Source organism: Paenibacillus sp. MMO-177, assembly GCF_037147795.1.
Classification (GTDB): Bacteria; Bacillota; Bacilli; order Paenibacillales; family Paenibacillaceae; genus Pristimantibacillus.
Genome location: NZ_JBBCUR010000010.1, coordinates 1 through 56,900, shown reverse-complemented (window position 1 = coordinate 56,900; position 56,900 = coordinate 1). Strand labels below are relative to the sequence as shown.

57 protein-coding genes, 1 rRNA gene and 1 riboswitch are annotated in these 56,900 nt (G+C 50.6%); of the genes, 47 read left to right on the top strand and 11 right to left on the bottom strand.

The genetic code is table 11. From position 1 onward, the window contains the following. Positions 1-102: 102 nt before the first annotated feature. Complete coding sequence (locus tag WFK81_RS24725; RefSeq protein WP_336789323.1) at positions 103-2,781, bottom strand: LuxR C-terminal-related transcriptional regulator; 2,679 nt, start codon at positions 2,779-2,781, stop codon at positions 103-105. 289 nt (positions 2,782-3,070) lie between these two features. Between WFK81_RS24725 and WFK81_RS24720 the strand changes: the two genes are divergently transcribed. The 6 genes from WFK81_RS24720 to WFK81_RS24695 all read left to right on the top strand — a co-directional run bounded on the left by WFK81_RS24720 (position 3,071) and on the right by WFK81_RS24695 (position 8,748). Further along, a complete protein-coding gene (locus WFK81_RS24720; protein WP_336789321.1) occupies positions 3,071-3,490 on the top strand; it encodes a collagen-like protein in 420 nt (139 codons plus the stop codon). A 326-nt stretch (positions 3,491-3,816) separates the two neighbouring features. After that, the gene (locus WFK81_RS24715; protein WP_442956096.1) at positions 3,817-4,983 is read left to right on the top strand and encodes a YhgE/Pip domain-containing protein; all 1,167 of its coding nucleotides are present in this window, start codon (positions 3,817-3,819) and stop codon (positions 4,981-4,983) included. A 34-nt stretch (positions 4,984-5,017) separates the two neighbouring features. Then, the gene (locus tag WFK81_RS24710; RefSeq protein ID WP_336789318.1) at positions 5,018-5,608 is read left to right on the top strand and encodes a TetR family transcriptional regulator; all 591 of its coding nucleotides are present in this window, start codon (positions 5,018-5,020) and stop codon (positions 5,606-5,608) included. 220 nt (positions 5,609-5,828) lie between these two features. Continuing rightward, positions 5,829-6,110, top strand: a complete 282-nt coding sequence (gene groES, locus WFK81_RS24705) for a co-chaperone GroES (protein WP_132313193.1) — start codon at positions 5,829-5,831, stop codon at positions 6,108-6,110. A 66-nt stretch (positions 6,111-6,176) separates the two neighbouring features. Beyond that, positions 6,177-7,805 (top strand): chaperonin GroEL, encoded by a 1,629-nt coding sequence (groL, locus tag WFK81_RS24700; RefSeq protein WP_336789316.1) that lies wholly within the window; start codon positions 6,177-6,179, stop codon positions 7,803-7,805. Positions 7,806-8,205: 400 nt separating this feature from the next. Next, on the top strand, positions 8,206-8,748 hold the full coding sequence (locus WFK81_RS24695; protein WP_336789314.1) for a hypothetical protein: 543 nt from the start codon (positions 8,206-8,208) through the stop codon (positions 8,746-8,748). A 329-nt stretch (positions 8,749-9,077) separates the two neighbouring features. On the opposite strand, the gene WFK81_RS24690 is transcribed toward WFK81_RS24695, so the two are convergent. Further along, positions 9,078-9,239, bottom strand: a complete 162-nt coding sequence (locus WFK81_RS24690) for a hypothetical protein (protein ID WP_336789312.1) — start codon at positions 9,237-9,239, stop codon at positions 9,078-9,080. A gap of 298 nt (positions 9,240-9,537) precedes the next feature. On the opposite strand from WFK81_RS24690, the gene WFK81_RS24685 reads away from it, so the two are divergent. Then, entirely contained in the window at positions 9,538-9,948 is a 411-nt protein-coding gene (locus WFK81_RS24685) for a cupredoxin domain-containing protein (protein ID WP_336789310.1), read from the top strand. 461 nt (positions 9,949-10,409) lie between these two features. Here the strand turns inward: WFK81_RS24685 and WFK81_RS24680 are convergent, their stop codons facing one another. Next, positions 10,410-10,937, bottom strand: coding sequence for a DinB family protein (locus tag WFK81_RS24680; protein ID WP_336789308.1), 528 nt, complete (start codon positions 10,935-10,937; stop codon positions 10,410-10,412). A 93-nt stretch (positions 10,938-11,030) separates the two neighbouring features. Beyond that, positions 11,031-11,134, top strand: a riboswitch (purine riboswitch). A gap of 140 nt (positions 11,135-11,274) precedes the next feature. On the opposite strand from WFK81_RS24680, the gene WFK81_RS24675 reads away from it, so the two are divergent. Then, entirely contained in the window at positions 11,275-11,877 is a 603-nt protein-coding gene (locus WFK81_RS24675) for a xanthine phosphoribosyltransferase (RefSeq protein ID WP_336789306.1), read from the top strand. A gap of 3 nt (positions 11,878-11,880) precedes the next feature. After that, a complete protein-coding gene (locus WFK81_RS24670) occupies positions 11,881-13,155 on the top strand; it encodes a nucleobase:cation symporter-2 family protein (RefSeq protein ID WP_336789304.1) in 1,275 nt (424 codons plus the stop codon). Positions 13,156-13,232: 77 nt separating this feature from the next. Here WFK81_RS24670 and WFK81_RS24665 read toward each other — a convergent pair whose 3' ends face one another. Continuing rightward, entirely contained in the window at positions 13,233-13,523 is a 291-nt protein-coding gene (locus tag WFK81_RS24665) for a hypothetical protein (RefSeq protein ID WP_336789302.1), read from the bottom strand. A gap of 256 nt (positions 13,524-13,779) precedes the next feature. Here WFK81_RS24665 and WFK81_RS24660 point away from each other — a divergent pair, with 256 nt between their 5' ends. The 3 genes from WFK81_RS24660 to WFK81_RS24650 are packed head-to-tail and all read left to right on the top strand — an operon-like array spanning position 13,780 to position 16,057. Continuing rightward, positions 13,780-14,640 (top strand): ABC transporter substrate-binding protein, encoded by an 861-nt coding sequence (locus WFK81_RS24660; protein WP_336789300.1) that lies wholly within the window; start codon positions 13,780-13,782, stop codon positions 14,638-14,640. A 30-nt stretch (positions 14,641-14,670) separates the two neighbouring features. Further along, positions 14,671-15,342 carry an amino acid ABC transporter permease gene (locus tag WFK81_RS24655; protein WP_336789298.1) on the top strand — a complete coding sequence of 224 codons (672 nt, stop codon included), beginning with the start codon at positions 14,671-14,673 and terminating at the stop codon, positions 15,340-15,342. Further along, positions 15,335-16,057, top strand: a complete 723-nt coding sequence (locus WFK81_RS24650) for an amino acid ABC transporter ATP-binding protein (RefSeq protein ID WP_336789296.1) — start codon at positions 15,335-15,337, stop codon at positions 16,055-16,057. Before WFK81_RS24655 ends, WFK81_RS24650 begins: the two co-directional genes overlap by 8 nt. Before the next feature lie 92 nt (positions 16,058-16,149). On the opposite strand, the gene WFK81_RS24645 is transcribed toward WFK81_RS24650, so the two are convergent. Further along, positions 16,150-17,412, bottom strand: coding sequence for an alkaline phosphatase (locus WFK81_RS24645; protein WP_336789295.1), 1,263 nt, complete (start codon positions 17,410-17,412; stop codon positions 16,150-16,152). 142 nt (positions 17,413-17,554) lie between these two features. Beyond that, on the bottom strand, positions 17,555-18,049 hold the full coding sequence (locus WFK81_RS24640) for a CAP domain-containing protein (protein ID WP_336789293.1): 495 nt from the start codon (positions 18,047-18,049) through the stop codon (positions 17,555-17,557). A 108-nt stretch (positions 18,050-18,157) separates the two neighbouring features. Here WFK81_RS24640 and WFK81_RS24635 point away from each other — a divergent pair, with 108 nt between their 5' ends. Both WFK81_RS24635 and yjcZ read left to right on the top strand, forming a co-directional pair. Further along, positions 18,158-18,637, top strand: a complete 480-nt coding sequence (locus WFK81_RS24635) for a GAF domain-containing protein (protein ID WP_336789291.1) — start codon at positions 18,158-18,160, stop codon at positions 18,635-18,637. Between the two features lie 149 nt (positions 18,638-18,786). After that, positions 18,787-18,909, top strand: a complete 123-nt coding sequence (gene yjcZ, locus WFK81_RS24630) for a sporulation protein YjcZ (RefSeq protein WP_015842688.1) — start codon at positions 18,787-18,789, stop codon at positions 18,907-18,909. On the opposite strand, the gene WFK81_RS31015 is transcribed toward yjcZ, so the two are convergent. Then, the gene (locus tag WFK81_RS31015; RefSeq protein WP_442956098.1) at positions 18,890-19,075 is read right to left on the bottom strand and encodes a PAN domain-containing protein; all 186 of its coding nucleotides are present in this window, start codon (positions 19,073-19,075) and stop codon (positions 18,890-18,892) included. The two genes, yjcZ and WFK81_RS31015, sit on opposite strands and share 20 nt — an antisense overlap. Between WFK81_RS31015 and WFK81_RS24625 the strand changes: the two genes are divergently transcribed. The 3 genes from WFK81_RS24625 (at position 19,049) to WFK81_RS24615 (ending at position 23,370) form a co-directional block, all read left to right on the top strand. After that, a complete protein-coding gene (locus tag WFK81_RS24625; RefSeq protein ID WP_336789481.1) occupies positions 19,049-20,050 on the top strand; it encodes a CobW family GTP-binding protein in 1,002 nt (333 codons plus the stop codon). The two genes, WFK81_RS31015 and WFK81_RS24625, sit on opposite strands and share 27 nt — an antisense overlap. A gap of 111 nt (positions 20,051-20,161) precedes the next feature. Beyond that, a complete protein-coding gene (locus WFK81_RS24620; RefSeq protein WP_336789290.1) occupies positions 20,162-20,641 on the top strand; it encodes a hypothetical protein in 480 nt (159 codons plus the stop codon). A gap of 245 nt (positions 20,642-20,886) precedes the next feature. Beyond that, on the top strand, positions 20,887-23,370 hold the full coding sequence (locus WFK81_RS24615; RefSeq protein WP_336789288.1) for an EAL domain-containing protein: 2,484 nt from the start codon (positions 20,887-20,889) through the stop codon (positions 23,368-23,370). Positions 23,371-23,426: 56 nt separating this feature from the next. On the opposite strand, the gene WFK81_RS24610 is transcribed toward WFK81_RS24615, so the two are convergent. Both WFK81_RS24610 and WFK81_RS24605 read right to left on the bottom strand, forming a co-directional pair. Then, positions 23,427-24,008 carry a PT domain-containing protein gene (locus WFK81_RS24610; protein WP_336789286.1) on the bottom strand — a complete coding sequence of 194 codons (582 nt, stop codon included), beginning with the start codon at positions 24,006-24,008 and terminating at the stop codon, positions 23,427-23,429. A 210-nt stretch (positions 24,009-24,218) separates the two neighbouring features. After that, complete coding sequence (locus WFK81_RS24605; RefSeq protein ID WP_336789479.1) at positions 24,219-24,998, bottom strand: helix-turn-helix domain-containing protein; 780 nt, start codon at positions 24,996-24,998, stop codon at positions 24,219-24,221. Between the two features lie 148 nt (positions 24,999-25,146). Between WFK81_RS24605 and pyk the strand changes: the two genes are divergently transcribed. Together pyk and WFK81_RS24595 are read left to right on the top strand one after the other, a co-directional pair. Beyond that, complete coding sequence (pyk, locus tag WFK81_RS24600; RefSeq protein ID WP_336789284.1) at positions 25,147-26,568, top strand: pyruvate kinase; 1,422 nt, start codon at positions 25,147-25,149, stop codon at positions 26,566-26,568. A gap of 94 nt (positions 26,569-26,662) precedes the next feature. Continuing rightward, positions 26,663-27,346 (top strand): hypothetical protein, encoded by a 684-nt coding sequence (locus WFK81_RS24595; protein WP_336789282.1) that lies wholly within the window; start codon positions 26,663-26,665, stop codon positions 27,344-27,346. A 276-nt stretch (positions 27,347-27,622) separates the two neighbouring features. On the opposite strand, the gene WFK81_RS24590 is transcribed toward WFK81_RS24595, so the two are convergent. Further along, positions 27,623-28,321 (bottom strand): YqaA family protein, encoded by a 699-nt coding sequence (locus tag WFK81_RS24590; protein ID WP_442956095.1) that lies wholly within the window; start codon positions 28,319-28,321, stop codon positions 27,623-27,625. 440 nt (positions 28,322-28,761) lie between these two features. Between WFK81_RS24590 and WFK81_RS24585 the strand changes: the two genes are divergently transcribed. The 26 genes from WFK81_RS24585 to WFK81_RS24460 all read left to right on the top strand — a co-directional run bounded on the left by WFK81_RS24585 (position 28,762) and on the right by WFK81_RS24460 (position 54,976). After that, the gene (locus WFK81_RS24585; protein ID WP_336789279.1) at positions 28,762-30,138 is read left to right on the top strand and encodes an asparaginase; all 1,377 of its coding nucleotides are present in this window, start codon (positions 28,762-28,764) and stop codon (positions 30,136-30,138) included. A 34-nt stretch (positions 30,139-30,172) separates the two neighbouring features. After that, complete coding sequence (locus WFK81_RS24580; protein WP_336789278.1) at positions 30,173-32,623, top strand: asparaginase domain-containing protein; 2,451 nt, start codon at positions 30,173-30,175, stop codon at positions 32,621-32,623. A 167-nt stretch (positions 32,624-32,790) separates the two neighbouring features. After that, complete coding sequence (locus tag WFK81_RS24575; protein WP_336789277.1) at positions 32,791-34,020, top strand: LolA family protein; 1,230 nt, start codon at positions 32,791-32,793, stop codon at positions 34,018-34,020. A gap of 167 nt (positions 34,021-34,187) precedes the next feature. Continuing rightward, a complete protein-coding gene (gene alr, locus WFK81_RS24570) occupies positions 34,188-35,372 on the top strand; it encodes an alanine racemase (protein WP_336789275.1) in 1,185 nt (394 codons plus the stop codon). 217 nt (positions 35,373-35,589) lie between these two features. Next, positions 35,590-35,871: a CopG family ribbon-helix-helix protein gene (locus tag WFK81_RS24565; protein WP_041613299.1), complete on the top strand. Its 282-nt coding sequence runs from the start codon at positions 35,590-35,592 to the stop codon at positions 35,869-35,871. Between the two features lie 3 nt (positions 35,872-35,874). Next, positions 35,875-36,225 (top strand): type II toxin-antitoxin system PemK/MazF family toxin, encoded by a 351-nt coding sequence (locus WFK81_RS24560; RefSeq protein WP_015842701.1) that lies wholly within the window; start codon positions 35,875-35,877, stop codon positions 36,223-36,225. Between the two features lie 253 nt (positions 36,226-36,478). After that, positions 36,479-37,192: an SAF domain-containing protein gene (locus tag WFK81_RS24555; RefSeq protein WP_336789273.1), complete on the top strand. Its 714-nt coding sequence runs from the start codon at positions 36,479-36,481 to the stop codon at positions 37,190-37,192. Continuing rightward, positions 37,189-38,037 (top strand): hypothetical protein, encoded by an 849-nt coding sequence (locus WFK81_RS24550; RefSeq protein ID WP_336789271.1) that lies wholly within the window; start codon positions 37,189-37,191, stop codon positions 38,035-38,037. Before WFK81_RS24555 ends, WFK81_RS24550 begins: the two co-directional genes overlap by 4 nt. After that, the gene (locus tag WFK81_RS24545; protein ID WP_336789270.1) at positions 38,034-39,401 is read left to right on the top strand and encodes an ATPase, T2SS/T4P/T4SS family; all 1,368 of its coding nucleotides are present in this window, start codon (positions 38,034-38,036) and stop codon (positions 39,399-39,401) included. The genes WFK81_RS24550 and WFK81_RS24545 overlap by 4 nt, the downstream gene beginning before the upstream one ends. Then, complete coding sequence (locus WFK81_RS24540; protein WP_336789268.1) at positions 39,398-40,333, top strand: type II secretion system F family protein; 936 nt, start codon at positions 39,398-39,400, stop codon at positions 40,331-40,333. Before WFK81_RS24545 ends, WFK81_RS24540 begins: the two co-directional genes overlap by 4 nt. Before the next feature lie 18 nt (positions 40,334-40,351). Further along, a complete protein-coding gene (locus tag WFK81_RS24535) occupies positions 40,352-41,218 on the top strand; it encodes a hypothetical protein (RefSeq protein WP_336789266.1) in 867 nt (288 codons plus the stop codon). 60 nt (positions 41,219-41,278) lie between these two features. Next, positions 41,279-41,440 carry a hypothetical protein gene (locus WFK81_RS24530; RefSeq protein ID WP_336789264.1) on the top strand — a complete coding sequence of 54 codons (162 nt, stop codon included), beginning with the start codon at positions 41,279-41,281 and terminating at the stop codon, positions 41,438-41,440. A gap of 13 nt (positions 41,441-41,453) precedes the next feature. Continuing rightward, on the top strand, positions 41,454-41,600 hold the full coding sequence (locus tag WFK81_RS24525) for a hypothetical protein (RefSeq protein WP_015842708.1): 147 nt from the start codon (positions 41,454-41,456) through the stop codon (positions 41,598-41,600). After that, a complete protein-coding gene (locus tag WFK81_RS24520) occupies positions 41,597-42,022 on the top strand; it encodes a hypothetical protein (protein ID WP_336789261.1) in 426 nt (141 codons plus the stop codon). Before WFK81_RS24525 ends, WFK81_RS24520 begins: the two co-directional genes overlap by 4 nt. A gap of 19 nt (positions 42,023-42,041) precedes the next feature. After that, the gene (locus WFK81_RS24515) at positions 42,042-42,527 is read left to right on the top strand and encodes a hypothetical protein (protein ID WP_336789259.1); all 486 of its coding nucleotides are present in this window, start codon (positions 42,042-42,044) and stop codon (positions 42,525-42,527) included. A 133-nt stretch (positions 42,528-42,660) separates the two neighbouring features. After that, positions 42,661-43,887 carry a M24 family metallopeptidase gene (locus WFK81_RS24510; RefSeq protein WP_336789257.1) on the top strand — a complete coding sequence of 409 codons (1,227 nt, stop codon included), beginning with the start codon at positions 42,661-42,663 and terminating at the stop codon, positions 43,885-43,887. A gap of 28 nt (positions 43,888-43,915) precedes the next feature. Next, complete coding sequence (locus WFK81_RS24505; RefSeq protein ID WP_336789256.1) at positions 43,916-44,395, top strand: PH domain-containing protein; 480 nt, start codon at positions 43,916-43,918, stop codon at positions 44,393-44,395. Beyond that, the gene (locus tag WFK81_RS24500) at positions 44,388-45,824 is read left to right on the top strand and encodes a PH domain-containing protein (protein WP_336789254.1); all 1,437 of its coding nucleotides are present in this window, start codon (positions 44,388-44,390) and stop codon (positions 45,822-45,824) included. Before WFK81_RS24505 ends, WFK81_RS24500 begins: the two co-directional genes overlap by 8 nt. A gap of 98 nt (positions 45,825-45,922) precedes the next feature. Beyond that, a complete protein-coding gene (locus tag WFK81_RS24495) occupies positions 45,923-46,303 on the top strand; it encodes an ATPase (protein ID WP_336789252.1) in 381 nt (126 codons plus the stop codon). Positions 46,304-46,446: 143 nt separating this feature from the next. Beyond that, positions 46,447-46,734: an Asp-tRNA(Asn)/Glu-tRNA(Gln) amidotransferase subunit GatC gene (gene gatC / locus WFK81_RS24490; RefSeq protein ID WP_015842715.1), complete on the top strand. Its 288-nt coding sequence runs from the start codon at positions 46,447-46,449 to the stop codon at positions 46,732-46,734. Between the two features lie 32 nt (positions 46,735-46,766). Then, complete coding sequence (gatA, locus tag WFK81_RS24485; protein ID WP_336789250.1) at positions 46,767-48,227, top strand: Asp-tRNA(Asn)/Glu-tRNA(Gln) amidotransferase subunit GatA; 1,461 nt, start codon at positions 46,767-46,769, stop codon at positions 48,225-48,227. 14 nt (positions 48,228-48,241) lie between these two features. Then, complete coding sequence (gene gatB, locus WFK81_RS24480) at positions 48,242-49,684, top strand: Asp-tRNA(Asn)/Glu-tRNA(Gln) amidotransferase subunit GatB (RefSeq protein ID WP_336789248.1); 1,443 nt, start codon at positions 48,242-48,244, stop codon at positions 49,682-49,684. 185 nt (positions 49,685-49,869) lie between these two features. Next, positions 49,870-50,511, top strand: a complete 642-nt coding sequence (locus tag WFK81_RS24475) for an MgtC/SapB family protein (protein ID WP_336789246.1) — start codon at positions 49,870-49,872, stop codon at positions 50,509-50,511. Next, positions 50,493-52,343, top strand: a complete 1,851-nt coding sequence (locus WFK81_RS24470; RefSeq protein WP_336789245.1) for a DUF4097 family beta strand repeat-containing protein — start codon at positions 50,493-50,495, stop codon at positions 52,341-52,343. Before WFK81_RS24475 ends, WFK81_RS24470 begins: the two co-directional genes overlap by 19 nt. A 75-nt stretch (positions 52,344-52,418) precedes the next feature. Then, the gene (gene perR / locus WFK81_RS24465) at positions 52,419-52,853 is read left to right on the top strand and encodes a peroxide-responsive transcriptional repressor PerR (protein WP_336789244.1); all 435 of its coding nucleotides are present in this window, start codon (positions 52,419-52,421) and stop codon (positions 52,851-52,853) included. A 413-nt stretch (positions 52,854-53,266) separates the two neighbouring features. After that, the gene (locus WFK81_RS24460) at positions 53,267-54,976 is read left to right on the top strand and encodes a glycosyl hydrolase family 18 protein (RefSeq protein ID WP_336789477.1); all 1,710 of its coding nucleotides are present in this window, start codon (positions 53,267-53,269) and stop codon (positions 54,974-54,976) included. A gap of 65 nt (positions 54,977-55,041) precedes the next feature. Here WFK81_RS24460 and WFK81_RS24455 read toward each other — a convergent pair whose 3' ends face one another. Beyond that, complete coding sequence (locus WFK81_RS24455; RefSeq protein WP_165930843.1) at positions 55,042-55,386, bottom strand: YgzB family protein; 345 nt, start codon at positions 55,384-55,386, stop codon at positions 55,042-55,044. 163 nt (positions 55,387-55,549) lie between these two features. Here WFK81_RS24455 and WFK81_RS24450 point away from each other — a divergent pair, with 163 nt between their 5' ends. Both WFK81_RS24450 and WFK81_RS24445 read left to right on the top strand, forming a co-directional pair. After that, positions 55,550-56,419: a nucleotidyltransferase-like protein gene (locus WFK81_RS24450; protein ID WP_336789243.1), complete on the top strand. Its 870-nt coding sequence runs from the start codon at positions 55,550-55,552 to the stop codon at positions 56,417-56,419. Positions 56,420-56,748: 329 nt separating this feature from the next. Further along, a 16S ribosomal RNA gene (locus WFK81_RS24445) occupies positions 56,749-56,900 on the top strand; the annotation flags it as partial.

Genomic DNA, 56,900 nt, shown 5'->3' with positions numbered 1-56,900 from the left:
AGGGAGACCGCATCACCACATGTGGTGATTGATGTGGTGAATTTTTATTGGGAAACGCAAAAAGCCCCGGTTATTTTGCCAGGGCAGGGGGATGCGCTTACGTTATAACAAATCGAGTTCCTCGGACCGTCGGACGGCTGCACGGCGGTTGTTCACCCCGAGCTTGTCGTAAATGTTCTTGGTGTGGGTTCGCAAGGTGTTCAAGGAAACCGTCAGCTCGCGGGCAATATCCGGTCCGCTTAGTTCGGTTCTAAGCAACCGAAGTACGTCGCGTTCACGTTCGCTTAGCGGTTCACTCAGCGAATGGTTTGCAGCCGGTTTGGTCCGGCCAAAGGCTGCCAGGAGCTTGCGAACAAATTCCTTGGGGCTCAGTCCTTTTTTCGAGGCGGCTCCCAGCAGAACCTCCATAGGTTGGCCTTCGTCTACGAAAATACGGAAGTAGCCCTCCGGTTCAGCCAAAGTCAAGGCGCGTTCCAGCGGCCCAAGCGCAGCAGGCGTGTCTCCTTTCATTTGAAGCGCAAGAGCCGTCACGATCATGATTTCGATCGCATTTCCCGTCCTTTCGCCTTCTTCCGCCGCTTGACGGAGGCGCTCAAGAAGTCCCATGGCCTCATGTAAAAAGCTGTATTCACGATCGCTTTGATACCGGGCCAGAAGCAATCTGGCTAAAGTGATATGCTCGAATTCTCGAAGGTAACTCAGTTGGTCCCGGGCGGTCAGGCCATGTGCACGTGCCCATTCGAACGCTTCGCTCAGTTTCCCCTGCGCGATCAGCACCTTTGTTTTCATCGCCGCCACAGGACGTACATTCGGGAAAAGATCACCGACATAAAAGCGCTCCGCATCGTCCAGGAGGTCGAGCGCGCTTTGCAAGTCTCCTTGCGCCTCGCATACGCGAGCCATCGCGACGTGCCAGCGATACCGGTATTGCGGAAATCCGGTATGCCCGCCTTGTTCCTCGCTTTTCAGCAGAAGCTGCATGGCGGTCTGCAGATCGTTGCGCTCGCGGTGGATTTCGCCCATCCCCACTAACATGTCCGCCGTTCCCCGCATGACAGGATTGCCATGCTCGATCGAAAGCTGCAATCCCCGCTCGTATAGGCTCAACGCCTGACGGAGACGACCCTGAACGATTCGGATATCGGCAAGGGCGTTCGTGCCCCCAATCGCATCGGAGATGTACCCGCCTTGCTGCACGTCTGCCATGCCATCAGCGAACAGACGATAAGCTTCATCGAGGCTCCCGCTTGTCCAGGAGGTGAGTCCAAGGAGAGCGGATGCCGCTCCGCGCTTGAGATAGGCATCTTTCGGCATGAGGCTCAGCACCAATCGGGCATATTTCATTGCATCGATTATATTGCCTGTCATGAGGGCAAGCGCTGACCGATACATTGCGATCGTTCCAGGGAGACGGCGATATTCGGCTTCGTCTGCGAAAACCTTCTCAGCCGAAGCAGAGTGGATATCCGGTCGTGCGTGCAAGTCTGCCGTCGACTCCAGCCCGCTTTCGGCGTCCCGAAGCCGTTCTTCTACACCTTCAGACTTGCCGAGGGTCAGCAGCGCCCCGGCATAAACAACGCTGAGCACGGGCCGAAGGCGAACCAACTCGTCAGGCAGCGCCTTTAGCCAGCGTAGCATCGTAGCTTCTTGTCGAAGCTTGGCCATCGTCGGGCAGGCCAGCTCAATCAGGACCGCCGCTCGCGTGAAATCCTTTGCTGCGAGAGCATGGCGGATCGCATCGTCCGCGGAGCCGTTCCGCTCGTACCAAATACTTGCACGCCGATGCAGTGAATCGATTTGATCGGGCTGATCCGCCTTCAAATGGGCGTAGAGAACATCCGCGAAGAGGTGATGGTAGCGATACCACTGGCGTGTGTCGTCCAGCGGAACGATAAAGTAATTGCCCTTCTCCAAATCGGACAACCGTACGTTGCCTTCCGCCTGGCCGGTGACGGCGTCGCACAGTGGGCCATGCAAACGGTCGAGAATGGATGTCTGCAGCAAAAATCTTCGAATGGGCTCCGGCTGGCGCTGCAGAACCTCTTCGGCCAAGTAGTCCACAATGTACCGATTGTCTCCGGAGAATGCCCGAATGAACACGGGTATGTCCTCGCGGCCTTGCATCGAGAGAGCCGCCAGCTGAAGTCCCGCAATCCAGCCTTCGGTCCGTGATTCCAGCGCAGCCATTTCGTCGGCCGATAGATCTAGCCCTATCGCTTGATGAAGGAAAGCCGCAGCTTCTTTGGGAGTAAATCGAAGATCGGTGTCGCGCAGCTCGGTCAAATGTCCTCTGGCGCGCAATCTGCCCAGGGGCAGCTGCGGATTTTCGCGAGTGGCGATAACCAGGTGCATTTGCGGAGGGAGGTGCTCGAGCAGGAAGAGAAGGGCATCGTCGATCTGTTCCGAATCTATGAGATGGTAATCGTCCAGGACGAGGACGATTTTGAACTGGAGAGCGGAGATTTCATTAAGCAGAACCGTGAGAATCGATTCGATCTGCGGGGACTGAGACGACTCGAAAGCGGCAAACGCGCTTTTTCCGACGCTCTCCGCAATGGACTGCACGGCAGCGATGAGATGAAGGAAGAAGCGCGTGGAGTCGTTGTCCCTTTCGTCCAGCGAGAGCCAAGCGACTGCTCGATCGCAACCTACGGCCCATTGGCCGACAAGCGTTGTCTTGCCGAAGCCGGCGGAGGCGGAAACAAGGGTCAGCTTCCGTTCCAGTCCCTCGTTCAGCCGCTCGATCAGACGCGGACGCAAGACAGCCTTCGTTCTGGGCACGGGGATATAAAGCTTGCTTTCTAAAACCGGAATATTCATAAATTGTCCCGTCCGATGTCATTATTTCTTTCATTAATATCATAACTTCAACGTTAGTTTTTTACCATATGCTCATTCCCTCGCTGCACCGAACATTCTACATAATTACTCTAAAATCTCATGCGAGTAAAAGCGAACGTCCCGCTGAACTAAATAAGAGCCGTTGCAGTTTTTATTGGAACTCGCCCAAGCGCCCTCTCCGCGAATGCATATGATGATTATGCCTATTCATTAAAAGGAGCGATCACATATGGGTTTTTTTCCAACGCCGGGAACCGGCGGAGGGTTTCCGGGATTTCCGGGGGGTCCTGGCGTGCCGGGAGGACCGGGAGGACCGGGGTTTCCTGGTGGGTTTCCTGGTGGATTTCCAGGTGGATTTCCGGGGACTCCGGGATTTCCAGGGGGTGCACCGGGAGGAGTTCAAGCGCCTACGGCTCCTCCACCGCAATTCGTACCACAAATGCCGTTTACCACATTTGCCATCGACCCTGGCGGGATCAGGGGCTGCTTGTTTCGCAACACATACATTTGGCTGAACAGCGGCCAGCAATTCTGGTTCTTCCCGGTATTCGTCGGGCGTAATTCTGTTGCAGGGTTCAGATGGTTCGGCTTCTTCTGGGCGTACTTCGGCATCGATTTGAATCAGATTCGCTCGTTTACGTGCTTCTAAGGCAGATAGCGAAAGAGAACAGCCAGTGGGCTGTCCTCTTTGTCATGACACATCAATAACAAAGTGATACGGTGTTCATGCGGATAGTTACATAAGGCTTGATGGAAAATTGTAGATGGGTGAAATCACAGTCGGCTGGAACAAACGCACTCGGCGACGATTATCAAAGACGGTAAGACGCTTACAGCAAAAGTCGGCCATGAAGCCAGGCTACTACACAACTACTATGAATTTGTTTGCCATTGACAAGGGAAGGCATGCTTGATAATGTATTAAACAGTTGTTTTAAACATATGTTTAAGACGAGAGAAAAATAGATAGAGGGAGTGGAGAGATTGAAACAGGCTCTGCAGGCATTTATGAAGCGCCCGACCACATGGATCGGGATTATTACGGCACTGATGTTCCAGATCATATTCTCCTTGATTTGGATGACGGGCTATGACGGGGTAACCGATCGTGCCAATCAGCTGCATATTGCGGTTGTCAATAAAGATCAGCAGCTGGGAGAGCAGGTAGCGGCAAATCTATTGAAGGAGCTGCCGTTCCAGATGTCCCGGCTGGATGATTTGGACGCTGCCAAGCAGCAGCTGGATGACCGGAAGCTTCAGATGATTATTTATATGCCTGAGGATTTTACGCAGAAGGCGGCGTCTCCAGGCGGGCACGCCAACATTCAGTATTGGATTAATGAGTCGAATCCTGCTTTAATTAAAAGTATGATGGGCGGGGTAGCCGAGCAGGTTACGGCCGAGGTCAACAAGCAGGCAGTAGCCGCCGGCGTTAAGACAACGCTTGGAGAGGCTGCCAAGATGCCGGAGGAGCAGGCTGCAACGGCTGCGCAAAGTTTGGCTGAGCGCGTAACGGCGGATATTCAGTCGACTAACGCCATACATGGCATGAACAATCAGATGGTGCCGATGATGATGGTGCTTGCTTCTTATGTAGGCGCCATGATTATGGGGATGAATCTGGAGCAGTCGGCAATGGCCGTTCAAGCCAGCGTCAGCCGCTGGAGAAGATTTGCGGCAAGAAGTATCATTAATATTGCGGCAGCAGCTGTTGTATCATTAGTAGGCTCGACATTGCTGTTATCGCTTGGCGGACAAATCGAGCAGGGCTTTTTCCATCTATGGTTATTTGAAATGCTGTTCCTGCTCACCTTTATGTTCGTATCGCAAATGTTTCTCTACCTGTTCGGGATGGCAGGCATGCTGTTTAACATTATGCTTCTGTCAGCGCAGCTGGTATCGTCGGGTACGATTGTGCCGCGCGAGCTGTTATCGGATTTCTATACCGGGCTTGGTTCCGTTCTTCCCGCAACGTATGCGGTTGAAGGAAACATGAACTTACTGTTTGGCGGACCCGGCGTAGGCCATGAGGTAGCGGTTCTCTTCCTGATTACGGCGGTAGCCGTAGCGGTAAGCGCTGCGGCGACGGGGCTGAAACGCAGCGCCGTCCGAAAGCATGAGGCAGCGGTTGCGGCCAAATAAATCGTTCTAATAGATAGGTTTGGAGGATAAGACAATGACAACGAATGAGAGCGATGTGAAGTCCCGCATCCTGCTTGCGGCAAGGAAGCTGTTCGCCAGCCAGGGCTTTGACGGGACAACGGTAAGGCAAATATGCGAGGAAGCGGGCGGGGCTAACGTCGCTCTCATTTCGTATCATTTTGGCGGGAAAGAAAATATGTTTGCGGCACTGTTTGACGCTTATTTTCCGAGCAGCCAGTTTGCCGAGGTCGACAAGAACCTGCCGCCTGTAGAGGGCGTAAAGCTTATCGTTTCCGAGGTAACGAAGTTCCGCTACAACGACCCCGAGCTTGTTCAAATTATCCAGCATGAAATCCTGCTCAATACATCACGGATCGACAAAATTCGTTATTACGTGATGCCGCTATGGCAGACGCTGCGCAAATGGCTGGAGGCGGGACGCGAGCAGGGAAGCTTTCAGTTCCGCTCGGTCGATCTAACCTTGTATTCAATAGCGGGCGTATTGCTGCTTAACCGCTATTCCGAATACTGGCAGTCGATCCGGATCGAAGAGCCGCATACGCTGGAATATACAATAGAAGAACTTACCCATTTTATAATGAACGGCTTGCAGGCCAAGCTGTAAACTTAGACGGCACGCGCATGAATTGCGTATGCCGTTTTTTAGCTAGGGCTATAATGGTGAAGGTGCCTTCCGGCAGGATGTTAATTAACTGCAAAAATGATTGAAGACACTTGAAATTGGATCCAAAAATGAGTATGATAAAAATGGTTGTTAGCACTTAAAGCTTATGAGTGCTAATTTAAAACAATAAGCGACAAAATTTTTAAGGAGGCTATTTTCAATGATCAGACCTTTAGGTGAACGCGTATTGATCGAACCGATCGCAAAAGAAGAAACGACTGCAAGCGGCATCGTTCTGCCGGATACGGCTAAAGAAAAGCCGCAAGAAGGCAAAGTGGTGGCAGTTGGCAGCGGCACGCTGAAAGACGGCGTTCGCGTTGCGCTTGAAGTTCAAGTTGGCGACCGCGTCCTTTTCTCGAAATATGCGGGAACAGAAATCAAATACGAAGGCAAAGAGTATTTGATTATGAAGGAAAGCGACATTCACGCGATCTTTGGATAAGCCCGTTTTCTAACATAGAGGGCAAGACAGAAGATACTTATTATACAATTTGGGAGGTTACCGATAATGGCAAAAGAAATTAAATTTAGCGAAGACGCTCGCCGCGCAATGCTGCGCGGTGTTGATCAACTTGCAAACGCAGTTAAAGTAACGCTTGGTCCTAAAGGCCGCAACGTGGTGCTGGAGAAGAAATTCGGCAGCCCGCTCATCACAAACGACGGCGTTTCCATCGCGAAGGAAATCGAGCTGGAAGATGCATTCGAGAACATGGGTGCTCAACTGGTTAAAGAAGTAGCGACTAAAACAAACGACGTTGCCGGCGACGGTACAACAACGGCAACCGTTCTGGCTCAAGCGATGATCCGCGAAGGCTTGAAAAACGTTACGGCTGGCGCTAACCCTATGGTTATCCGCAAAGGTATCGAAAAAGCGGTTAAAGCTGCTGTAGAAGAGCTGAAAGCAATTGCTAAACCAATCGAAGGCAAACAATCGATCGCGCAAGTGGCTTCGATCTCCGCTGCTGACGACGAAGTAGGCCAACTGATTGCGGAAGCAATGGAAAAAGTGGGCAACGACGGCGTTATCACCGTGGAAGAATCGAAAGGCTTCGTAACGGAGCTTGAAGTGGTTGAAGGTATGCAATTCGACCGCGGATACGTTTCCCCATACATGATCACGGATACAGATAAAATGGAAGCTGTTCTCGACAATCCATACATTCTGATCACGGATAAAAAGATCTCGAACATTCAAGAAATCCTGCCTGTTCTGGAGAAAGTCGTTCAATCCGGCAAACAGCTCCTGATCATCGCGGAAGACATCGAAGGCGAAGCGCAAGCTACGCTCGTATTGAACAAACTGCGCGGCACATTCACTTGCGTAGGCGTTAAAGCTCCAGGCTTCGGCGACCGCCGCAAAGCAATGCTGGCCGATATCGCTGCCCTGACTGGCGCGCAAGTGGTTACGGAAGAACTCGGCCTTGAGCTGAAATCGGCTACTGTGGACCAACTCGGTTCCGCTCGCCAAGTTCGCATTACAAAAGAAAACACGATCATCGTTGACGGCAGCGGCAACCCTGACGACATCCAAGCTCGCGTTAACCAAATCCGCGTTCAACTGGAAGAAACAACTTCCGAGTTCGACCGTGAGAAGCTGCAAGAGCGCCTCGCTAAACTGGCTGGCGGCGTAGCGGTAATCAAAGTCGGCGCGGCTACCGAAACAGAACTGAAAGAGCGCAAGCTCCGCATCGAAGACGCCCTGAACTCGACTCGCGCAGCGGTTGAAGAAGGTATCGTATCCGGCGGTGGTACAGCTCTGATCAACGTATACAAAGCTGTTGCAGCTATTCAAATTGGCGGCGACGAGCAAACTGGCGTTAACATCGTATTGCGCTCCCTCGAAGAGCCGCTTCGCACAATCGCTGCGAACGCTGGCCAAGAAGGTTCCGTTATCGTTGAGCGTCTGAAAAACGAAAAAGTAGGCGTTGGTTACAATGCCGCAACCGGCGAATGGGTAAACATGTTCGAAGCGGGTATCGTTGACCCTGCGAAAGTAACTCGTTCCGCTTTGCAAAACGCAGCTTCCGTAGCGGCTATGTTCCTGACTACAGAAGCAGTTGTTGCTGACAAACCTGAGAAAGACAAACCAGGCATGCCTGACATGGGCGGCATGGGCGGTATGGGCGGCATGATGTAAGAGGTTTAAAAACACCTTGTATTATCAAGGTTTAGGGGCTCCTTAGGGAGCCCTTTTTTTATTAACATCACAAAAAAATCACATATTCTGCAGAACTACGTATACTCATGAATTTGTCCTCTATTTATGAACAAAAGTAAAACGACATAATAATCCCGATTTAGAGCCTTGATAAATCAAGGTTCTTTTTCATTTGAACGTATTTTCTTGTCGTTTATTTTTGAAGTAAAATAAAGACAGACAAGCCTTCATTAAACGGGCAGGATAACGCAACAAACTCCACTGAAATACGTCTAAATACTGGAAGTATATCTAGGATATTCTGCTTTTTTGTTTGTTTAATAATACTGTTTGGATAGACCGATACCCGCTCGAAGCAGACCTCCAAAGGCAATGTCGTATGAAAGGTGGTAAAGGCAATATAGCAACACTTATTGTTCCAATCAACGGGTTTAAAAAGCAAAATGGGAGGGTTAAGTTCACACTTATAACCTTACTGTTAATAGCCGCCGTTATTTTCTTCGCAATAGCTTCATCATTAATACTGGGTGCTTTCCGACTTACTTATCGTCATTGGGTCATATCGGTAGGCTTTTTCCTGTTGCTACTTTTGGTTGCCGTATTTTCTTGTGGACTTATTGCTTGTCTACAAATGTACAAGAAAAGGTTCGCTGTGTTGATTCATACAGTCGGGACGATAGTACTGTTGGCAGCTGTTGGCTTTGGATTTTTTTTTGGGTGTTTCATTTCACTATTTTATACTGCCAGTATCGAGGAGCAGATGGTTGAGCGGGATGGCACAAAAATGCTTGCAGAAGTAAGTGCGTTTTTGGATGTGGATGTGTATTACTACGACTATAAAAACTGGTTTGTTCGAAGTGAAAAATACAGGATTCATGAGTGGTACGGAGACGGTGGATATAACCCATTTAAAATGAATTAATGCCAGAACCGATAACAGTAACGTATTACGATAAAAGTGGAAATCGCATAGGCAGGGTGGGACAGTAGATGAGGTAAAGCCATTAAGTAAATCCTTATTAGGTATCATAGATTTAGGTTAGTTTCCATTGATTGTTTACGCTAATGAGGAACGATAGTTGAACAACACAGCGGCAAGTGTTTGTGTACCGCGTTAAAGATTGGCAGACGGTGAACGTATACGGCTAGGCAGAAGTAAACCGCCCAAAATCCTTATTGGACTTTGGGCGGTTTATTCTTTTAATCACAACGTAACAAAAGCAAGTTCCAATTATCAAAAGAAGCTACGGTCTATTTCCCTTTAATTGTCATTGGCTTTCTCGCTTGCTCGATTAGCTGCTCTTTCATTTTCCCTCCCTTCTGGTTTACAGCAATCGTGTGCAGCAAATCCTTCTGCTGCTCGGGTTCGGCTTCCGTTATTACCTTAGAGAAGGCATTCAGTACATCATACACCTGCTCGAAAGATGTTCCGTACGTGCGGCTAGATATCCGCCAAGTCCCATCGCAAGAGCCCTTTATGCGATCTCCGCTACCCCCGCTACGATGACAAGACTTGCGTTAGTAACGGTCCCCAATAGTCCGGCAGTAGGGTAAAGGGGACGGGTCAATCCATACGTCATCTCGATCACACCTTTCGTCGCATGCGAGGCGATTTATTATGAGGGTCATTATTTTTTAAGAAACTTTAAATAATTACTTGTTATGCTTAGTTCCGGTCGTAAGAATATAGATTCCCAATAGGAGTGAGATTATGAAAACGAAATGGATTTTGTTAACGGCTTCCTTAGCAGCAACCGTTGTCGTCATGAGCGCTTGCGGGTCTTCAACGAATCAAGGCAAGGAAGCTTCGCCATCCGCCACATCGATGGCGTCACCCACAAGTTCGGCTTCTGCCGGACAGGCCGTAGAGATCAAGTTGATGGCGAAGGACTTCGAGTATGATCAGAAAGAAATTCACGTAAAAAAGGGCGATAAAGTAAAGATTACGTTGGAAAGCGATGACGGAGGCCACGGCTTTACCATTCCGGATTATAATGTAACCATTAACGGGAATGGCAGCGCCGAGTTCACGGCAGACAAAGCGGGCAAGTTCGAGTATCACTGTTCCGTGGTTTGCGGTTCGGGTCATACGAAGATGACGGGAACTTTGATTGTCGAATAAATCGGCAGCGATGCTGCAAGAAGCGAGCCGCGGTTCTTCCATCCGGCTCGCTTTCTTGCGTCAAACTTTCGGCTGGCGTACTGTCGCCGCTCGCTTCCTATGACGGAAGATGGGCGGTTCGTGGCTTACGCACAAACGCTACCGACAAAGTACGTGAATGGGGCTAGTCCCCACACATTTTCCCACATAATCAATAAAACAATATGATTTTTAATGGAATGTACGAACCGATCCTCATGTAAGAATGGACTATATGGAATAGTTGGAACATAAAAAACCGCCCAGAAGCATGGGCGGCATGATGTGATTTAATTCCTTATCGAAGCAATTCGATGAGGAAGGGCCGCGCCTTAGCGGTAAATTAAATCGCCGATCGGACAGAGTACGTCCAATGCGGAAATTCAGTCATCTAACAAAAGAGGCTGCAAATGAGCTGATACAGCTCGTTTGCAGCCTCTTTATCATTTCTTATTAAGAATGCCCAAGTATTCATGCCACGGTCCCACGTCCGTAATATAACGGTTGGCTATAACTCTGACGATTTGAGCGATATGCGTCATATCATGCACAGCCCAGGTAGCGATTAACTCCCGCACTTTTACGACGCCGAATGCAGGATGCGAACCGGTCTGTTCAAGCTTGGATTCATCCTTCACCAATTCCTTAAGTCTCGCAGTATTTTGGGTCCGGATCGCAATAAATTCACGCAAGGACTGTTCAATTGACCGGGCAGAGGTTTGATTCAAATGAGCATAACGGTCAAAGGAGGGAAACGGCGCATGTTCGCCTTCGGCGAGGATAAATTCCAAACGCGGAATCCAATTGTTTTTCTCCCCTTCAATTAGGTGCTCGATAACTTCCCGCGCATTCCAAGTCCCTTCTCCTTCGTTGCATGCCAGCCAGCCATCGGACAATCCGGATAGAAAAATCTGTAAGGTCTTTGGTGTGCGTTCCAGCACTTCAATCGCTTCGGCGAGATTAAAATTCATTTGATTACTCCTCTCCTGGAAACCGTTCTGTCCTAATAGCCTATCATAAAAAAATACCACTTGTAATCTAGCCTTCATTCCTAGTATGATTAGAAATGCATTTTTCAAAAGACTCATATAATCATGGGAATATGGCCCATAAGTTTCTACCGGATAACCATTGCAACTATCCGACTATGAGTGATCGCTTTTTTACATTTTATGTTTGCTGTACTCTTCTGTACCGGAAGTAGTAGGAAAGTGGACGAATGTAGTTCAGCGTGCACGAATTAGTTTAACGTAGGGACAGGCCAATTATGGCTTGTCCCTTTTTTTATCAACTAGAGGAGCGAAAAAGATGAAACTGCTGGAAGATCGAATACGCGAAGAAGGATTAATATTGTCCGATACGGTGCTGAAGGTGGATTCCTTCCTGAACCATCAGGTAGACACGGAGCTTGCCTTGGAGATTGGCAAGGAATTGGCGGCACGGTTTGCGGACAAGACCATTACGAAGGTGCTCACGATCGAAGCAAGCGGCATTCAATTTGCGATGGCTGCGGGTATTGCGCTTAAGGTTCCGTTCGTATACGCCAAGAAGAAAAAAGCGGTTACGCAGTCGGAGCAGATGTATTCGGCGTCCGTTCATTCCTTCACCAAGCAAGAAACCTATCAGGTAACGGTATCGAAAAATTATTTGGGACCCGGCGACAAGGTCCTGATCGTGGACGATTTTCTCGCGACGGGCGCAGCCCTGGTTGGTTTGGTTCAGATCGTGAGAGAATCCGGGGCTGAACTTGCCGGCGTTGGATGCGTGATCGAAAAAGGATTCCAAGAGGGCCGGGGACTGCTGGAGCAAATGAATGTCAGCGTGGAGTCGCTTGCAACCATTTCGAGAATGGCGCCAGGGGAAATCGAATTTGAGGAATCGGCCAAAGAGCACGTAAAGGAGACGGTATAGGGTATGCTGAGCAAACAGAGGGCATTTACATTAGGATTTCAGCATGTCTTGGCAATGTACGCAGGCGCCGTTGTTGTTCCGTTAATCGTTGGAGGCGCACTTCACTTGACCCCGGCGCAGATGGCCTACCTGATCGCAGCGGACCTGTTCACTTGCGGTCTTGCAACGATTCTGCAGGTGCTGGGCACCAAATATTTCGGCAGCAGGCTGCCGGTTATCCTCGGCTGCACGTTTACGGCAGTTGGTCCAATCATAGCGATTGCGTCTGCCTCGAATCTGGCTACGGCTTATGGAGCAATCATATTATCCGGCCTCTTCGTCGTATTGGCAGCACCGCTGTACGGAAAGCTGTTAAAGTTCTTCCCGGTAATCGTTACCGGCTCGGTCGTTACCATCATTGGACTTTCACTGATACCGGTAGCGATGAATAACGTTGCCGGCGGGCAAGGCAGCGATGACTTCGGATTGCCGCGCAATCTGTTGCTGGCGCTTGGCACGCTTATCGTGATTTTGCTCGTGAATCGGTTCGCCAAAGGCTTCCTGCGGTCCATTTCCGTGCTGATTGGACTTGCCGTTGGCACGATCGCCGGATACGCGATGGGAATCGTTAGCTTTGCGCCCGTAAACGAAGCTTCCTGGTTCAACATCGTTCAGCCGTTCTACTTCGGTACGCCGCAATTCAGCCTGACGGCCGTGTTTACGATGATTATCGTCAATATTGTCAGTATGGTGGAATCCACGGGCGTTTATCTGGCTGTCGGAAGAGCGACGGATCAGAAGGTTGAGCAAAAGCAGATCATTAACGGTCTCCGCTCGGAAGGCGCGGCCATCATGCTCGGCGGATTATTTAATGCGTTTCCTTATACGGCCTTCTCGCAAAATGTCGGTCTGATCACGCTGACTCGCGTAAAGACCCGCGACGTGATTTTTGCGGCCGGCGGCATTATGGTTGTGCTTGGCCTGCTGCCGAAGCTTGCGGCGATCACGACGGTTATCCCGAATGCGGTGCTTGGCGGTGCGATGGTTGTCATGTTCGGCTCCGTTGCGGCTTCCGGTATCTCGATCTTGTCCGAAGTGAATTTGCGCGAGGAGCGAAATCTGCTTATCGCTGCATGCAGCATTGCCGTAGGTCTAGGATCCTCGGCGGTACCGCAAATCTTCGACCAGCTGCCGGATTTTGCGAAGATGCTTCTGCAGAACGGGATCGTAACCGGGTCTATTACGGCTATTCTTATGAATCTGCTATTGTCCGGCAAGAACAACTCTGAAGAAGCTTAAGTTTCATGATCGTTGTTTGTGGGGATGTAACCTGATAGAGGTTACATCCTTTTTTGCTTCAATAAATCCTTCAAGATTCATTTGTCCTTAGCCAATTGAAGTCTTAGCTCGGCGTTTTTCACGGACAACTGCTTGGCCAGATCCGTTTGCGATTCCGTTAATTGAACGGCTTGGGCGCTGAGCTTTTTGATTTGGGTCAATTTACTTTGGTCTGCTGGCAAGGAAGCGTCAGGTTTGTCTTTTTGCAGCTGTTTGATTTTAGCGTTTATTTTGGCTATTTTACTTTTATCATGAACAATCTGCCGTTCTATTTCCGTTATTTCTCGTTTTAACCGGCTAATGATCGAAGACGTGAAACTGATGGACATGGCAAGCACCTCATAATCGAATTGGAAAGCAAGTTCAATCAGCTATAAATTCTACTATAAAAGGAGTATGGCGTATATTGGCTTCTTGTACTCGCTGTCCTCGAGTGAGGATGAGGTTATTTGGGAATGCTTCCATAGTAGGGCCAATGGATTAGAAAAACTGAAAATTATGGGAGAAAAAACCTGTATCTTTATGCGCGATTATGAATTATAATCAACTGGTTTTCTAATGAACAGACATCAGGAGTTGAATGACATGACGTTGAAAAAAAGCTTGGTTCTTATGCTTACTTTAGTTGTTGTGTTTACGCTGGCGGCATGCGGCGGCAAAAACAACGCAAATAATTCTTCCTCTAACGAAAGCCCGGCTGCATCCGCGGATAACGGTGCGGCAGAGGCGACAGGCAAGCTGGCCGATATTAAGAAAGCCGGCAAAATCGTTCTTGGCACAAGCGCTGAATATGCGCCATACGAGTTCCACAAGAATGTTGACGGCAAGGATCAAATCGTCGGCTTCGACATTGAGATCGCGAAAGAAATCGCCAAGGATCTCGGCGTTAAGCTGGAGATTAAAGATATGGACTTCGGCAACCTGCTTGCCGAGCTGAAGCTTGGCAAGATCGATTTCGTTATCGCAGGCATGACGCCGGATAAGGAACGCGCTAAAGCGGTTGACTTCTCCAAGATTTATTACGAAGCGAAACAAGGCGTTCTTGTACGCGCTGAGGATAAAGACAAATTCACAACGATGGCCGATCTTGAAGGTAAAGCGATTGGCGTTCAAATGGGTTCCACGCAAGAGAAAATCGGTCAAGGCATTAAAGGCGCGAAGCTGAAATCGCTGGGTAAAACAACGGATCTTGTTCTTGAGCTGAAATCGAAAAAGGTTGATGCTCTGATTGCCGAGCTTCCGGTTGCGCAAGGCTATGCCAATGTGAATTCGGATCTCGCATTGACAAGCATTTCGCCTGAATACGAGTCCGGCGGATCCGCTGTTGCGGTTAACAAAGGCGAGAAGGACCTTCTGGCGGAGATTCAAAAAACGCTTGATCATCTGACTGCGGACAAGAAGATTGACCAATGGGTATCGGAAATGACGCAAATCTCGGAGCAATAAACCAGGTTTACAAAAGGCAGGGTATAAAACATGGAATTAGCGTATCATTGGGATTTTTCATTTCTGAACGACTATGGTTCGTATTACTGGACAGGCATCAAAAAGACGTTAGAGGTATCGCTGCTTGCCGTTCTTAGCGGACTTGTGCTTGGCACTCTCGTGTCCCTACTCCGTTTGTCGGGACTGTGGCTGCTTCGCTTCATTGGAACGGTATACGTTGAAATCATTCGCGGAACACCGCTGCTCGTTCAGCTGTTCTTGTTCTATTACGGACTTCCGATCTTCCTTGGCTTTGATATCGGAATCTTTACGGCAGCCTATTTGACTCTTACCGTGAACAGCGGCGCTTATATTGCCGAGATTATGCGCGCGGGTATCCAGGCAGTGGATAAAGGGCAAATGGAAGCCGCCCGTTCTTTGGGGATGTCGAAAGGTTTGGCGATGCGCCAAATTATTCTTCCCCAGGCATTCAAAAACGTATTGCCCGCGCTTGGCAACGAGTTTGTCGTTGTCGTAAAAGAGTCGTCGGTATTATCGGTTATCGGTTACGCCGAATTGACTTACCAGGCAAATGCGATTAGGGGCGCCACCTATATTTCCATTGAGCCGATGCTTGTTTCGGCGCTGATCTATTTCGTCTTGATCTTTACGTTGTCCAAGCTGCTTGGCATTGGCGAACGGAGGTTGAAAACAAGTGATTAAAGTAACCGGGCTTAAGAAATCATTCGGCAAAGCGAATATTCTGAACGGCATTGACGCGGAGATCGCAAAAGGCGAAGTTGTTGTCGTCATCGGACCAAGCGGCTCGGGCAAAAGCACGTTCCTGAGATGCCTGAACCTGCTCGAGACGCCTACGGACGGCGTGATCGAATACGAAGGCAAGCGCCTTACGGACCGCAACGTAAACATCAACGAGCTTCGCCAAAGCATGGGCATGGTGTTCCAGCAGTTTAATCTGTTCCCGCATAAGACGGTGCTGCAGAACATTACGCTTGCTCCGACCAAGGTGCAGAACGTGGCAAAGGAAGAAGCGGAGAAAATCGGCCTTGAGCTTCTGCGCCGCGTAGGTCTTGAGGAAAAACGGGACGCGTACCCGAACCGCTTGTCCGGGGGCCAGAAGCAGCGCGTTGCGATTGCGCGCGCGCTTGCGATGCGCCCGCATGTGATGCTGTTCGACGAGCCTACGTCGGCACTCGATCCCGAGATGGTCGGCGAGGTGCTTGACGTCATGAAGTCGCTGGCGAAGGAAGGCATGACGATGGTCATCGTTACCCATGAGATGGGCTTTGCCCGCGAGGTAGGGGACCGTCTGTTATTTATTGACGGCGGCCAGATTGTCGAGCAGGGACCGCCTCGGGAAGTGTTTGCGAATCCGCAGCATCCAAGAACGAAAGAATTCCTTAGCAAAGTGTTGTAAGGATTATAGGAAATAATAAAAGAGACTTCGTATGGCGATTAGCCAAGCGAAGTCTCTTTTTGCAAAGCGGGGTTTGATCAAGCGGGGGACCGCTACTTCTTGATCGTAATATTCAACGCTTGAGCCAGCTTGTTGAAGATGGAGGTGTTCTCGTAAATGCCCGTGAACAGCTCCGAGCCTGCGCCTGTTGCCGTAACCGGAACGTCAACGCCCGTATGGCCGGAAGTTGTCCAGTCTACGACAAAGCTCATTTTGGAGCCCGCGATCGCAAACGGGCCGTCTTCGCCGGAGATGGTTTTGCCGTCGCCGGATTCATCCGAATCGTCTACCTCTTCTACCGAGAAGCCGCCTGTCTCGTGGTCGGCAAGAACGAGCACGAGCGTATCCGGATGCTGCTTGGCGAAGTCCTTCGCCACTTTTACGGCTTTGTCGAGCTCTTGACCGGCCTTGATCGTGAGTTTCGCGTTATTGTTGTGAGCCATTTCGTCCGTAGCTTCCTCTTCGACCATAAGGAAGAAGCCTTTTTTGTTTGCTGAGAGAGTATCCAGCGCTTTTTTCGTCATGTCAGGCAGGGAGACGATTGGGTTATAGACATCGCCTTGGCCCTCCGGCTTTTGCTGGAACATCTCTTCGTTGGCGAACAGACCAAGCAGCTTGCCTTTTGCTCTTGTCATGTCCGTTTTGTTTGTTACGTACGTATAACCAAGCGACTTCGCTTTTTTCACCAGGTCGCCTTGCGTTCCTTTGCTTTTCTCGGAAGGGTCGGCTGGTGTCTCATCGTCGAAAGCACCCTTGTTGCCTGCAGGGTACCAGAAGTCTTCGCCGCCGCCGAGGAGCACGTCAACTTTCGACTTCGTCAAATATTGCAGGGCGATATCGCTTTGCTTGGAGCGGTCCTCTACATGGGAAGCGAAAGCCGCGGGCGTAGCGTCCGTAATTTGGCTTGTTGTAACAAGACCGGTAGACATGCCTTTATCCTTTGCATATTCCATAATCGTTTTTACGCTTTTTTTGTTTGCATCCATGCCGATGGCGCCGTTGTACGTTTTTACGCCACTCGCATAAGCGGTTGCGGAAGCGGCGGAATCCGTAATGGCGGTTGTTGAGCTTGTATGAATGAGGCCGACGGAAGGCATAGAGTCCATAGCCAGCTGTCCGCTTTCGCCAACGGTAGCGAGTCGAATGGCATCACGCTGCGCGATGCCCATGCCGTCGCCGACGAAGAGAACAACGTTTTTCGCTTTTTGGTTTGCAGCGTTAACCTGATTGCCGCTCTGAACACCCGTATAACCGGTAACAACAAGTGCGGCAGCTGCTGTTCCAAGCAGTGCAGTTTTCAAGACTTTGCTTTTCATTCTTGTATCTCCTCCTATTTGATCGCTCGATTTCAACTGCATCTTACAGAGCGTCTATTAGGAGAATGTATAGGAGAAGTAAAGCTTTAGTAAAATAATGACGAAAATGGGAATATAGTTGGAGAATGACGGAAAATCAGATCTATAGTCTTACAAACTCCTGTACCCAATAAGTCCGATAGCGGCTGTTCATTGTCCCGGGTGCATACCCGACTCCCAGATGCGTAAATTTAGGAGACAAAATATTAGCCCGATGGCCCGGACTGTTCATCCAAGCTTCCATAACAGCGGCCGGTGTGCGTTGGCCGGCTGCGATATTTTCCCCGTAAGCCGTCCATTCCACGCCAAACTGCGTCAGCATTTGTCCGGGGGTGCCGTATGCGGGAGAAAGATGATCGAAATAATGGTTTTCCCTCATATCCAGCGCTTTGGCTTCCGCCGTCTCAAAAAGTGCTTCCAGTCTGATGAGGGGCTGTAGGCCGGCGGCTTCCCTTGCTTGGTTGACCAGGGCCAGCCCTTCGTCTTCAAAGCTTCCCTGCAAAGAATAAAGCAGCTCCGTCTCTGCGTTATGGCTTTCCGTGTTCGTTTTTTTTGCTGCGCCCGTTTTTTTCCCGACTGCTGCTTTCTTCTTCGTCACCCAAATGATCCCCCTAATCGCTCGTGCTGCTGGAATATGATATTCTATTCATACGATCAAGTCTGGTTTGGATGGTTGGTCAGGTTGATAGAGTAGGAGTGATATAAAATGTTCAACGCAAGCTTGTATACGGGTACAAGAGAAGAGAATTATACGTTGCTGATCAAGCAATTAACGGGACTGGTTGAGGACGAGAACAGCCGGATTGCCAATCTGGCGAATGCCTCGGCGCTGCTTCAGCAGTTTCTGGATGATATTAATTGGGTGGGCTTTTACTTGCTGGAGGGGGACACCCTTGTCCTTGGGCCGTTCCAAGGGAAGCCGGCCTGCACGCGGATCGCGGTTGGCAAAGGGGTATGCGGAACAGCCGTAGCCCGCAAGGAAGCCGTTTTGGTCGAGGATGTCCATCAGTTCCCCGGGCATATTGCCTGCGACAGTGCTTCGAACTCCGAGCTCGTTATTCCGTTATACAGCGGCGGTCAAATCATTGGCGTGCTGGATATCGACAGTCCGTCATTCAGCCGTTTCGACGAAACGGACCTTCGTTATTTGACCATTTTTAACGAGCGGTTAGGGGAGTATCTATAATATCCTGCTAAAAAAGGGGTACATGCTCAGTTTCTATGGCAATGTGCATCATTCATTAAAATTGAGCAAACGCACAATTTCGGTGAATGCCTATACCGATTGGGTTTTTAAACATAGGATACTGTACATTAGTTAAAGGAGATGAACAAATGAGCTACGGAGTTGGTCCTGTTGCAGGTGCCGGTTGCGGATATGGCGGCGGCAGTGCTTTTGGATTCATTCTTGTCCTCTTCATTCTGCTGGTCATCATCATCAGATCCGTATGGCTTTAATGTCGATTAAATAAAAAGAGGCTGCCCGTGCCATCCTGTGGAGCGGGGCAGCCTCTTTTCGTTTTGGCTTGACATGGTTGCAGCCGGATCCCGTAGCGTTATAATGAAAGGAATGACAGACGGAAAGGGAAGAGCAGCGATGAACGCAACGATCATACCGATTTATTTGCTGTCGGGTTTTCTTGGCAGCGGCAAAACCACGCTTCTAACCGGTTTGCTGGACCACTGGCAGTCGCAAGGGCTCAAAGCGGCCGTTATTATGAATGAACTAGGCGACATTAATCTGGACGGGCAGATGGTTGGGGACAATGTCCCGATGTCGGAAATGCTGAGCGGCTGTATCTGCTGCACGATCCGAAGCGATCTCAGCCTGGAGATTAAAACCCTCATAGATACGCATCAACCGGATGTAATCGTGATTGAATCGACCGGTGCGGCGAATCCGATGGAGATTATGGACGGAGTTACGGAAGCGGCCATGTATTGCCGTATTGAGCTGCAAAGCGTCATTACCGTCGTGGACGGACCTGAACTGCTGCAGCGGAGCCGAAGCGGGAAAGGGAAGACGTTTAAGCTGATGCGCGATCAGATCCGCTCTGCGACAAGACTGCTCCTGAACAAGTCGGATAAGCTGGCTCCGGACGAGCTGGTAGAGGCGCAGCAGCTAATCCGCGATATAAATGAAGTAGCTCCGGTGATGACAACGGTCCGCTGCAAGGTGGAGGACTGGGCCTTTATCGAACGGCAATCGGACGATGTCCCGCAGCTATCCGGCATACATAGTGAAGAGGCGGATAATGACAATGGGCATACGCATGACGGACATCACCATCATCACAGTCATGAGCATGTTATGGTTATGACTCATTATATGAACGGTTCTGTTGACAGCGAGGCATTTGAGGCGTTTCTGAAGCAGCTGCCGGATCATGTATACCGGGCAAAAGGCATTGTATCGTTCTGGGATACGGCCAGCCGCTTCTTGTTCCAATATGCTTATAAGGAAACGGACTTTATCCGGATCACTCCGCAAGGCGAAGTGAATGACGTAGCCGTCTTTATCGGCGAGCATTTCTCGAAGGAGGCCGTGCTTGAGGAGCTGCATAAGCTCGAACGCGAGGCTAGCGATTCGACAGAATAATTGGCAATGCGACAAGAGTCATGTCTATCTATTCCGATGCTTGGGAAAAATAATCCATGAGGGGCATCAACGCTCCGGCATCACGAATTGGATAGGAAGGTGTGGCAAGGCATGAAAAGAAAAATCATCGGCGCATTCGCAGCGACTATGCTGCTGCTATCGGCTCCAGTCTATGCGGCGCAGCCGGAGGAGAAGGCTCCGGCTGCTCAGGATAGCCGGATGGAGGATGGTCCTAAGCACGGTCATCATCATCATGACGGCGAGTTTGGCAAAAACTCGGAAGAACATCGGATGGAGAGGCTCCGCTATATGGCCGATTATTTCGGCATTAAGACCGAGGGCAAGACGGCCGAGCAGCTCAGGACGGAGCTGGAAGCGGCAAAGCAGAAGGATAAAGCGAAATGGGAGGCTTTCAAGACGGAGCATAAAGCGAAAGTCTTGGAGCATCTGCGTCAGAAGGCTAAGGAGAACGGCATTGCAACGGAAGGCAAGACGGCTGAGCAGCTTCGCGAGGAGCTTCATAAGCTTCACCGGATGCATCACAAGAGCGGTGCGCAGCAAGAGCCGCAGCGGGATGTCAAGCAAGGCTGAACGAAGCCGGGACTATAGAATTAGAAGCAAAGAGGCTGCTCGACAAGCGAGCAGCCTCTTTATTTATCAGAAATTCCGATAAGTTACAAAAATCGACAATATCCTGTCGAAGAATTGATTATTTTGTCATATTAATTCCTAGTTTTCCGTTGTATTTATCTTATTTTGTCAAGTATACTAGAACCATATCATAAATTGGAAAATACGCATGAGTAGGTCTATGGACAGATAAGGGGGATAGAATTTTGAGGAAAATAAGGCTCAGCATCGCACAGAAACTAATTACTGCATTGGGAGTTCTAATGCTGGCGTCTTATTCTTTGTTCGTTTCTTTCTATCTCACCAAGCTCTATCATACCAGCCTGGAAAAGGGCGAGCTGCTCGCGCAAAAGCAATCTATACAATATATCGACCAATTCACTACATCTATTAATACAAGTTTAGCATCTCTTGCCACCATAAGAGATGCTTTGCTTCAAATGCGGTCGGACGGCGTGCAGAATCGCTCTTATGCCGTACATATACTCGAAACCGTTGTCCGCAATAATCCGGATCTGATTGGCTGTTATACGGTATGGGAGCCAAATGCCTTTGATAAGGAGGATGCGAGGCACCGTTTGGCGAGCAGCTACGATGACGGGACCGGACGCTTTGTTCCTTACATCGTGCGAACCAATGAAGGTCTTAAAGCAATTCCGACCGTTGATTACAACATGATGAATGGAGACGGCGACTTTTATCAGGTCGTGAAACAATCGAAGAAGTTCACCTTGTTTGATCCGTACCCCTACAATCTGAACGGCAAGGGGATTATCGTCACTTCGTTTATTCTGCCGATCCTGGATGACGACGGACGGTTCCTCGGGATTGTCGGCGGCGATATTTCGCTCCAGACGGTGCAAGACAAGATCCAAGGCATCCGACCGCTCAACGGCCATGCAAGCATCATTACGTCCAATAATTATTATTTGGCTAACGGCGCGTATCCGGACCTTGTCATGAAGCTTTATGAGATGTGGGAGGGCGGTGGCTCTATCAACGACTATAAGAAGAGCTTCGCCACCATCCAGTACACGCCGGACCGGCACGCGAACGGGCAAATGCTGAGGATGCTGATTCCGATTCGGATTCAGGACTTTACTTGGCATTTCGAAATGGTGATTCCAAAGAGCAATATGCTGACGCAATATTATTCGTCGTTATGGAGCTCGATCCTGATTGCTGTGGCAACCCTTGCGCTGATGTCGCTGCTGGCGTTGTTGATGCTTAAGAAAATTGTCCTGGAAAATATAAAAAAGGTCATTCAAGTTACTTCTGCTGTAGCGATCGGCAATGAGAAGCTGAAGCTCGATATCCGGACGAACGATGAGTTCGAGACGATGGCTAATCATTTTAACCGGATGGTAGATTTCCGCAAGGAGGCCGAGCATCTGATCCAGCATCAGGCGATGCACGATTTGGTTACCGGGTTCCCCAACCGTTACGGCTATTCGCGGTATGCCGAGACGAAAACGGGCAGTAACGGTCAATTCGCCTTGCTGTATATTGATTTGGACCGTTTCAAAATCATTAATGAGACCCTTGATTATACGATGGGGGATATGCTGCTGAAGCAGGTCGGCGACCGGATCGTTGAAGCAACGGGCCAGTCCGGCAGGGTATTCCGGTTTGGCGGCGACGAGTTTGTTGTGCTTTTGGACGAAATCAGCTATTTGGGACAAGCAACGGCAGTTGCGGCGCGGATATTGAGCGTTATTGCGGAGCCGATCAAGATGAAGGGAAGACTCTTCTATCTGACCGCCAGCATCGGAATGAGCGTTCAGCAGGAATGGACGCCGGAGACCGGAGACCGTCTGGTGAAGGAATCGGATATCGCCCTGTATGTGGCGAAGAAGCAGCGCAATACGTACAAGCTGTATTCCCCGATGATGAACGATGTACCGACCAAAGAACTGATTTTGGAGAACAGCATGTTCGAAGCGCTTGAATCCAATCAATTCATGCTTCATTATCAGCCGAAGCTGGAAATCGGGACGGGCCGCATTCATGGAGTTGAAGCGCTGCTGCGCTGGAAGCATCCGGAGTTTGGCATGGTATCCCCGCTCGAATTTATCCCGATTGCCGAGAAGACGGGCTTTATTATTTTGCTTGGGGAATGGGTGCTGAGATCAGCCTGCCGGCAGGTAAAGCAGTGGGAGCGGATGGGACTGGATTCGATACTCGTCAGCGTAAATATGTCCATGCTCCAGTTCCAGCAGAAGGATATTGTAGCCAGCATCAAGTCGATTATTGCGGAAGCAGGCATACGTTCCGAACAGATCGAACTGGAATTAACGGAATCGATCTTTATGGAAAATCCGGAGCATACGCTGCGAATTTTGCATGAGTTGCAAGGGCTGGGGCTAAAGCTGTCTCTGGATGATTTCGGTACGGGCTATTCCTCCTTAAGCTACCTGCAGAACATTCCGATTCATTATTTGAAGCTGGATAAATCGTTTATCCGGGGAATTGTGACGGATATCCGCAAGCAGATGATCTTCAGATCGATCATTGTTATTGCCCATAATCTCAATATGAAGGTTGTGACGGAAGGCGTGGAGACGGCAGAAGAGCTGCAAATTATTAAAGAGCATAATTGCGATCTGATGCAAGGTTATCTGTTCAGCCCTCCGGTAACGCCGGAACGTTTCGTTGAATTGTTCCGGTCGGTTAAAACCTCGGATCAATAGCGTGCAAAGAAAAGGGCGCTCCTCTCGTCTTCGCGACGGGGGAGCGCCCTTTGTGATTATATCGTCCATTGGGAGTGAACGATGGCGCAAACGTACCAAGCGCCGTTATGCTGCTCGAGAACAAGAATCAAGCTCTCCCAATCCATGCCGCTATGCTTCGGGTCAAACCCGCTGAAATAGTAATCGAAGTAGGTGCTGTCCGGGTAAATGTCCCCGATATTGACCAGCGTATTGCCTTGGCCGAGTATTTCGTTTTGCCCAACCTTTTCGGCCTCGGCGAAGTTTTGATCGTATACGAATTTCTTGAAATAGTCCCGGAAAGTAAGGCTGATCGGTTCGCCCGAACCGTCGTAGCTTCCCCATTTATACAGTTTTGGATCATCCCATGCGGGCAGCCCGCCTGCTTTGAAGGTTAAGGCGGTTTTCTTCTCGATATGTCCGTAGGGAGAGAACAATAGCCCTTTCTCGGGATGGATATAGCTGGACAGCTTCTCTATATCCTGCTGCTTCAGGGCATTAATAATAGCTTTTGCTGTTTCTTGGGCCGTTGGTGCCGGCGTCGAAGACGGAGATGGAATTGGCGTAGGCGCAAGCGAAGGTTCGACCGAAGGCTCGGCGGTTGGGGATGCTGAGGGCATCGGTGACAGCGAATTATCATTCCCTCGAAGACCCCAACATCCTCCAAGTAACGTTATGACGGCCAAAATACTTAATAGACGCCACATAAGCCTCACTCCATTTTCAGCGTATTTTATTTTATCTTACCTGTTTTCTTACCCTATTAAACGGGAATCCCGCCGGGATGTTGCACCTGCCGTTTTTTTTTTCGCCCCTGTTGTTCACGAAGATTAGGACAGGGGCTTTGGGCGGTCCTTCATGTACGCGGTTGGCGTTTTGCCGGTCTCGCGCTTGAAGATTCGCTGGAAGTAAGACAGGTCGCGGTAGCCGACGGATTCGGAGATTTCTCCTACCGTAAGAGTGGAATCCACGAGCAAATAGAGCGCTTTTTTTACCCGCGCTTTATGGACGTATTCGCTGATGGTTTGTCCGGTAACCCGGCGAAAAAGCGTAGCCGCGTAATTCGGACTTTTGCGGATATACTCGCCAAGCTCCTCTTTCGTAATTTTCTGCTGATAGTAGTTCATGATATAGCTTTTCATCCGTTCGACCTGCTGATGGGCGGCGGATGAAGCCGGTCCTTCATCAAGCTCCCGATTCCAGAGGGCCAGGCATTCGTACAAGATGGCAAGGCCAAGCACATCGGCATACAAATGCTTCTCCGTCCATTCGTTATGCATGGTTTTGATTCGCTCCAGGATCCGTTCGTATGCGCCGGTTCTCGATTTCACCCAGTGATTGTTCTGCAGGAGGGGGAGCGGCGGAGTATCCCCGGTAAATTCAATGACATATTTCTCATGGAACACGGTTGGCACACATTTGCCATAATACGATTGGCAGGCCGGAATGTATAACAGATCGCCTTTTTCTAAAATAATTTTCTCGTTCCCAACCCAGTACACGACCTTGCCGTAACTCGACAATACGAGCGTGGATGCGCCTTCCGGGCGATTGCCGTTGTCGAACCAGTCGGTCCCTCTGTCTTGTCTGACTTGCTGCAGCGTAAGCATGGTCACCTATATCCCCAATCATTTAGAGTACTATATTTCTATAAGAGTACTATATTTCATAGTCGATTGGGAAGAAACAAGCTACAATAAGGTTATTCTTGTTTACCACTAATACAGACTTGTACAATCAGGAGGAATCAGCGACATTATGCGCAAGACAAAAATTGTTTGCACCATGGGACCGGCATGCGAATCGACGGAAGTTTTAATTGACATGATTAATGCGGGGATGAACGTTGCCCGTTTGAATATGGCACACGGAGAGCTGGAGGATCATGCGGCACGTATTGCGCGTATTCGCGAAGCTGCTGCGGCTACGAATAGTATTGTTGCGATTTTGCTTGATATTAAAGGTCCGGAAGTCCGGATCGGCAAGCTGGAGGAAGCCTCTTACTTGCTGAAGGTTGGAGAGAAGCTGACGCTGACTACGGAAGAGATTATCGGTAACGGCGAACGTATTCACGTGAACTATGCGGAGCTGCCGCTAGTCGTGAACCCTGGCAATAAAATTTTGCTCGACGACGGCCTTATCGAACTGGAAGTGGCATCCGTTAACGGAACGGAAATCGAGTGCGTCATTTTGAACGGCGGCGTCATTAAAGCGAGAAAAGGCGTCAACCTGCCGGGTATCCGCACGACGCTTCCTGGCGTAACGGAACGCGATATCCGCCATATCCAGTTCGGCATCGAGCAGCAGATTGATATCATCGCTCCTTCCTTTGTGAGAAGAGCGGAAGACATTTTGCAAATTCGCGAGCTGCTTCATGACGGCGGCGCAGGGCATATTCAAATCATCTCGAAGATCGAGAATGAAGAAGGCGTTAATAACCTGGATTCGATCATCGAAGCTTCGGATGGCATCATGGTTGCCCGCGGCGACCTTGGCGTTGAAGTACCGGCTTGGGACGTGCCTATGATCCAGCGCGAAATGATCGCGAAATGTAACACGGCCGGCAAAGTGGTTATCGTTGCGACGCAAATGCTGGATTCGATGCAGGTTAACCCTCGTCCATCCCGCGCGGAAGTAAGCGACGTGGCGAACGCAGTCCTTCAAGGCACGGACGCGATTATGCTTTCGGGCGAGACGGCTGCCGGCAAATATCCGGTAGAATCGGTTAGCATGATGGCTTCGATTGCGGTGAAGGCGGAATCCATGATGGATTACTTCGACGAGTTCCAACAGCGCAGAGGCGCTCAACCAACAACGATTACGGAAGTAATCAGCCAAGCGGTTGTAAGCTCGTCCCTGGAACTGAACGCAAAGGCGATCGTAACGCCAACGGAGAGTGGTTTCACGGCTCGCATGGTATCGAAATACCGTCCGAAATCGCCGATTATAGCGGTTGCTTCGGATGAGAAGGTTCTGCCTCGCCTGGCTGTTATGTGGGGAGTTATCCCGGTTAAAGGCGGCCGACCTAACTCCACCGATGATATTTTTGAATCGGCATTAACAAACGGCGGCAGCACGGGTCTCCTGGAGAAAGGCGATTACGTTGTTATCACGGCGGGTACGCCAACAGGCAAAGCCGGCGCTACCAATCTTGTGAAGATCGCGCAATACGGCTTATAATTGTAATATAAAGCGGCGAAGAACGCCCCTCGGAATCATCTGCCAGCAGATGATTCCGAGGGGCGTTTTATTTTATAGCAAGAGGAGATTTGTTATGAATGGATTTGAAGCGGCGCATGTTGAGTGGTTGAAGAGACATTTGGCAAAAAGGACGGGTGAGCGTAAAGGAAGGTTGGAAAGAGGGCATCAGCATGCGGAGAAGCTGTTTTTACAGCAGGTATGGTGGCCGTTGATGGGGACATTAGAGGATTTGCATCCGGAATATGAAATTCTCGATTGGCGGGGGAAACCGTATTATGCGGACATGGCTTGGCTGCCGGGGCACGTGAAATTTGTTTTTGAGATTAAGGGCTTTGGTCCGCATGTCGCGGATATGGACCGGAAGCGTTACTCGGAGGAGTTGAACCGCGAAACCTTTATGCAAGGCATTGGTTTTAGGGTGGTTTCTTTTTCTTACGATGATGTTGCTCAGCGGCCGGATCTCTGCCAAACGTTGTTAAGACTTCTGTTGAGTCGTTACCAATCCGGCAAGAGTAAAGATCTGTCCAACCGAATCAGAAGGGAAATTATTTTGCTGGCTCATGAGAATGGGGGATCTGTTCGGCCGGCTGAGGTTGAGTGTCATTTGCAGTTGAATCATCGGACGGCGGTGCGGCATTTGCAGGCGTTGTGCGGACAGGGGAGGTTTCAGGCGTTGCTCTGTGATAACGGCAAATCGTCCAAAGTGATGAAATATAGCCTTTTGCAGGAAGGGGTTAATGAAATTGATCGTTGGTAGTGAATGTTATGCTGCAAAAGTGCAGGACCTTTGCTAGTAGGAGAGGGAGTTTTGCAAGTGTAATGTAAAAGTGCAGGTGATTTTGACGGATGAAGGGTAATTCGGGTGAACCGGAGGCAATAAACTGCAGTATTGCATTCTAATGACCTATTATCTCCGCCTGCGGGGAATTTACATGTAGTTTTGCAGTAAATGCCGTTTAATTGCGGACCTGAACAAGGAAGTGCAACTAAATAAGCCCCTTTCCGGCCGGAAAGGGGCTTATTGGATGTTCTCTTAGGTGTTGCTTACGGGAGTTGGGGTGGGAATGGGGGGTTCGCTGGCGGTCTCGCGAGTCTCCTTTGAAACTTCGCCTGTTTGCCCTGCCGGTTCCGTTAATTCCTCTGCGGCTTCGGATGCAACGGCCGAATGCTCCTGAACCGTTTCTTCTTCGGCACTAGCCGCAGCCGCTTCCGCAGCCGCCGCTGCTTTGGCGGCTTTCTTCTTGCGGTGTCTTCTCCGGAAGAACAGGAACAAGACAATCAGCGGGACGGCGATAGCGAACAAATAATACGATGCGTTATGAACCATCTTCTCGGCCGCTTGGCCATAGAAGTAAATAAGTGCGCCGACCAGATAAAACTTTGCCGCTCTGCCTACTGCCGCGTACATGATAAGGCGCCATAAGGGAAAGTTCAGCGCGCCTGATAAAATCGTAAATACTTTGAATGGAATGGGGGTAAAAGAACCGATCAGTACAGCGGTGTCTCCATTTTTTTGGAACATGTTGGTGGCAGATTCGATCCATTCCTTCTTAAGGATTTTGTATAGAATGGAGTTGCCTAATAATTTGCCGATCAAATAGCCGATAGGGGTGCCTATCAAACAACCGATATATCCTACGGTAGCCAGCATAAACGCGTCATGCGGATTTACTAGGCTTAATGGAACCTGGAGGAATAAGGCCGGTATAGGAAAGATGATTGCATCAATCATAGAATGAACGAACAAACCCCAGGGGCCAAATTTCATTAGGAAGTCTACAATGTCTTGGAGCATGAAAATGGCACACACCTCTCTACGCGTGGAAAGCCGTAGTTAATTATACGATAGTTTAGGACTTAGGTTTCACTTTTTTTTCTGGTCACGAAAGAAATATAAGTAAGTTCCTTTTTACAAGGTTATTCCTTCCCCGTTATTCCATCCCCAGTCCGCCTCGATACCTCCGTGTTCAACTTATGTTAGTAATATGTTAGTTTATATAACAATAAAATCTACTAGAATTTCTCAAGTAAACAGGAAAAATGAAGAAAAACCTAGATAAATGCTGATGTTAACGCTTAACTTCGTCATAATAAGGTTTGTTAATATATGTGACATAAAATAGACTTATAGATGTTCGACATAAATAGATAGAATAGGGAGGAAGACAAATCATGACAAACGTTGTAAGAGGTGTGTTGGGTAAGAGGTTTATTGTTCTTCTTTTGCTGCTTTCCATGGCGGCAGGGACGGTCGGAATCGTTGTTTCAAGAAACTTGGCGAATGCTGCCGAACCCGTGCAGCTTCCAACGTTCAACATTCCGCCGGTCTCGGCTGAATTCGAGGCTTCGGAGAAGCCGAATGTTCTTGTTATCGCTACCGGGGGAACGATTGCGGGAGCGGCGAGAAACGGCGACAAAACAAACTTTCAGAACTATGCGGCAGGTACTTATACGATGGCGGACATGGTGGCGCAGCTGCCGGTACATAAAACCGCGGACGTATCTACTTTCCAGTTCGGCAATAAAGGCTCCGGCAGTTATACGATAAAGGATTTATACGATCTCTCCCTTGCAGTGGATACCGCTCTTGCGGACTACGACAGCGTAGTCGTAACGACGGGGACCGATACGATGGAGGAAATCGCTTATTTCCTTGATCTGACGGTGCGCAGCGAAAAGCCGGTAGTCGTTACGGGTGCGATGAGACCTTGGGACGTGATCGGAACGGATGCTCCGGCTAACCTGTACCAAGCGATCAAAGTGGCGAGCAGTAATAAAACGAAATGGTTTGGTACCGTATTGATGCTTAACGACGTGATCTACGCAGCGCGTGAAGTGACGAAGACAAACGCTCATCGTCTGGATACGTTTGATGCCCCGATGTTTGGCGCGCTTGGTTATGTAGATGATCCTGCAGTCCGAATTTATCGTGCTCCAGCAAGAGCGATCAAAGCAGGCACGGAACAATGGGCAACCCCGTTTGATCTGAAAACCATCTCCAAGGACAGCCTTCCAATTGTCGAAATCGCGTACAGCTACCAAGAAGCGGGCGGCGGCGCGATCCGCGGATTCGTAGAGGACGGCGCGAAAGGGATTGTAACCGCTGGAACGGGTGCTGGCGGCATCTCTTCGAAGATGAGTCAGGCGCGTTCGGCAGCCATTCAAAAAGGAGTAGTGTTTGTTACGACAACCCGGACAGGCTCCGGTACGATGTACGACAGCGGTACAGGCGCAACGATTGGCGGGGATAACCTGAATGCGGCGCATGCGCGTATGCTGCTTCTGCTTTCCTTGGCGTTCACAAGCGATCTGCCGACCATTCATTCCTGGTTCCAATCGTTTGGTACGGGAGACGTTGAAATTTCGGTGGACGAGAATACGGTATTAAAAACATCGATCGAAGAAGCGGCGGTAACGGAAGAGCCGGTTGTAGAGGTGCCTGCAGCGGAAGAACCTTCCGTGGATCCTTCGGTCGAGCCATCCGAGCCGACAGTGACGGAACCGGTAGAAGCCGCACCTGCGGTAGAAGAGCCCGTTGGCGTGAAATAAACGGGAATCGTACACGAAGGGAGGGTAACCGGATATGACTGTCATCAGCAATAATCGAATGCTGCGGAGATTTCTCTCTCCCCTGCTGATCCTAGCGCTGCTTTCCGGATTTATGGGGTATGCGCGGGCGGCCGAAGAAGCAGCTCCACAGCTTCCTACTTTTGATATACCCGCTTTATCGGCGGAGTCTATAGCTTCACCGCTGCCCAATATTATGGTCGTTGCGACCGGAGGCACAATTGCCGGCGCGGCATCGCGAGGCGATAAGACAAACTTCCAGAATTATGCGGCAGGCACGTACAAAATGGCGGATATGGTCGCACAGCTTCCAAAGCACAAAAATGCCGACGTTTCGACGTTCCAATTCGGCAATAAAGGCTCGGGCGGCTATTCGATGAAGGAACTCTATGATCTGTCCCTGGCCGTCGATCAAGCTCTTGAAGTTTACGATGGCATCGTTGTTACTACGGGCACGGACACGATGGAAGAGATCGCGTACTTCCTTGATTTGACGGTGCGCAGCGAGAAGCCGGTTGTGGTAACGGGAGCTATGCGTCCATGGGATGTTATCGGAACGGATGGCCCGGCGAACCTGTATCAGGCGATTAAGGTGGCAGCCAGCAACAAAACCAAATGGTATGGCACGGTGATTATGCTGAACGATGTCATCCAGGCCGCGCGCGAAGTAACGAAGTCTAATGCCCATCGACTCGATACCTTTGATACTCCGATGTTTGGAGCGCTTGGCTATGTCGATGATCCTGCCGTTCGGATGTACCGGCTAAATGCCCGGGCTTTGAAGGCCGGAACGCCGGAATGGTCTACCCCGTTTGATCTGCGGACGATCTCGAAGGATGATCTGCCGCTTGTCGAGATTGCCTACAGCTATCAGGAAGCGGGAGGCGGAGCGATTCGCGCCCTGGTGGAAGACGGTGCCAAAGGGATTGTCACGGCCGGAACCGGAGCGGGAGGCATTTCCTCCAAGATGAGCCAGGCGCGCAGCGCGGCGATTCAGAAGGGTGTTATCTTTGTTACGACAACCCGGACCGGCTCGGGCACGATGAGCGGCAGCGGCAACGGAATTATTGCCGGGGATAACCTGAACCCGCAGCATGCGCGCATGATGCTTCTTCTGTCACTGGCCTTTTCGAACGATTTTAATACGATAAAAGATTGGTTTGAGACGGTTGGGGCACAGGATATCGTGATGGACGATCCGGCTCCGCCGGTATGGCCGGCTAATGCGGCGCTTACCTCGGATGCGCAGACCACGGACAGCATTGCTTTAAGCTGGCCTCAGGCGACGGATTCAACCCGTGTGGCGGGATACGCCATCTACAAAGGTTCGGAAGAGACGCCAATCGCGAAGGTTGCTTCCTCCGTCAGAACATACGCAGCAAAAGGCCTTGCTTCCAATACGTCCTATACCTTTACGGTCAAAGCCTTTGACGATAAAGGAAATGAGAGCGTTGGCCTGGCCGGTACATTCAAGACGGGCTCAACCGGGCCTGGCTCAGGCGGTGGTGGGACAGTTACTCCTCCAAGCAGTAACGAGCTTACCGTTCCGTCCGGCGGATCCGGCGAGCTGAGCGTCTTTGACAACAGCCTTACGGTGAAGGTGCCAAGCGGGGCATCCAAAGAACAGCTTATCATTACCATTCAAAAGCTGGCGCAGGCCGGTGGCCTTATCAATGCGGATGATGTGCTGCTGTCTTCGATATTTGAAGTGGTTAAAAATAAAGCGGGCAACTTCCTTGTCCCTGTCACGTTGACCTTCAAATTCGAAGCCTCGCTGGTCAAGGAAGGCAAGAAGCCGTCTGTCTTCTATTATGATGAGGCGAAGAAGCAATGGATCGAGATGGGCGGAATAGTTAACGGCAGCACGATCTCCGTAGCAACCGACCATTTCACGAAGTTTGCCGTATTTGCGGTAGATGCCGGCACTGCCGTACCTGACTTCTCCGATATTTCCGGACACTGGGCGGCAGCTTCGATCCGGAGTGCGGTGGCAGCAGGTATCGTAAATGGCTACAGCGACGGTACCTTTAAGCCTGAGCTTACCGTAACCCGCGAGGAGTTTATTGCGATGCTGATGCGCGCGCTTAAGTCGAGTGAGCCGGGGGCGAATTTGACCTTCAAGGATAATGCTTTAATCGGCGCATGGGCGAAAGCTGCCGTTGCGCAAGCGGTCAGCGCTGGCATTACAAGCGGTTATCCGGATGGAACGTTTAAGCCGGGCAGCAAGATCAGCCGTGCTGAAATGGTTGTGATGATTGCGAAGGCGCTCAAGCTGACAACGGCGGAAGATGCCGTAACGGGCTTCTCCGACAATGCCGATATCCCCGCATGGGCAAGAGGCGCGGTGAAAGCCGTGGCGGACAAGGGCATTATCCAGGGCCGTCTAGACAATCGTTTCGTTCCTGCCGGAACGGCAACCAGAGCGGAAGCCATTACGGTTATCGTGAAGCTGCTCAATACTAAGTAAAATGCGATAAAAGCTGCTCTGCAGGGCTCATACGGCCTTGCGGAGCAGCTTTTTCGAATTATTTTTAATACAAGCTCCAGCTTGTCAAACTAGTCCGCATAATCGGCCAAGTCCCCTCATAGACATGTTACCAGTGGGAAAAACATTGTGAAGAGGGGATGATTGTAATGCGTCGCATGACATGGGCAGCGGCAATCTTGTTAGTGTTTTCACTCGTACTTAGCGCATGCGGGAAGAAGGACGCCGAGTCCGTGGTCAAGGAGCTCGACAAGGTTGTAAACAACATGGAGAGCTACCAAGGGACAGGCACTATGAAACTTCATACCGGTCAGCAGGAACTGACATACAACGTTGAAGTTTCTTACCAGAAGCCCCATTATTACCGCATTAAATTGACGAATGCAGAGAAGGATATTACACAAATCGTTCTGCGCAACGATGACGGCGTGTTTGTCCTTACGCCGCGTCTGAACAAGGTGTTCCGTTTCCAAAGCGATTGGCCGCAAAATCAAGGGCAGGTATACCTCTATCAAACGCTGATTCAAAGCATTCTGACAGACAACTCGCGCCAATTCGCGGTTGATGATAAATCCTACGTCTTTGATGTCATGGCTAACTATAATAACGGCACGCTGGCCAGACAAAAAATTTGGCTGAACAAATCGGATTACAAACCGGTTCAGGTTCAAGTCAGCGATGCGAATGCTTCCGTGATGGTGCAAGTAGACTTTACGAGCTTCGAGTTTGGTCCAAGCTTTGATAAAACAACGTTTGAGACGGAAGCGAACATGAAGTCTTCGCCTTCGAGCAGCGGTACCAGCGATCAGCCGACAATCGCGGAGCCGGATCAAACGAATGCGAAAGGCAGCGCAAACGGTGATGCTGAAGGCAGCAAGGACGCGGTAACGCCGGATAAATCCACGGACTCGAAAACGGATGGCAAAACAGATGGCAAGACGGACAATAAAGGGACAAAAGATGGCGACAAAAACGCGACGGCAGAAGATGAAGAAGACGCTGACGACACGGCAGCTAATCCGCAGGCCGGTGCAGCAAGCGAGCTTCAGGTGATGGTGCCGACAGCTCTTCCGAACGGCGTCGTTATGAAGGATAGCATGGATATCGTATTTGGCGGCTTGCCTGGCGTCGTGTCCCGCTATACGGGCACTTACGACTTCTCGCTGATCCAGACCCAGCCAAAAGATATGGCAGCTACGTATTCGGGCGGCACCTTCCTTGATCTCGGATTTACGATTGGCGAGCTGACCGGCGGGGATGATCAGAAGACGCTCACCTGGATCGTGGACGGCAACGAGCTTCGTCTGACAAGCAGCACGCTTCCTGAGACGGAAATGATCCGAATTGCCCAATCCGTTCAAGTGGATACAACGAAATAAAACACATCCAGAGCGGAGCGCGGGAAACTTTTTTCCAAGACGTGCTATCCGATTACGGCCGCCATTTCATTGACAGCCTAAGCGACAACGTATAACATTAATCCTATTGATGTTTACAGTTGCTCGGGATTGCTCGGGGCTGCCGAATGAGGAGAAGGTGAACCGACTTGGAATCGTATTACCGCCCGACGAGGGTAGAAATTTCGCTTGACGCGCTGAACCGCAACCTGCATGCGTTCCGCAGCGCTATGCCTGAAGGGCGATTGCTGATGGCTTCGGTCAAAGCGAACGCATACGGGCATGGCGCAGTGGAAATTGCCCGCGAAGCAGAGCGGTTCGGCGTTGATTATTTGGGCGTAGCCTTTCTGGATGAAGCGCTCCAGCTTCGTCATGCCGGGATTGCTACCCCAATTCTCGTGCTTGGATTTGTTCCGGCGGATGCGCTCGCTATCGCACGCGACAAAGATATAACAATCGCGCTTTTCCGGGAAGATATCTTGGAGGCGGCTGCGGCTCTTCCCGCTCATGCGGATGGCAAGAAGCTCAAAGCCCATATTAAGATTGATTCCGGAATGGGACGGCTTGGAATTATCGGCAAGGATGAAGCGATTGCTTTTATCCGCAAAGCGCTTGATGTTCCGCAGCTGGAAATTGAGGGCATGTTCACTCACTACGCCAAAGCGGACGAGACGGACAAAAGCTATACCCGCCGGCAATATGAGCGTTTTCATGCTGTTGCGGAGTATGTACGCAGCCATCAGCTGCCAATCCGTATCCTTCATGCAGCCAACAGCGCAGCAGGCATTGATACGCCGGAATATGGCGGCGACATGGTTCGCCTCGGCATTAGCATGTACGGTCTTTATCCTTCGGATGAAGTAAGCCGCGAGAGAATCAAGCTTGAACCGGTGCTTTCGCTTAAGTCGGAAGTCGTCATGGTGAAGACGGCGCCTCCAGGCTGGGGAATCAGTTACGGTACCCGGTATGTGACCAAGCAGGAAGAATGCATTGGCACGCTGCCAATCGGGTATGCCGACGGATTCAGCCGGATGCTGACCGGCAAAGCCCATGTGCTTGTACGGGGGGTAAAAGTGCCTGTGCGAGGAACGATCTGCATGGATCAATGCATGATTGCTTTGGATCCCGCAGCGGCGGATGCAGCCGTAGAGCCGGGCGAAGAGGTTGTGCTGATCGGACGGCAAGGCGGGGAAGAGATATCGGCGGAGGAGCTTGCTTTGCAGCTTGGAACGATCAACTACGAAGTAACCTGCATGCTGGCAGCCCGCGTGCCCCGCGTCTATGTGAGAGACGGACAGGTGGTCGCGGTATCGAATCCGCTCGTTTTAGGTTAGGAATTATTTACTAATCGCAACTTTTCGCGAATAATAGAGGATTTCCGTCGTCGATCGCGAATTAGTTAAATCAAATTTGGATATGCTCGGAGATGCAGTAAAATCATGCAGCATATTTGATATACGCATAACATAGCTATGATAAAGTATAGTGACAGCGAATTATTGTAATAATGAATATTAATGGTTTTGGAAAAGTTTTGGGGGTGCTAGTTCGGTGGCCAATATGCAGAACACCAAGAGGATCATGATCAGCTTGCCGGATCAATTGCTGGAGGAGGTCGACGGCATCGTCGCCAAGGAAAATTCCAACCGCAGCGAGTTTATTCGGCAGGCCATGAAGCTGTATCTTGTGGAACGAAAAAAACGGCAGATCCGTGAGTCCATGCAGCGTGGGTATCTGGAAATGGCGAAGATCAACTTGAACATGGCCTCCGAAGCTTTTCAAGCGGAGGAAGAAGCCGATCATACGTTAGGCCGTCTCGTAAGCGGGGTGTAGAGGTTGATCGTAAAACGCGGAGATGTGTTTTTTGCGGATTTGTCACCAGTCGTCGGATCGGAACAGGGCGGAGTAAGACCCGTATTAGTCATTCAGAATGATATCGGCAACCGCTTTAGTCCGACGGTTATCGTCGCGGCCATTACGGCGCAAATCCAGAAAGCCAAATTGCCTACGCACGTTGAAATGGAAGCGGCGGCTCACGGCTTCGACAGAGACTCCGTCGTGCTGCTTGAGCAGATTAGGACGATCGACAAGCAGCGTTTAACCGACAAGATCACCCATCTGGACGATGAAACGATGCGTAAAGTGGACGATGCTCTGCTGATCAGCGTTGGATTAATTGATTTTTAAACGCAGGGATGGAACAAGGACAGCCATATGCTGTCCTTGTTTTTTTGCGTGATGTCGTCGCATAATGGCGAATTTTTGGAAATTTTGAAAAAAATCTATAGACAACTATTTAATAATTTTGCTATTATATGGTCAATTGGTTGTTAAATTACATATACGTGCACGGCTTAGCGAAGAACGCTAGCAGATCAGCCTTATTTAGGCTACTGCTGCGTTCTTTTTTTTTCGCCGTGGATTAGAGAGGGGAGAGTCGATGAACAGAAGGAGAAATGCAGGCATTGGATTGCTGGCCGCCTTGCTGTCGGGGGTTCTGGTGTATGGTTTGTTCCAGTTGCAGAGGCTGCAGGTTACCCGCGGGGAGACGGTTGAGGTTGTTGTGGCCAAGCAGTTTGTTGAAGCAGGCAGGAGGTTAACGGAAGCGGATATCGCATACAAACGCATCCCCCGCGAGGGCTACGAGCAGGGAATGCTTGTGGACGCCAAGCAGGCGGTAGGCTTGGAGACCGTTATTCCGCTTGGGACGAATGAGCCGATTCTGGGTTGGAAAATCGATAAGTACCATCTGCTGCCGACGGGCATGGAATCAACCTTTCAAATTCCGCGCGACTACGTTCGCTCCATCTCTAACGGCATTCGCGCCGGCGATAAGGTAACCGTCTATTTGTCCGGCGAGAATGAACCATCCAGGCGGATATTTGATTCGCTTGTGACGGTCGCGTCGGTGAAATCCTCAAGCAACGTGGAGATCGACAATATGAAGGATCCTAATCTGCTGTCGCTGGCAGAAGGGGACAAGGAACGGATGTATGCTTCAAGACGCGATGCGAACGGCATGATTGAATACATTAACTTGAACCTGACGGAGTCGCAATGGCTGCAGATTGACGGTTATTGCAAGGATGGCCTTCATAAGCTGGTTATCGCCTACAGTCCGGAATCGCTGCAGCTGGAGGAGGATCATACGTGAATGCTATCACGGCACCGTTAATCACCTTTGTCGGGACTACGCCGAATATTGGCACCACCTCGGCCGCATTTGCCGCAGCCTTTCGGATGGCGGAAGCAAGCGGCAGGCAGATTGGTTATTTATGCCTTCATCTAAAAAGCGCAAAGCTTCACCGGTATTTGGGTATAGCCGAGCCCGCCGTGACGCTGGATAAGCTGAGGCCGGAGCTGAAGTCCGGATCATTGACGATCGACAAGCTGCAGCGGGCGGTGCAGCCGGTTAGAGGAATGCCGAATTTGCATGTGTTGTTCGGCAATATGATGAGGGATCAGGCAGAGTTTTATTCGCCGGAGGAAATGGAGCATTTGTTGCAAATCGCCGGGCAGACGTTCTCAATGGTTGTTATCGACGTAGGTGCTTACTGGGATAACGCGGCTACGATATGCGCCCTGCGCGAGGCCGATACGCGAGTTATCGTCACCACCGATGCTTTGTCCCATTTCCAGGAAGACGGAAAACGCTGGATTTCGCAAGTATCGCCGCTGTTTGGGCTATCAACGGAACAATACGACACGGTTGTTATTTACTCGCCATGGAGCGCAGGAGGATATCGCATGAAGGATATTTGCAAAGAAATGGGCACATCGAAACTTGGAGAATTGAGGTTTGGTCAACAATTCTACGCGCAGCTGGACAACGGTCATTACGGTCAGTGGCTGAAGGAGGATCCTGCCGGCAAGCTTGCCATGCAGGAGAGCGCGGAGCAGTTGATGGACCGTCATCATATACGCAGGGTAACGCCAACGCTTGCCGTACAGCCTTGGTACCGCAAGCTGCTTGCTCATCGCAACGGGGTAGGCTCTTGAGTTCGGGGACAAGCAAGTTCTCACCGTCGGATTATTCTGCTAGGTTGAGGCTGGATCAATATGCGGTCACGGATCCTTTGGACAGAGGGGAATCGGCCGGACGCGGAGCGGATTTCGGAAGGCTGGCAGAGGAGATCAGGTCCTACTTGGCAGCACCCAGGGGACTAACGGAAGAAGAGCGCCGGCAGTACAGCGAGACCTTGAACCGGGCCGTGCTTGGCTTTGCGCCGGAGAGGGAGCAAGTACTGGCGATTATAGCCGATAGGCTGATACGCCTCCGAATTCACCAGCTGGATGGTTATAAGCATCCGTACGCAACGCTTGCCGAAGCCTTGTTCGCGGAGGTAATCGGACTTAATGTGCTTGAGCTAGTGCTAGCCAGGAAGGACGGTCTCGAGGAGATTCAAGTTGTCGGCTCTCAGATTTATGAAGTAAGAGACGGCCAGACGATGCTGTCGCCCTATCGCTTCGACCATGAGCGGGACGTGGAGCGGATTCAACAGAACCTCGTGCTGTATAACAATGACCGAATTAACCCCCGGAAGCGGTGGGCGGAGGTTATGCTGAGGGACGGCTCGCGCGTCACGATGACCGGCTTTGGTTTTACTTCGAAGCCAACGCTTACGATCCGTTTTTTTACGGTGCGCAGCTTTAGTCTGGAATCCTTATGCTCTGCTCCGTACCATACGTTGAGCTTGGCGATGAGGAATATGCTGCTGGATGTGCTTGAAGCGCGGTTTAATCTGGTCATTATCGGCCCGACCAACTCGGGCAAGACCCATCTTATGAAGGCTTTGATCGCCGAACTGCCGGATGAAGAACGGATCGTCACGATCGAAGGGCGGTTCGAGATGATGCTTGGGCGGGATTTTCCCATGAAAAATACGGTTGAATACGAAGCGGACGAGGATGATCCGCAGCACCGGGCCGAGCAGGCGTTTAAGCTGGCCCTCCGCCAATCCCCGCAGCGCATCGTGCATGCCGAGATCCGCGATATGGATGCCAATATTTATGTAAGGGCATGTACGAGGGGGCATTCCGGCAGCATGACCACGGTACATGCCAATACGCTGGAGGATGTGCCGGAAGCGATTACCGACATGTGCATGCTGGACGGGCGCGGAATGAATCCGGAGCGTTTGACGAAGAGGATCGCCGAATACGTTACCCAAGTGGGCATTGAGATGCGTTATTTGGGCGGCAGGCGGGTCATTGCCCGAATCGGTGAGCTGAGCTGGACGAATAACGAGGTAATTGTCCGGGATTGGGCTAGATTCGATGAGACTAGCGGACAGTGGATTTATCCCGAGAAGCCTTCAGCTAAAGCGAGGGCTCGTCTTTCCGAAAGGGGCTGGAGGACTTGATCAAGCTGTCTATCGCGGCGGCGGCCCTTCTTCTTTTTGGCTTGTGGTTTATTTCCTTGTCCAGCTGGCTGCTGGTATGGACGGAACGTCAGGAGCGAATGGACAGACTTGCGTATCCTGCGAGGAATCGTCTGGGTTACCGGCTGACCGAAAAGCTGAAAAGATTCGAACGAATATACCGCCACTTGTCCGAGCTGCTTGAAACGCTTCAGTTAAAGCTGAAGCCATCCGGTCTTATCATCGGATCGATACTGCTCCTGCTGGCCGGGGTTGCCGTTGGCGGCTTCTTCTTTCAGAGCATCAAGGGGACGCTGTTATTTGGTCTTGTTGTCGGCTGTCTGCCCTATACGATCCTGCGGGCTATGCTTGTCCAGAGACAGATGCAGCTGCAAATGGACTTTTTGCCGGCTATCGAGCTGTTCTACCAATGTTATTTGGTAACGGGAGGCCGGCAGGTTCGAACGGCTTTGCAGCGCACGGTTGAAGAGCGGAGATTGCTTGGCCCCATGCAGTCGGTGTTCGAACAGCTGTACCGGAATCTGTCGGTTCGCGGCGACGACGAGGCAAGCTTGCGCATTTTTTCGAGTGCGCTTGGCCATGTGTGGGGAGATTATTTCGTCAATATTATGCGGGTAGCCTTAGCGGAGGGATCGCCTATCGCGGAAAGTCTGAAAGAACTGCTCGGAGATATGCGCAAAGCTCGGCGGGCGAACGAGCAGGAGCGGAACAAGCTGCTGGAGATCCGGATTGCCAACTTTACGCCGGTTCTGTTCCTGGCATTTTATATCGGCATCAATGTCCGCTACAACCGGGAGAACTCCTATTACTACTATCTGATTGATCCGCAGGGAAGAGATATGCTGCTTAACGCCATTGTTCTTATCTTTGCTTCTTTCTTGATGGGACTCTGGCTGTCACGGAAAAAAATGTAGAAGGGAGGTTGCGGGCCTATGGAGTCGTTTATCCGCCTGCTTATCGCTGCCGGGGAGTTTCTGTTTGGTTTCCTGGGCGTTTATATCATTCTTCAATCCATGCCCCGAAGAAGGCCGAGATGGTTCCATCTGGACGCCTTGAACTGGCGGACGGACGAAATGCCGGATAAGTGGTTGAAGCTGCTCCGTTTATCGCGGGAGAAGGGAACTTTCATCGAACGGGCAACCCTTCTTGCAGGCTGCGGAGTTACCGCGGACGCGGCTTGGTATTCGGCGGCGAGAAGAATCTTGCTTTTTCTTCTTCCCGCAATTGCTGTCCTTTACCGCGGCTTGTCAATCGAACGGGGAGCATGGCTTTGCTACACGCTGGTGCTGACGGGGGTTGTGCTGTTGTATTGGGATCTGCCGTGGTTGCGCTCTTTCAGGAGACTCCGCGCGCAAAGGATTACCAAGGAAATTTATTTGATGAGCAACCAGCTGCTGTATCTCTCCGAATCGGCTCTTCATATCCATACCAAGCTGACCCGCTGCATCCCGTTTACCCGGACGCTGCGCGGGGACCTCGAACGGCTGCTTGCCGAATGGTATCACGATGCGGAGCAGGCGCTTCGCCGGTTCAAGCACCGAATCGGCACGGACGACGGCATGAGCTTTGTGGAGACGATCGACTCCTTGCGGCTTCACGAGAGCCAGGAATATTACAGGCTTCTCCGCGAGCGGATTCAGGACTACAAGGAGAAGCTTGAGCTTGCCAAGGAAAGCCGAAAGGAGTCAACTTCTTACTTCCTGTTTATCATTGCGGGGATCCCGATTCTGTACACCTTTCAGATTTTTATTTACCCCTGGGTGCAGGAGGGGCGCAAGCTGTTTGAATCTTTGGGATGAACGGCCGATCGCTCTACCGCTCGAATGAGGGGGAAAACGCCGCGAAGGAGGTGAATCAAGATGCGCAATATTTTGATGACCGTCATGCTGCTTGTTGTCGTCATTGTTCTGTTCAACAACATTATTGCTAACGATACAACCGGAACAAGCAAGCAGATTCAGACACAAGGCAGCTCGGCTAACACAAAGATCGGCTCCATGTTATCAACCGGTTCGAACTAAGGAGGGGCAGCCGATGAGAGGCCTGCTAATAGCGATGCTGCTTCTGGTGACCGTCATTTTGCTGTATACGGGAATTACCGGAGGCGAAGGCGGCACGAAGCGGCAGGTGGAGCGCTCCGGAGCGGCGATCGGTGCCTATATCCGGCAGATGAGCCCATGAGAAATATATTAGTGTTTGTGTTGTTTGCCGCTATGGTGTGCTGGATGATGTTCTCGCCGATCTATAAGCATGTGCTGATTGCAAGGCAAGCGGTCTTGCAGCAGGAGACCGATTATTTGCTGGAGGTTGGCGCCAGCGGGAGCTACGGCTATATCGATGCCGTTATGATGGAGCAGTCGCGGGACCGGCTCGCCGCTTTCGGGATGAGGCCTGAGCTTGTCGAGTTTGACGTGACGGCAGATAACGGCCTTGCCGCGACGGACCCAACCTCTCCGCTTCCGAGGGGGACCGGGATTATGCTGAAGATGAGCTATCCGTATGAGAACCTGTCCGAGATCGACCGGTTGATTGGACTGGAGCCTATCGCCGAAGGCAGCCGCATGCGGACGTTTGGAATGAAGATGAGCGAGTACATGCCGTAAGGCCGGACAAGGAGATGCCATGTATAAGCTGATGTTGATCTTATTGATGATGACGGTATGGGTATCGATCCATTTTTTGCAAACAGATGAAGAAATGGCGATGAAGCTGCTCTATCAGGGGAAGCATGCGCTGAACCGCGCTGCCCATGCAGCCTCGCAGCAGCTGGATCCGGCAGCGATGGCCGAAGGTGTTCTTCGGATTGATCCGGATGCGGCTGAATCGGCCGCGGCTGCTTACCTGCAGGCGAATCTGCACCTGGATGCACTGGGGAATCCATTGCCGAACTCCCCTGTCCGCGAGCGGGTGAATGTGCTTGTATTCGAAGTCATAAATAATGATCGCAGCTTCCCTTATACGTACAGGAACGATCAATACGATTACGAGGCCACTCTCCAAAGGCCGGGCGTCGTCCTTATTATCCATGTCGTTTACCCGCGCGCGTTTACGCTGCTTGGTCCAATCGAATGGGAGATTAAAGGCGTATCGGAGTTGGCGGTAAGGTAGCCAGTCCAAGTCCGTATTGAATATTAGTTGTTTAAAGGGGGCGAGAACGAAGCGAACATTCGCTTCCTGTTGACGATCCATCATAAAATTGATCTAATAAAGGGGGAATACGGAAGTTAGGAGTTGGCTTCGAATGGAGATTAAAAAAGACGTTTCCGAGGAAGTTGTGCGGGAAAGAATAACCAAGCTGCAGGTAGCAATGCGAGCCTCGGCGATGGACGGGTTTCTTCTGACCCAAAACATAGATCTTTATTATTACACCGGCTCTATGCAGAACGGATATGCCTTTATTCCGTCGCATGGGGAACCGGTTTTCTTTGTGAAAAGGAGCCTTGAGCGGGCTAAGCTCGAGAGCGGCATTTCCGTTAAGGAGCTTGGGGCCTTCCGTCTGTTTGGCGAGACGCTGGCACGGGAATTTCCTCAAGTTTTTAAAGCCGGAACGGGGAATCCGGCTGCTATAGCGGCAGATCTTGATGTGCTTCCCGCCCAAACCTATCTGAAGCTGTCCGGATTGGTGCAGGCCGCCGGCGCCGGTCCGATTGTTGACGGTTCGGCCATCGTTAGAAGACAACGGATGATCAAATCGACGCTTGAGATCAGCCGGTTCGAAGCGGCAGCCGCCGTTGTTGACGAGGCGCTGAACGAGGCGCTTAATTTCTTGAAGCCGGGCGTAACGGAATTGGAATGGATGGCACGCGTTGAATATGAGCTGCGTATAAGAGGACATATCGGCCTCATGAGGATGCGGGGTTATAACCAGGAAATTGCGACGGGTATGTTTATTGCCGGCTCGGCCGCTGCTGTTCCCACGTATTTCGATGGTCCTGCCGGCGGGCTTGGCCTTGGTGCGACGTCGCCGCAAAGCGTCAGCCGCAAAACGATTGAACGGAATGAGCCCATTTTGATGGATATCGGCTGCTGTATCGACGGTTACGTGATTGATCAGACCCGTACGGCTGTTATAGGAGAGCTGACGGAAAAGCTGGCTCATGCCTATGACGTATCCGAAGCCATTATCCGTGAAGCGGAGAACGGAATGATGCAGGGGGCAATCTGTTCGGCTCTTTACGAGAGAGCTCTCGAGCAGGCGGATGAAGCGGGACTCTCCCCGCATTTTATGGGCTATGGCGCTGACCAGGCCAAGTTCCTTGGGCATGGAATCGGGCTTGAGATTGACGAATGGCCGGTTCTAGCGAAAGGTTTTGACATTCCGCTGGAAGCGGGAATGGTAATAGCCGTTGAACCGAAGTTTACGTTTCCCGGCGATGGTGTAGTCGGCATAGAGAACAGCTATTTGATTACGGACGGCCGCCCGCGGGCTCTGACCTTTACCAGAGAAGGACTAATCAAACTGCCATAAACAGGTATGCCAAGGGGGCTTTGCTGGAATGGACCGTCTATTATCAAAAAGGCTTCACCGGGATTACATCACCGTGTATCGAATAAGCTCGCTAATTACGCATCTTGTGCTTTATGTGATTGTTATTGCCTATCTGACGTTTGCGGCCTGGAAGCATTGGACTTATATCCCGGGCTTAATCGGGCTGGCGGTTGTAAGTTTGTCGGCCGTATTGTTTGTATGGTTTATTCCGGAGGTCAAATACCGGCGGTTTCAATACGAGCTGTTTGACGAGGAGCTGGAGATCAAATCCGGGCTTATCGTTATTCGCAACGTCCTTGTTCCGATGGTGCGCGTCCAGCATGTGGAGCTGGAAAGCGGACCGCTCATGCGCAAATACGAGCTTGCCAGCGTGGCGGTTGTAACCGCCGCAACCACGCACCGGATCAGCGGCCTCAAGCAAAGCGAAGCGCATTTCCTGAAGAGGCGGATCGGCCAGCTCGCGAAAGTAGATGATCAGGATGATTAAGCGAAACAAGCCTCGCAGGCTGCATCCGATTTTTATCCTGTTTCCGTTGTTCAATACTGTAAAAGGGCTGCTGCCGCTCATCATTATTACCTTGATGCAGGGCGTAAACTGGTCGGGCGTAAACGGGTATGTCTATCTTGGGATTTTGGCTGCCGTAACCTTGCTAATGTTCCTTGGCTTGTTCGGCTGGCGCAAATTTTCCTTTACCGTAGAGGATGACCGGATCGTTATCCGCAAAGGGATCCTGTTCAGAGACGAGAAGACGATCTACTTTGGCCGGATTCATTCCGTAAATCTCGAGCAGCCCATTCTGCAGCGGCTGCTTGGCGTCACGCAGGTCAAGATCGAGACTCCCGGCGGCAACAAGAAGGCTGACGGAATACTCGAGGCCTTGACCGAGAAAGATGCAAAGCAGCTGCAGAAGCTTCTGCTGGCTCCTTATGATCGGCCGGCGGAGGCTGCCATACAGCAACAGCCGGTTCTCCCTAACTATCGATTAACCCCGGGCCAGCTGCTGCTTGCTGCCGCGACCTCTCTTAATTTTGGCCTGGTTGTTGCGTTTATCGCGGGGATCATCTCGCTGGCGGATGATTTCATCAACGAGCTGGCACCCCATTTATATTCTACGCTCTACAAAGAATCAACAAGCGCGGATCCCAGCTACACCGTTATAGCGGTTATTGCGGTATGCGGGCTTGCCGTTGCGTGGCTGCTTTCCCTTGTTTTGTATGTCATCAAGTTTGCGGGGTTTACCGCAAATAAACAGGATGAGCAAATCTCGATCTCCTACGGCCTCCTCGAGAAAAGGGTGCATCACTTTGATGCCCGCAAGGTGCAGGCGGTTATCGTAGCCGAAGGTCTTCTCCTTCAGTGGATCGGATTTGCCCAGATAGAGCTGCAGGTCATCTCCTCGGATAAAACGGAGCGATTGATGCTGCATCCGTTTATTCCCATAGCGTCGGTTCCATCCGTTTTGGCCTGCTTCGTGCCGCAGTTTACGGCCGCGGAGATTAGGGCAGCCGCCCCGAAACGGGCTTTTTTCGACTATGTTTGGAAAGGGCAGCTCGCTGCGATTCTCCTATGCGCCGTCTTTATTTACTTTTTCCATATTCATGGGTTATGGTCTCTTATTCTCCTTCCCCTTGCCGCAGCCTGGAGCTGGAGCTGTTTGTCAGCCGCGGGCATGAACTTGGAAGACGGACAGTTAACCCTTCGCAAGCGGAGTCTGACGAGAATGACTTATTACCTGCGCAGGCCTCAGATTGTCTCCATGGCTACAAGGCGGACCAGAGGACAGCAGAGAAGGCGGCTGCTGACGGTCTCGGCGCATGTGCTTGGCAGTATTCAGGCCTACCGCGTCTATTGTCTCGAGCGGGAGGATGTGGAGAAGGTATGGCGCTGGTACAGCCGGCATCAAATCGGGAAATAAAACAGGGGCAGCCGCTTGCTCTCTGTAATTGGACACCGCTATCATTTTTTAGTAGGATAATAGAGATAGACAGCGGCTGATAGACAGGAGTGAAGACAATGCTGAGTTTAGGGGCAAAGGTTGTTATTATCGCTGACCAATTCGAGCAAAATCTCCCTCTTGGGGAGTATGGTTATATAATCGCTTACGACCGCAATCCGGACAATGTGTTCGATTATGTGGTAAGAGTGCCTGCGGCTAACCGCAATTTCCTGGTTCCGGACGAGGATGTTGAACTGGAGGAAGTGCTGCTGCAGGAAGAGGTTGACCGGATCGAGAGGGAGGCGTTGATTGATTACGCGCTGGCCACCTTTAACGAAGAGCTGTTCAACCGGATTGTAAAAGGCGAAGAAAAGCCCGAGGAGAAGGACAATACGGGCGGCGAGAGCCAAACAACGGAAGACTTTATTCGCCAGGTTAATCTGAAGGCGTGGATATAACGGCAATCATCTTAGGCGGAGCTTATCCCTTAACGGGGAAAGGCTCCGTTTCATTTTGCCTGCCTGAACACTTTGTGAAATGACGATTATAAGCTATAATAGGAGGAATGAGTAGAAGGCTTGAAAGGGAGGACGAAGCATCCATGAGCATTACGATTAAAGACGTAGAGCATGTTGCGAATTTGGCGCGGCTGGAGCTCTCGAATGAAGAAAAAGAACAATTTACGGGACAGCTGAATGCGATCCTGAAATATGCGGAAAAGCTGGACAGCCTGGATACGGACAATGTAGAGCCGACCAGCCACGTGCTGCCGATTACGAACGTGATGCGCGAAGATATTACCCGCGAATCGCTTCCGATTGAGAAAGTGCTGCTTAACGCACCGGATGAAGAAGACGGCCAGATCAAAGTGCCGGCTGTATTGGAATAGAACTTACAGGTATTTGAAGGGAGGAACTGCTGTTGTCACTGTTTGATTTACGCCTACAGGATGTACATAGCAAGCTCAATAACAAAGAATTGACGGTTTCCGATTTGGTGGACGCTTCTTACCGCCGGATTGCGGAGACAGACGAAACGATTAAGGCTTTCCTTACATTAAATGAAGAGAACGCCCGCCGCCAGGCGGACAGCCTGGACAAGCAGCTTCTGGAGGGCGGCGAACGCGGCCTTCTGTTCGGCCTGCCCGCCGGCGTGAAGGACAACATTGTAACGGAAGGGCTGCTTACGACCTGCGCGAGCCAATTCCTGAGCAACTATAACCCGATATATGATGCAACAACGGTATCCAAGCTGAAATCCGCTCAGTCGGTTACGATCGGCAAGCTGAACATGGACGAGTTCGCGATGGGCGGATCGAACGAGAACTCCAGCTACTATCCGACGCGCAACCCGTGGAATCCGGAATATGTTCCGGGCGGTTCCAGCGGCGGCTCGGCGGCGTCGGTTGCCGCGGGACAAGTCTACTTCTCCCTTGGCTCCGATACAGGCGGTTCAATTCGTCAGCCGGCAGCATATTGCGGCATAGTTGGCCTCAAGCCGACGTACGGCCTGGTATCCCGCTTTGGTCTCGTAGCTTTTGCTTCTTCCCTGGATCAGATCGGCCCGCTCACGAAAAATGTTGAAGATTCCGCTTACGTGCTGCAATCGATCGCGGGTTATGACGAGAAGGATTCGACATCCGCTAACGTTGATATTCCGGACTACACCAGCGCTCTTACCGGCGATGTGAAAGGTCTTCGCATTGGCGTGCCTAGAGAGTATCTGGGCGAAGGCATTGACCCTAAGGTAAAGGAAGCCGTTATGCAGGCTCTCAAAACGTTCGAAAGCATGGGCGCATCCTGGGAGGAAGTATCGCTTCCGCATACCGAATACGCGATTGCGACTTACTACCTGCTCGCATCCTCGGAAGCTTCGTCCAATCTGGCGCGTTTCGACGGCGTTCGTTACGGCGTTCGCGCGGACAACCCGGACAACTTGATCGACTTGTACCGCAAATCGCGCAGCCAGGGCTTTGGCCCGGAAGTCAAACGCCGGATCATGCTGGGTACTTACGCGCTTAGCTCTGGTTATTACGATGCGTATTACCTGAAGGCGCAAAAGGTTCGCACGCTGATTAAGCAGGACTTCGATAACGTCTTCAACCAATACGATATCATCATTGGCCCTACGGCTCCGACAACGGCGTTCAAGATTGGCGAGCAGGTTGGCGATCCGCTGACGATGTACCTGAACGATATTTGCACGATTCCGGTAAGCCTTGCGGGCATTCCGGCAATCAGCGTTCCTTGCGGAACGGCGGACGGCATGCCTATCGGCCTGCAAATCATCGGCAAGGTATTTGATGAATCGACCGTGCTGCGTGCGGCTCACGCGTTTGAGCAGCAAACCGAATTCCATAAATTGCGGCCGCAGCTAGGGTGAAGGGAGAAATAACGATGTCTGAAGCGACTCAATACGAAACGGTAGTTGGTCTCGAAGTACACGTGGAGCTGCATACCAACAGTAAAATTTTCTGCGGCTGCTCCACTGCTTTTGGAGCTCCGGCTAATACTCATACATGTCCGGTCTGTCTTGGGCACCCGGGCGTTCTGCCCGTCTTGAACAAGCAAGCTGTCGAATACGCGATGAAAGCGGCAATGGCGCTTAACTGCGAAATTGCGGACATTAGCAAATTCGACCGCAAAAACTATTTCTACCCGGATTCGCCAAAAGCGTATCAAATCTCACAGTTCGATCAGCCAATCGGCCAGAACGGCTGGATTGATATCGAAGTAAACGGCGAGACCAAACGAATCGGCATTACCCGCCTCCATCTGGAGGAGGACGCCGGCAAGCTGACCCACGTTGATGGCGGCTACGCTTCCCTTGTTGACTTTAACCGCGTCGGTACGCCGCTTGTCGAGATCGTATCCGAACCGGACATCCGTACGCCGGAAGAAGCGAAGGCTTACCTCGAGAAGCTGAAAGCGATTATGCTGTACTGCGAAGTATCGGACGTGAAGATGGAAGAGGGCAGCCTCCGCTGCGATGCTAACATCAGTCTTCGTCCTTACGGGCAAGAGAAGTTTGGCACGCGCGCCGAGCTTAAGAACATGAACTCGTTCCGAGGCGTGCAACGCGGTCTCGAATACGAACAAATCCGCCAGGCTGAGATTCTGAATGAAGGCGGCCTCGTTGTACAGGAGACGCGCAGATGGGATGATACGCAAGGCAAAACCTTCTCGATGCGCGGCAAGGAAGAATCGCATGATTACCGTTACTTCCCGGACCCTGACTTGGTTCGCCTCAACATTAGTCAGGAATGGAAAGACCGTGTCCGCGCCTCGATTCCGGAGCTTCCGGATGCGCGCAAGGCCCGTTACACAAGCGAATACGGCTTGCCTTCCTATGACGCGGAAGTGATTACTTCTTCGAAGAAGCTTGCGGATTTCTTTGAGGAAAGCCTGAACTATACAAAGGATGCTAAAGCGGTATCCAACTGGATCATGGGTGATCTTCTCGGCTATCTGAACGCGAACGGCCTGGAGCTTTCCGAAGTGAAAATTACCGGTCAAGGTCTTGGAGAGATGATTGGTCTGCTCGAGAAAGGCACTATCAGCAGCAAGATCGCGAAGACTGTCTTCAAAGCCATGCTGGAATCCGGCAAGCTGCCGCAGCAGATCGTCGAAGAGCAAGGTCTCGTCCAAATTAGCGACGAAGGCGCGCTTGTAGCCGTTGTGGATCAGATCATCCAAGCGAACCCGCAATCGGTAGAAGATTTTAAAGCGGGTAAAGACAAAGCGATCGGCTTCCTGGTCGGCCAAATTATGAAAGAGACAAAAGGCAAAGCGAATCCGGCTCTCGTGAATAAGCTTCTGCTTGAACGTCTGAAAGCCTAATTGCCGATCTTTTGACGCCGCTCATCCTAAGCGATGGGCGGCGTCTTTTCATGGAATGCAGGTCCATATGCATACTAATATGGTACAATTATCATGATGAAAGGTTGTGCTGCCACTTGGGTCATGATCTCGCGAATCCCTGGTATATTAATGAGTTTCATCTCGGGTTAAGGTTGCTTCTCGCCATGCTCCTCGGTGGACTGATCGGCCTCGAGCGCGAACAGTCGAATCATGCGGCAGGGCTGCGCACGAATATTTTGGTATGTATCGGTTCTTGTTTGCTAATGCTCTTATCGATATACGGTTTTTCTTCTTTCGTTAATGAGACGAATGTCCGGGTGGACCCTGCCCGTCTGGCGGCCGCTGTCATAACGGGAGTCGGGTTCCTCGGAGCAGGTACAATTTTGTTTACGGGCAAGTCCATTACGGGGCTGACAACGGCGGCTTCCTTGTGGGTGGTATCGGCAATCGGACTTGCGGTAGGCGCAGGATTTTATTTTGCCGCGGTAACCACAACGGTTCTGGTTCTCCTTATTCTTTGGGCTTTCAATAAGCTGGAGAAAAGATACATCAGCACGAAGCGCGAGCATAAATTAGTCGTTCAGGCGGATGAACAGTCCACCATTGTCCTTACGCTAAACGCTTTGCTGACCGAGAAGCAGATTATTATCCGGAAGGTCATGCTGGAGGAAAGCGCGAAGCACGAGCAGGGTGTGCAGCAGTTTATGCTTCATTTGACCGTGCAGCTGCCGAAAGATGAATCGTTATTAGCTTTGCTGGAACAAATCAAGCAGATGGAGGGCGTGCATTGCGTGAGCTCGGATTAGATCGGCCAAAGAGCAGACTTCTTACCTTATTACTCGCATTTTTGCTTCCCGGAGCCGGGCATTTATATACGGGGCGTTATCAGAGAGGACTGCTTCTGACCGCCGGTCTAGTTCTTAATATAGCTGCTATTATCAGGCTGGCAGATGCAAATGCGGCAAGGCATCTGCTCTTTATTGTCTATTTGGGAATTACGCTGCCGGTATATTACTTTGTCAGCGTGTTTGATGCCTTGCAGACCAGGGCCGATGCCGAAGCTTGTTCTACGGATCAATTGTCGCCGGTTGCCGGCTTGTTAATTATGGCTGCCGGTGTACTGCTGTTTATTCTGACCGACCCGCCCGCGGCGCTTATTCCGTGGATGGATGACTTAGCGGAAATGTCGGTAGGACCGTTTCTGGTGGCGGTAGCGCTTGTCTTATGGTTCTCGCGAGCGAAGGGAGATCAGTCCATGTTTCGATTGGGGCGGTTCACAGCCGCCATATTTATTGTTGTTGTTGGGGGCCTACTCTTATGGGACCAAATAAAGGACCGTAATGATGTGGCCTTATTGGGCAAATGGTGGCCTGCCGTATTTATTTTGCTTGGCGCCGAAATTATCATCTATAGCATTGTTTACCGGAAGGCCGCTAGAAAGCTGCGGTTTGATTTTATCGGCGCGATTATTGCTATCGTTATATCCGTCGTTGCATTTACGGTAACCCAATACGCGGAGCTTCCGTTCCGCTGGCTGGATCAGTACGTTGATTTGAAAGGCACCCCCGATTATGGAGAAGAGAAGGGCTTTAAATTTGCAAAAGAGACGGATACGGTACCTTTTGACGCTGCGGCCATAACCAAACTCAAAATCTCCAATCCGAACGGGAAAGTAACCGTGCGGGGAGGGGATGCGAATCAGCTCGTTATTGATACAGAGGTATGGGTAGACGTAACGGATGAGCAGGAAGCCGAACAGATTGCGGCCAAGTCGGCCGTAGAAAGAGTATCGGATGCCGATTCGATGACGATAACGGCAAAAGGCGAGCCCTATGGTACGAACGGAAGCCGTAAACCGCGCATAAATATCGTTATTACAGTGCCGCAGACAGCTGTTACGGCCCAGGACCCCGTGGTAAATACAGACAATCCGTCTGCGGATGCGAATATAAATTCAAATTCAATTTCTGGTTTGGAAGCAGCGGAGACTCCGATAAACGAACCGGAAAAGAAATCGGCGCCTCAAATGGCCATAACGGTTGATGTCAATAACGGTCCTGTTACAGTCAGCGGGTTGAAAGCGCCTGGCGGAATCCAGCTGAAGAGCGATAATGGCGATATTGCCGTCCAGCAGATTGAAGGACACGTGGTGATTCACGGCCTGAATGGAGGAATTAAACTCCAAACTGTAAAGGGCGATGCCGAATTGTCCACGAAGAACGGTGCGATTACAGCGGATGCGCTGGCTGGCAATTTGACCGCCGAAACCTGGAATGGCGCCATGACACTGAGCGGCATTAAGGGGAGCGTGGATGCGGACACAAAAAACGGCAAGATTGCAATGAGGGAAGTATCCGGAGAAGTCAAAGCGTCTACGTTAAACGGGAATATCGAGCTGGCTAGCCAGACGGTGGGCGGGGACTGGGATCTGGACAGCACGGTTGGAGAGATTAAGCTGCACGTACCGGCAGTTGGAGATTACTCCGTATTTGGCTCGGTAACATTTGGAAGCATTATGACCGATTTGCCGCTAAAGGTAAACAAAAAAACGGTTCGCGGAACTATAGGCTCAGGTACTTACCGAATTCATGTGAATGCGACTAACAGTATTTACATACAGTTGTATGAGGCGGGTTGATGAGCGCTTTCATTGACAAACCGTTTTGAATGAACGTACAATAGCTTTATCTATTAAAAGAAAGGCGTGAGGGGAATGGGAGCCAGCGTTGCCGAAGCAATTGAACAGTTGAAGATGAATGGCGTCCGTATGACCCCGCAACGTCACGCCATATTGAGTTATTTGATGGGCTCAATGTCACATCCGACAGCCGATGAGATCTATAAATCGCTGTCTCCGAATTTTCCGAGTATGAGCGTGGCTACGATATATAATAACTTGAGGTTATTTGTCGAAGCGGGTCTAGTTCGCGAATTAACCTACGGTGACGATTCCAGCCGATTTGATGCGGATTTGTCCGACCATTACCATGCGATTTGCAAAAGCTGCGGCCAGATCGTAGATTTTGAATACCCGCCTCTGCTTGAGGTTGAGCGGGCTGCTTCCAACAAGACCGGTTTCAAGGTGGAAGGGCATCGCATGGAGATTTACGGAGTATGCTCCAACTGCAGTGAAACGGTTAAAGCGTAAATGGGTTAGGCTGTTTATAGTTGAGATGGAATAAGACGTGCATGGATGCGGTAATTCGCTGATTTGCACGTCTTTTTTTGAAAATTGTAAGCATATATTAATTCTCATATAAATATGGCATAGAATTCTCCGGATTGAAACGCGCTCCGCCGCCTAAAGATGGCGAAACCGTTTCACCTTGGGACGAATGCTTTCGAAGCAAGAATCATCACTAACAACCGTAGCGAGGCTGTTAGTGGTGATAATTCTTAGGTTTATGCTTTCGAAGCAAGAATCATCACGAACGGCCTAATAAGGCCGTTTGGGTGATAATTCTTTAGGTTTATGCTTTCGAAGCAAGAATCATCACTAACAGCCCTAATCAGGCTGTTAGTGGTGACAATTCTTTTTAGGAGAGTGAGCACTTGGAGACGATGTACACCAGAGCGCCGCGCAGCCGCAAGGGCGGGGGAGCATGGTATACGATGCTGTTCCTGATATTTATCGCAGCAGCAATGGGCGTTTGGTTTATTTATATGAAGTTTATCCCGAACTCGCATATCGCTGTTCCTGACTACGGGATGGAACATCCGATAACTTATCAAGGCGAAATCATGGATCAAGGTGCCTTAATTCAAAATGATGAAATAATGCTCCCGATATCCGCCCTGCAAAAGGCGCTTGGACCGGACGAGCCCGTATATTACGAAGCGGAGACCGGCTCCATCATTTTAACCACGGCCAATAAAGTATTGCGGCTAAAGACTGACGCTCTGACAGCAGAGCTTAATCAAAAGCCTTATGAATTGCACATTGCGGCACTGACCAAGGATGATGCCGTTTATATACCGATTACGCCGCTTGAAGAGCTTTATGGTCTGAAGACGGAATATAAGGCTGATTCCGGCATCGTTATTTTACTCCAGGCAGGGGAATCTATTCAGCAAGGGAAGGCCTTGAAGTCGAAAGGCAGCGCGATTCGGAGCAAGACAAGCATCCATTCTCCAATGGCGGAAAAAGTACCTCAAGGCGGGATCGTTCGGATTTGGGGCGAGGAACATGGATGGCTTTTTGTACAGGGGCCTCAAGGACAGCTTGGATATATGCAGAAATCCAATGTGGAGCTGGCCAGCATAGAGAAGGTTCCGCAAGCAGCCAAAGAAGAGCCTTTTATTCCATGGAAAGTACTCGGCAGTAAAATTAATCTGACTTGGGAAGCCGTGTACGATAAGAATCCGGCTCCGGATGCTATAGGTACCCTGAAAGGCGTTAATGTGGTAAGTCCAACATGGTTCGAGCTGCAGGATGGGAAAGGAACGATTAAAGGCAAGGCGGATCCGGCTTATGTGCGATGGGCCCATAATCAAGGGATGCAGGTTTGGGCTTTATTCAGCAATGGCTTTGAACCCGATCAAACAACGGAAGCATTGGCTAAGGCCGATACACGCTTTAAAATGATTCGTCAGCTGCTTGCTTTTGCCGAGACGTATCATCTTCAAGGCATTAATATCGATTTCGAGAACGTAAGGACGTCCGATAAAGCCAATCTTGTTCAATTCGTAAGAGAGCTGACGCCTCTTCTCCATGAACAGGGGCTCGTTGTTTCGATTGACGTAACGCCGAAATCCAACAGCGAGCTGTGGTCCATGTTCCTTGACCGCTCGGCATTAGGACGTACCGTCGACTATATGATGGTAATGGCATATGACGAGCATTGGGCTTCCAGCCCGGAAGCGGGCTCCGTGGCATCGCTTGGCTGGACGGCAAGCGCAGTAAAACGCATTATCGAAGAAGACGGCGTATCCGCGAACAAAATCATTCTTAGCATGCCACTATATACCCGTATTTGGACGGAACAAAACGGAAAGGTGACTTCCAAGGCGGTGGGCATGGATAAGGTTAAAGACATTATCGCGAGCAAAAAGCTTACCACAACGCTCGATGAAGCTGCTGGACAGAATTACGTGGAGTATAAGGAGAATGGCGCCTTAAACCGGATATGGATTGAAGATGCGTTGTCCATCCAGTCCAGGGTCAAGCTTATGCGCGAACTTGGTTTGGCCGGCGTGGCTACATGGAATCGTTCCTTCCAGACTTCCTCGATCTGGCCCGTCATTGACGAAGCTATTAACAAACGGCCTTAATAATTATTATTGATGTAACAAAAGAAGCAGCCCCGGTGACAAGCACCAAGGGCTGCTTCTTTGTTTTATTCGACCGACGGTTCATGAGTTGCCTGAGCGGGATCAAGCGTAAGCATCGTTTTGCAATACATGCAGCGATCGGTTTTTCCAAGCATTTTTGTCGGTCGGTGGCATTCAGGACATTCCAGCATGGTAGCGCTTGTCGACATCATGCCGGCCCAGAAATACACGACGCAGCTAATTAGGAGCGAGATCATCCCGATGACCATAAAGATCGCCGCGAAGATTTTGCCGGCGTGTCCCCACCAGACGATTCCGCCAGTTCCGATAATCATTACCCCCATGCCAACTAGCGTAAAGACGAGGCCCCACAAACGGAATTCATTGATTTTTGCCGATTTGAAAAAAATCTTATTCACTATTCCATTCCTCTCTATGACGATTGACGTATGTAACGTTAACGGTTTTCTTCTTTTGCAAGCAGGAAACCGCAACACTTTGTCGAAAAAGATAGGTACTATACAGATAATTATTATAGCTTAATCTAAATGGATTAGCTATACGGAGGCCGAAGTGAATACGAAACAGTATTTTATTGAAACGTATCGTTCGCAGCTGGATGTCGTTGGTCTGGCAGCAGTCGAGAATCCGTATCCTTATAATCCGTTGATTGAAGGATTGGACGTTTTAGTTCTTGTTGTGCGAGAGAGCGGGGTTAATGAAACAACCGAACATGTATGCCATCATGGCACACGGATAATGGTTCGGACGGTTGATACCGGTCGTTTGGAGCAATGGATTGCGGGCAGAAGCGGCAGCGTGATTCAATGGATGGTTCGGGGGGAGATATTGATGGAGCGCGACAATTACTTGACGAATATTCGTGAGCAATTGATGTTATTTCCGGATATCTTGCGGGAACAGAAGCGTTTTGCCGAGTTTTCCGGTTTCCTGCGAACCTATCTGCAAGCGAAGCAGGACCTTGAGGACAATCATATTCTGGATGCGCACAGCCATGTCATGGCAGCACTTCATCACTGGGCGCATATCGTACTTATAGAAGAAGGGCATCATCCGGAGCTGACGGTTTGGAAGCAGATCCGCAGAGTCCATCCGGGTGTCTACAAGCTGTACGAGGAATTGACGGCAAGTCCGGAATCTTTGGAACAGCGTGTCCGGCTTGTTATGCTTGCTTGCGAGTTTACCGTAATGAATAAAATGAAATCCTGCTGCTCTTTATTGTTCGAAGCAATCAGCAGCAGACAGGAACCGTGGACTATATGCGAGTTGCAGAACTATCCGCCTATTCAGGAATTGCATATTGATCTTTCCCTGGTTGTTCAGAATCTGGTTAAACGAGCTTACGTCCGTGAGGTGGCGGTTATGCCCGATAACGGAGATCCGGATGTGCTGGAACTAAGGTATTTGTTGACGGCCATTTGATACAATCCATGTAAAATACCCGCTGTTTTCGCGCGGGTATTTTATTTATAAAAAGGATTGACTTACTATTTGGCCCTATGGTACATTAATACTCGCCGCTTTTGAGGCAGGTCAAAATAAGTCGATATCGACATTTAAAAAAAATGTCGAATGACGAAAAAAAGTGCTTGCAATCATCTAGGCGACTGTGATATATTATAAAAGTCGCCGCTGAGAGAAACGGCGATGAACGAAAAACAAATTGTTCTTTGAAAACTGAACAACGAGCGAAACTGCCCCGTTATTTATAACGGAAAAGCGATAAAACAAGTAATGAGCAATCAAACACTTTAATGGAGAGTTTGATCCTGGCTCAGGACGAACGCTGGCGGCGTGCCTAATACATGCAAGTCGAGCGGACTTTGCCTTCGGGTAAAGTTAGCGGCGGACGGGTGAGTAACACGTGGGTAACCTGCCCATAAGACTGGGATAACATTCGGAA

What these genes read in the sequence shown, in the direction of transcription:
- WFK81_RS24720 (WP_336789321.1), top strand. Translation starts at nt 3,071, where the DNA reads ATGGGTTTTTTTCCAACGCCGGGAACCGGCGGAGGGTTTCCGGGATTT.
- WFK81_RS24710 (WP_336789318.1), top strand. Translation starts at nt 5,018, where the DNA reads ATGACAACGAATGAGAGCGATGTGAAGTCCCGCATCCTGCTTGCGGCA.
- groES (WP_132313193.1), top strand. Translation starts at nt 5,829, where the DNA reads ATGATCAGACCTTTAGGTGAACGCGTATTGATCGAACCGATCGCAAAA.
- groL (WP_336789316.1), top strand. Translation starts at nt 6,177, where the DNA reads ATGGCAAAAGAAATTAAATTTAGCGAAGACGCTCGCCGCGCAATGCTG.
- WFK81_RS24695 (WP_336789314.1), top strand. Translation starts at nt 8,206, where the DNA reads ATGAAAGGTGGTAAAGGCAATATAGCAACACTTATTGTTCCAATCAAC.
- WFK81_RS24685 (WP_336789310.1), top strand. Translation starts at nt 9,538, where the DNA reads ATGAAAACGAAATGGATTTTGTTAACGGCTTCCTTAGCAGCAACCGTT.
- WFK81_RS24680 (WP_336789308.1), bottom strand. Translation starts at nt 10,937, where the DNA reads ATGAATTTTAATCTCGCCGAAGCGATTGAAGTGCTGGAACGCACACCA.
- WFK81_RS24675 (WP_336789306.1), top strand. Translation starts at nt 11,275, where the DNA reads ATGAAACTGCTGGAAGATCGAATACGCGAAGAAGGATTAATATTGTCC.
- WFK81_RS24670 (WP_336789304.1), top strand. Translation starts at nt 11,881, where the DNA reads ATGCTGAGCAAACAGAGGGCATTTACATTAGGATTTCAGCATGTCTTG.
- WFK81_RS24665 (WP_336789302.1), bottom strand. Translation starts at nt 13,523, where the DNA reads ATGTCCATCAGTTTCACGTCTTCGATCATTAGCCGGTTAAAACGAGAA.
- WFK81_RS24660 (WP_336789300.1), top strand. Translation starts at nt 13,780, where the DNA reads ATGACGTTGAAAAAAAGCTTGGTTCTTATGCTTACTTTAGTTGTTGTG.
- WFK81_RS24655 (WP_336789298.1), top strand. Translation starts at nt 14,671, where the DNA reads ATGGAATTAGCGTATCATTGGGATTTTTCATTTCTGAACGACTATGGT.
- WFK81_RS24645 (WP_336789295.1), bottom strand. Translation starts at nt 17,412, where the DNA reads ATGAAAAGCAAAGTCTTGAAAACTGCACTGCTTGGAACAGCAGCTGCC.
- WFK81_RS24635 (WP_336789291.1), top strand. Translation starts at nt 18,158, where the DNA reads ATGTTCAACGCAAGCTTGTATACGGGTACAAGAGAAGAGAATTATACG.
- yjcZ (WP_015842688.1), top strand. Translation starts at nt 18,787, where the DNA reads ATGAGCTACGGAGTTGGTCCTGTTGCAGGTGCCGGTTGCGGATATGGC.
- WFK81_RS24625 (WP_336789481.1), top strand. Translation starts at nt 19,049, where the DNA reads ATGAACGCAACGATCATACCGATTTATTTGCTGTCGGGTTTTCTTGGC.
- WFK81_RS24620 (WP_336789290.1), top strand. Translation starts at nt 20,162, where the DNA reads ATGAAAAGAAAAATCATCGGCGCATTCGCAGCGACTATGCTGCTGCTA.
- WFK81_RS24610 (WP_336789286.1), bottom strand. Translation starts at nt 24,008, where the DNA reads ATGCCCTCAGCATCCCCAACCGCCGAGCCTTCGGTCGAACCTTCGCTT.
- WFK81_RS24605 (WP_336789479.1), bottom strand. Translation starts at nt 24,998, where the DNA reads ATGCTTACGCTGCAGCAAGTCAGACAAGACAGAGGGACCGACTGGTTC.
- pyk (WP_336789284.1), top strand. Translation starts at nt 25,147, where the DNA reads ATGCGCAAGACAAAAATTGTTTGCACCATGGGACCGGCATGCGAATCG.
- WFK81_RS24595 (WP_336789282.1), top strand. Translation starts at nt 26,663, where the DNA reads ATGAATGGATTTGAAGCGGCGCATGTTGAGTGGTTGAAGAGACATTTG.
- WFK81_RS24590 (WP_442956095.1), bottom strand. Translation starts at nt 28,321, where the DNA reads ATGATTGATGCAATCATCTTTCCTATACCGGCCTTATTCCTCCAGGTT.
- WFK81_RS24585 (WP_336789279.1), top strand. Translation starts at nt 28,762, where the DNA reads ATGACAAACGTTGTAAGAGGTGTGTTGGGTAAGAGGTTTATTGTTCTT.
- WFK81_RS24580 (WP_336789278.1), top strand. Translation starts at nt 30,173, where the DNA reads ATGACTGTCATCAGCAATAATCGAATGCTGCGGAGATTTCTCTCTCCC.
- WFK81_RS24575 (WP_336789277.1), top strand. Translation starts at nt 32,791, where the DNA reads ATGCGTCGCATGACATGGGCAGCGGCAATCTTGTTAGTGTTTTCACTC.
- WFK81_RS24555 (WP_336789273.1), top strand. Translation starts at nt 36,479, where the DNA reads ATGAACAGAAGGAGAAATGCAGGCATTGGATTGCTGGCCGCCTTGCTG.
- WFK81_RS24535 (WP_336789266.1), top strand. Translation starts at nt 40,352, where the DNA reads ATGGAGTCGTTTATCCGCCTGCTTATCGCTGCCGGGGAGTTTCTGTTT.
- WFK81_RS24530 (WP_336789264.1), top strand. Translation starts at nt 41,279, where the DNA reads ATGCGCAATATTTTGATGACCGTCATGCTGCTTGTTGTCGTCATTGTT.
- WFK81_RS24525 (WP_015842708.1), top strand. Translation starts at nt 41,454, where the DNA reads ATGAGAGGCCTGCTAATAGCGATGCTGCTTCTGGTGACCGTCATTTTG.
- WFK81_RS24520 (WP_336789261.1), top strand. Translation starts at nt 41,597, where the DNA reads ATGAGAAATATATTAGTGTTTGTGTTGTTTGCCGCTATGGTGTGCTGG.
- WFK81_RS24515 (WP_336789259.1), top strand. Translation starts at nt 42,042, where the DNA reads ATGTATAAGCTGATGTTGATCTTATTGATGATGACGGTATGGGTATCG.
- WFK81_RS24510 (WP_336789257.1), top strand. Translation starts at nt 42,661, where the DNA reads ATGGAGATTAAAAAAGACGTTTCCGAGGAAGTTGTGCGGGAAAGAATA.
- WFK81_RS24505 (WP_336789256.1), top strand. Translation starts at nt 43,916, where the DNA reads ATGGACCGTCTATTATCAAAAAGGCTTCACCGGGATTACATCACCGTG.
- WFK81_RS24500 (WP_336789254.1), top strand. Translation starts at nt 44,388, where the DNA reads ATGATTAAGCGAAACAAGCCTCGCAGGCTGCATCCGATTTTTATCCTG.
- WFK81_RS24495 (WP_336789252.1), top strand. Translation starts at nt 45,923, where the DNA reads ATGCTGAGTTTAGGGGCAAAGGTTGTTATTATCGCTGACCAATTCGAG.
- gatC (WP_015842715.1), top strand. Translation starts at nt 46,447, where the DNA reads ATGAGCATTACGATTAAAGACGTAGAGCATGTTGCGAATTTGGCGCGG.
- gatB (WP_336789248.1), top strand. Translation starts at nt 48,242, where the DNA reads ATGTCTGAAGCGACTCAATACGAAACGGTAGTTGGTCTCGAAGTACAC.
- WFK81_RS24475 (WP_336789246.1), top strand. Translation starts at nt 49,870, where the DNA reads ATGCTCCTCGGTGGACTGATCGGCCTCGAGCGCGAACAGTCGAATCAT.
- perR (WP_336789244.1), top strand. Translation starts at nt 52,419, where the DNA reads ATGGGAGCCAGCGTTGCCGAAGCAATTGAACAGTTGAAGATGAATGGC.
- WFK81_RS24460 (WP_336789477.1), top strand. Translation starts at nt 53,267, where the DNA reads ATGTACACCAGAGCGCCGCGCAGCCGCAAGGGCGGGGGAGCATGGTAT.